This is a genomic window from Vibrio sp. RC586 (assembly GCF_000176715.1).
Lineage (GTDB): Bacteria > Pseudomonadota > Gammaproteobacteria > Enterobacterales > Vibrionaceae > Vibrio.
In genome coordinates this window covers 402,144-459,814 of record NZ_ADBD01000010.1, presented here as the reverse complement: position 1 = coordinate 459,814, position 57,671 = coordinate 402,144, and the positions used below count along the sequence as shown (strand labels likewise).

Genomic DNA, 57,671 nt, shown 5'->3' with positions numbered 1-57,671 from the left:
CCTCATCTATCCGAAAGAAGTCTTTGGTATGCTGTGGTCTGGCTATAAATTGGAGCTATTTATCGGTCTAGTCGTGAGTGTACTGACGGTTGTGCTCGGCTGGCGATGGAGTAAAACACTCGTTTCCAACTTGAGTTACCCTAAGTGGTATTGGCGCCCAGTGATTGCTGTACTTGTTGTGGCAATTGGTGTTTTAGGCGCTCGTTCTTCTTTAGGGCATCGTCCTATGAACCCTGCAATGGTCTCTTTTTCTAGCGATCCTTTGATGAACGATCTTGCGCTCAACTCCTCATATTCAGTTATTTTCGCAGCCAAGCAAATGGGCTCAGAGGCCAACGCGTTTGAATTTTATCCGAAAATGGATAAACAACTCGTGATCGATCAAGTTCGTGCTTCGATGACTGTCGCTCCGGAAGATTTTATTAGTGATGACAAACCGTCTTTGGCCAATCATGTCGCGACTTACCAAGGTGCACCTAAAAACATCGTCATTTTGTTGATGGAAAGCCACGGTGCGCGTTATGTGAAAAGCCTCGGAGGTATTGATGTTTCTCCAAACATGGACAAGTTGATTAACGAAGGCTGGGCATTTACTCGTATGTACGCCACGGGTACTCGCTCTGTGCGTGGTATTGAAGCGGTAACCACAGGATTCTCACCAACGCCTGCTCGCTCTGTAGTGAAGCTAGGTAAAAGCCAGAATAACTTCTTCTCAATTGCAGGTTTGCTGAAAACTCAGCAGTACCACACGCAATTCATTTATGGTGGCGAGAGCCATTTTGACAATATGAAGAGTTTCTTCCTCGGCAATGGCTTTGTGGATATGCAAGACCTGCCTACTTTTTCAAATCCGAAGTTTGTCGGTTCATGGGGAGCGTCTGATGAAGATCTGTTCAATAAAGCAGATGAGCAGTTCACGCAAATGGCAAAAGAAGGTAAACCTTTCTTTAGTTTGGTGTTTACCTCGTCTAACCATAGCCCATTTGAATACCCAGATGGTGTGATTACTCAATACAATGAACCGAAACAGACGGTAGAAAATGCAGTGAAATATGCTGACTACGCGTTGGGGCAATTTGTTGAAAAGGCCAAGAAATCCCCTTATTGGGACAATACTGTGTTTGTTGTCGTTGCAGACCATGATGCGCGAACACAAGGTACCAATCCAATCCCTGTGGAATATTTCCATATTCCAGCGGTTATTTTTGGTGGTGGCATTGAGGCACGTAAAGATGACCGCTTACTCAGCCAGTTGGATTTAGCTCCAACGCTACTCTCCTTAGCCGGTATTAGTAGTCAAAACCCGATGATTGGCTTTGATTTAACCCAAGACGTTCCGGTTGAAAAGCAACGCGCGATGATGCAACGTGACAAAAACTTTGGTTGGTTAACACCAGATAACCAAGTCATCGTATTGCAACCAGGACAAGATATCACGACCTATCAATATGATTCAGTGACACATAAAATGACACCGCTTCAGCTTGATGAATCGATCGTGACTCGCGCGCATGCTAATGCGATGTGGGGTAGTCTGGCATTCAAAGAGAATTACTACACCGCACAAAAAAGTTATGAAGTGGAAAAATAAGCCATTTCATTAATTGGAAAATAAAGAAGGCGACCATTGGTCGCCTTCTTTATTACTTTAGAGTCACTAACAGGAGCGTTGTTTTCACCATATAGTGATTAACGATCCCAGTACGCTTCTTCCAAACTATCTTCGCGTTCAGGTAGCGACCGTGACAGACGTGGAGAATGCTGAGTCAGCACTTCATAGCTCACGCGGTTTGCGTATTTGCACACTTGAGAGAGCGAGGAATAGGTCAAATATGGCTGATCATGCTTGGCAGAATTCGGCACATTACGTTGGTGATACGCGTTTGCCGCCATGTCGTGCAGTAATGCAGAAAGTGCGCCATCGCCAGCACCATTAGTGTTCTTAATCTCCAATGGGCCGCCTAAGTATGGGCCGATATGAGAGTAAACTTTCAGCGGGTTGCGGCAATCTTCTTTACGCATTGCGCGGCTGAATTCGTACTTATTAAACTCAGGAATATTACCCGGTAGCAATGGTAGCTCTGTTTCGCGCTTCGCTGATTCGTCAATATAACCTGCCATGTACAAACCCACTGGGCCAGCGGTGCATAGAACTAAGTCAACCCATTCCAGAGCTTTATCAGCGGCAAGCAGTGGATCTCGTTCACCCGTCAGCGCAGCGCCTTCTTCTTCATTCATCGCAACAACGGTAATATGCTCTTTCATGTAGTTTTGCCACCACTCGGCATTCCCTTCGATCACATATTTTGTGCCTAGAGTCAGCACCACGGGAATACCGTGTGCCTTTGCAATTTCAATGGCGCGTTGTACCGCTTGTGGCATAGGGTCTTCTGGCTTACCACGCATCAAATAAGATGAAACCACCAGAGCTGAAGCTTTTTCAAACACTTCTTCTGGGATGCTATCTGGGCGCAGCTTGTTCATGTGCCCTTCATTGATCGCGAAAGTACGCTCGCCATCTTCAGAAATCAGGGTATAACAACGACCAATTGGGCCATCCACGGTTTGCAGATGGTTGAGGTTCATGCGTGAAGAGGTTCGGCACAGGTAACGATAAGCGTATGAGCCGACTTCGATATTCTTTGACATTACACCTAGCAAAACCGATTTGCTGTCCGCCAAAACAGAATAGTTGTGCAATGTATTGCCAATGGTATCTCCCGGATATTGATGAGTGATCAAACCACGTTCAACCAATTCTTCGTAGAGTTCGTCCGCTTTACTCTCTTCCAGTACCAGCGAGTGGCCTTTGCTGAGATCATATCGAGCAAGGAAGTCGTCATCGACACGAGCTTCAATATCCACAATGGTCTGACCCACACCCACAATGGTTGGGCGGTGGAGCTTCGGAGTTTGCTGAATTTGGTTTACGAGTGGATCTCGGGCGTGAGTTGGAAAATAGTGCTTAGATTTGCGCTGGCCGGGAAACTTCATATTGAAAGTGTTGATTGAAAATTTTCGCGCATCATATCACAGTTATGAAAGATTACTTTCATTTTTATTACAGTCTGAGGTGATGTCAAATGCACCTCAGACTGTCGGTTTTTGCTTATTTCGCCTGTGTTTCTGGGAAAGCGTTATAAGCCTTCGTCCCCCATAAAGGAACGGTGGATAAGCTGTGTTTGAAGCTACCGGAGGTCTCTTTGGTAGAATAGGAGAGATACATCAGGGTTTGGTTTTTAGCATCAAAAATGCGGCGAATCTTCATTGATTTAAAGAAAATACTTTTAGATTTCTGAAACACGACTTCGCCCGATGCAGATTTATCAATTTGGGCGATCATCTCTGGCGTTATTTCACCAGTTTGGCGGCATGAAATCGAAGAATCGGAAGGATCGGCCAGACTTAAATCGGCTTCAATACTCGCGACATGACAAGTGACGCCAGTGACAATCGGATCATTCAAGTTGTTGATTTTTATATCTTTCAAAGTAAACATACCGAGGCTGACATCGCCGACTTCTGAGCGATCACAACCACTCAATACAAACGCGAAAGAAAGAAGCAAGGCAGTACGAATAGGATTGAGCATAATGACGTTCCGTTCAGTTTAAGTATCGCTATCATACTGATTTTCGAACGGCAGTGCAGCCTTCCGTCTCAATCGGAGCGAATTGGTTTACTGATTCCAACTTATAAAGGATTAAAGCTTGTCGCATGAGGGTTGGATGAGTATGCTGCCGTTACTGCAACGGATAGAAAATGAAGTTGCTTCACCAACCAAGAAGAAGTCCCGCTATGATTCACTCTCCCTCACCTGTGGTTGTTGCCAAAAATCACTGGTTATGTAGTCAGGTGGATGTCGAGTTCCCGACCGCCGAAAGTTTAGAAGGGCGCGATATTTATCAATCACTAAGCCAGCAAGCTGAAGTCACTTCTTTCCTACCACAGGCCTGTGATGAACAGTTGCTGCAAGAGATCTATTTGGTCGATTTCCATCGTTTAACAGTATGGTTTGCACTATTGCAAGCTACACGTAGCCAAGAAAAGCATCATCAAGAACGCTTAGTCGAATTCTTCACTCAGATTATTTACTCGCCGCCATGTCAGCTATTTCTTGGTTTCCATCTTGGTGAACCCGTTGCGGCCGGAATGGTGACGGAGTACGAGCAGAGCGTGCTGCTTTCGGACCTTGTCGTCAAAACCAACAGTTTGTTTGATAGTCGTGAAGCATTTGCCCATGCACTGTTTGCAAAATGGCAATCGATGACGAACAGTGGAGCACTCCCTTATATCGAGCTTTGACGATTATTTTCACTAGAAAAGAGTGATGCTAGTAGAAGTTATGCACACTCATGCATTGATTTCTACCATTCTGTTAACTCCATCCTTTTTAGTAGCACATTGAGATATACACTGCTATTAGGATGGAGGGATGAATAATGACTGAACCCAAAGTGAAATGCGTCATTTTTGACTGTGAAGGTACTTTAGTCGACAGCGAACGTTTGTGCTGCGAAGCCTTAGTGCAAGTGTTTGGTGAAATGGGGGCAGCTCTCACTTACCAACAAGTTTCGGAGCATTTCGCGGGAGGCAAAATTGCCGATATTTTAATGGCAACATGTCAACTTGCGCAGGTTACGGCGGATATCGATTTGCTTGAACAGCGTTACCGTGCAACGGTGACGGCGATGTTTAGTCGAAAATTGTCCCCAATGGGGGGGGCTCGCGCCTTGCTTCATTATCTGAAACGTAATCAAATTGAGTTTTGCGTTGTTTCAAATGCTCCTAGAGAAAAAATCACTACAACGTTGACTTTGGCGGGATTAGAGCATTATTTCAAAGGCAGGATTTTTTCGGCTTTTGATGCCAATAGCTGGAAGCCAGAACCCGATCTTATTCGCTATTGCGCCATGAATATGGGCTTTACACTGGATGAGTGTATTTATGTAGACGATACACCGAAAGGCGTTGAAGCCGGACTGAATGCCGGAGTGTTGACGTTTCAATTAAGCCCGTTAAATCCGCAAAATCGCAGCGACTCCACTCAAGTCATCGAGCTGACTAATCTGCTCCAATTAGCTGATTTCTTAGGTGCTCACCCTATGCGCCAATCAGCTTAGTCAATCGTGTTTCTTTCCTATTTAAGCGGTAGTGATGTTGGCTACGCTCGTATGTCCTAATCACATAGTGTCTTTATGCTGATTGGGAGTATGAGAGCCATACTAGGCTCTTACCAAAGGCTCTTACCAAAGGCTCTTACCAAAGGCGCTATCCAACGGCGGTATAAATTGGTTGCAGGCTAGGTGTTTCAGAGAATTTATAAATCACTTACTGTCTATCGGTGACTCAAAGTCGTTTGGGTATATCGCATTTACCATGGTAAATGCGATAAAGTGTGTGCTCACGAGGATCTCGATTGAATTACTGGCGTGTTTTGACTCCGAGGTGGACAAAACGGTTACTTAGGTTAGCTCGAGCAGCAAGCATTGGTTGAATGCTAGTGAGTGAGTTGGTATGGAAGCCACATTGACCACAGAAGAATTTTTCTTTATCAGCAGAAATGAAAAATTCGTCGTGTTGGCAAAGGGGGCAGCATTCGATGCTTTCTTCGATAATAGAGTTATTCATATTGAGTATTCTCAGCAGCAAAAAGAGTTTGTATTACGCTTTAACGTGTATGGATAACGCCAAGCTTCGATGTATTGTTATATTTGTATTTAGCATAAACATATTCCGTTAACTTGTTATTCAGCTTTATCATCTTTGTTCCAAAAATGAGATGCAATTCATATAAAGTACATGTAAAGCCTGCCATGGCTCATGTTCTTGGCGTGCCTTCTCGAAATTTTGGATTGAAATAACGAAAGTGAAAAGCTGGAGCATGACTGTATTGATTGCCAAGTGAAAAGGGCCTTTATGAATCACGATCATTGTGTAGTGTTGACAACCACAAACAATAAACAAAACGCAGAACAAATGATTCGGCATTTGCTTGAACACAAGCTTGCCGCTTGTGTTCAAATTTTACCGATTGAAAGCCACTATTTATGGGAGGGCAATTATTGCCAAGATAATGAGTTTCTTCTCGTGATAAAAACTCAAACGGCATGTTATTTCGCAGTGGAAAAGGCGATTGAGCAATTACATTGCTATGAAATCCCACAAATTATTCAACTGCCTATTACACAAGGTTTTGAACCCTATTTAGCTTGGTTAAAACAGACTACTACCGCTTAAGAATGAATACGTTGCCAAGCCAGCAAAGTGAGTGCGGTGAGCGCACCTAAGGTGTCACACAGCATATCTTTTTGCGCATCCCAGATGTCACCTTGTGAGCCCAAAAACGCAATACCTTCTTCCCCTCCAGCAAGGGCGGCATACCACCATTCAATAATTTCATAGCCCGCAGCAAGACTCATAATGCTAAATAGAGCAAAACCATAGGCAAGCCAAGGTTTGGTGTGATGTTTACGCAATAACCATTCTGCAATCGGGTAAGCGTATAGTCCAATCGAAAAATGTGCGACTCGGTCAAACTGGTTGCGTGTTGAACCGATCATTGAATTGAACCAATCAAAAGGCACTTCAGCGAAGGTGTATTTAGCGCCAATGGTATGCAAGCAGAGCCAGATAAACATAAGCATGTAGGCGGTCGTACTGAATGTGCTACGTAAAGAGAACCACCAAATGCTCCCTAACACTAAGATGGCTGGGATGATTTCTGCAAACCAAACTGCTCGGGAAGAGGGAGCGATAGCCGAAAAAACAAACACAAAACTGTAGAGCAAAGTTAATCCGATAAGGGGGCGTGATAAGGGCATGCTGTTTTACTCCGTCAATGGAATGTGGAGTATCCTGCCATCATTATGAACGTTGTTCAATTGTAATTTAGTGCATGAGTTAAAACGCCAGAATACTGGCTCTTTTAGTGTCAGAAAAATCGCTTGGAAGCCTTACGCTGATTGAGCTTCACACAAACCAAATTTACCATTTCACCGTAGTGACAAATGGGGTAGATTGGTCTTGAATTACTGTATTTCATCGGAATGGAAACTTTATGTCAGACAGCCATCAACTTGCGGCAACGTTTCAGACCTATATGGAAAATCCGCTGCTGTGGCCGATTTTTGAGGTGTTGAAACATCAGCCATCGGGCTGGAAAGTGCATACCTTGGCAGCTCATTTGAGTGAGCTAGGTATCATGCCTGTTTTGGATGCTCAACCAGAGAAGGATTTGTTTAAGCGCAATTTTTTGATCATGAATGCGCTTTACCAACTGCAAGAAACATTGCATCCAGAGAAGTGGTTACAAGTTGAGGCGATGAACATCATTTTAATGCCGATGATGCACAGTGAGTTTCATGACATCGACATCAATGATCCGCTACGAGATTACTACACCCAGTGGATGAATTATGAAGCCGATGAAGGTGAAGTGAAGCGTTTACTGAATGAGTTTTGGACACGTTATCGCCGCTCTGTTGGTAGCCATAACGGAAAAGATCTGAATCGAGCTCAGGCACTGAGATTATTTGAATTGACGGAAGAGGCTAGTGCGGTGGAGATCCGCAAAACATGGCGTAGGCTTGCTTTGCGTTGGCACCCCGATCGGGATAATGGTAATGCGGAGCGCTTTCGGATCTTATGTGAAGCTTGGAACGTGCTCAGGCAGGAGTTTTAGTTCAAGGTTTGAGGCAAGATTAGAAATAATAACGCGACCCATCGTTGGTCGCGTTATTGTTAGACGCTTTCGCTGTAAACCAACTACAGTTGGCGCTTAGGCTTTAAATTGCGCTTTACGCATACGGTTGAGTGCAGCCATCGTATCGATAATACGTGGTTTCGCCAGATCGCCATGGTTTGGCATAGATTCATGCCAGTTGTCCTCGATCATTTTACTCATTGCTTTAGCCGGATTATCCGTCCATCCCGGCAGTTGCGCGAGCTGGAACCATAGCCAACCCATAGCGTTAACTTCACTTGAGCTTTGGAGCTGCTCAAGTGCTGAAATATCGGTGAATTCTTTACCAAAACGCAGTGCATCCAAACCTTTGGCTGAAACACGGAACTTGCCGTCTAACAGTAGTTTTTGCAGTGTGACACAGTTAAGGGCGCGCGGTGTGAATGTGGCGAGTGGTGTTTCACACTCATTGCGGCGTTGTGTCGGATGCTGTGCAATGACTTCACGCGCTTTCTCAGTCACATCAAGCGGTTGATAATCATGCATTTGGATCACGGTATCCGCGACATCCAGATAATCGCCAGAGCCCCCCATGACCACCAGTGTGGAAACTCCCAAGTCATCACGCAATTGACCGATACGATCCACTAACGGTGTAATCGGTTCTTCCCCTTTGCTGACAAGGGCTTGCATACGCTCATCACGGATCATGAAGTTGGTCGCGGAGGTATCTTCATCGATCAGTAACGTGGTGACGCCCGCTTCAATCGATTCTTGCAACCAAGCCGATTGCGATGTTGAACCTGAAGCATCTTGAGTGCTGAAATCCGTTGTATCCTTACCCATAGGCAAGTGATTGATGTAGTTGGATAAGTTCAGGTTGTGTACGCAACGACCTTCTTCCGCACGGATTTTCATGGCTTTCAAATCCGTCACCATGCGCTCACGGCCATCACCAGGGATGTGGTTGTAAATTGAACGCTCTAGAGCTGTAAGCAGTGTTGATTTACCGTGGAAACCGCCACCGACAATCAAGGTGATCCCTTGTGGAATCCCCATACCTACCAACTCACCTTGGTTTGGTGTGGAGAGTCTTACTTCAAGGGATTGCGGCGCTTGGAATGGGACGGCATCTTTCATGGGCAGATCGCAGTTACCTGCTAAACGTGGCAGTACGCTACCGTTAGCTACAAAAGCGACCAAACCGAGGTCGTCAAGTTGTGCGCGCATTGCTTCTTGGTCTTCCACAATTTCGCAATGGTGCAGCAACGCGGCTTTATCCAGTTCGCGCTCCAGCGTGGCACGGCGGATGTATTTAGGCAGGTGGAAGGTCAGAATATTCAGTGCTTTTTTCGCAAGAATATCGCGCCCTTCTGCCGGCATACTCATGCGAAAACGCAGTTCGATGCCATCCTCGTTGAACAGTACAGAAGTGCTGTCGAGAACCGTTTGACCGCTGATCGCGATGGATAAGCTGTTGTCTTGTTTTGCGAACTCTGCAAATGCACGAGCGATAAAATCACGAGCCGCCATTTGGTAAGCAGGCGATTTCTCTCTTAGCCAATCTAAACCAGTCAACGACCAAGCGCGCGTAGCACGCAGGCGAGAGGCTGAAGCGTATGGATCAGACTGAATGTGGTCGATGAACAGAGTAAAGTCACCAAAGTCGTACTGACCTTTGATCTGCTGATAAGCACGATAGTTCTGCTTTTCGAGTTTTTTTAGTGTTGCAATTAGTCGATCCATCTCGATTATCGCTCATAGGGAAAGAAAAAGAGGAGCGCGATTATAGGTAGCGCCCACTGAAGAGTAAAGGAATGATAAGCGAATCACGGCGTTTACGACAACCGATTGAGAATTTATTCGGGCTTAGTGATCAAGTGTGCGTGGTGTATTAATTTTTGTTCAAACACTTCACTTGGCATAGGTTTACCATACAAAAAGCCTTGGCCGACATAACAGCCATGTTCCAAAATAAATTGTTCTTGCTGTACTGATTCTATCCCTTCTACTACCACGTTAAGTTTGAGCTTTTTGGCTACATGTAGCATGGAACGTACGATTTCTTGATCACTTTCGCAGTGTGCGATTTGCTCCAGAAAGCTTTTGTCGATTTTTATGCCATTAAAAGGAAATTTTTTCAGGTACTGAAACGAGGCATAACCAGTTCCAAAATCGTCAAGTGACAGTTTGACGCCAATCGAATGCAGTTGGTTGAGGATATTGCTTGCTGTCGGTTCATCGACAATCAGGCCACTCTCGGTGATTTCCAGTTCTAGCTGCTCGGCTGGGAATTGATAGAGTGTTAACAATTCACGAATTTGGTCGACAAAATGGCTATTTTTAAGCTGAACCGAAGAAACATTAATGGCGATGCGAAAGGATGGGCAAATAGATAACCATTCGCTGGCGGTCTTAATCGCATGGCGCAGTACAAAGTGGCCAACTTCAAAAATCAATCCATTTTGCTCTGCCATATGGATTAGCGTTTCATTAGAAAACTCGCCAAGTACAGGGTGTTTCCAACGCAGCAATGCCTCTGCACCAACCCAACGCTGTGTTTTAACACTGACTTTCGGCTGAAAGTAGAGTGAGAGATGGTTATTGCGCACGGCTTGTAACAGGTAATTTTCCATTTGGTTGCGGCGTGCATGGTTATCCGATAAGGCGGGGGAGTGGAAAAAAACTTTATAGCCAGAATCTTTACATGCCAGCATGCTACTCACGGCATGGCTCAGCAGTTGCTGTGGATCAAGCGTTTCACGGGAGAGAGCAACGCCTATGTAGGGGTTAAGGTGAACCTGAGTCTCTTCAACCTGAAACTGAGCTTGCCCAGCATGGATAAGCTTATGGCAAAGTTGATTGAGGTGCAGATCAAGCTGGCTGCTTTTCAATATGAGGGTGAGATTGGTGGATGTCGGGCGTGCAGTCATCAGTTCTGCTTCGGCAAAGGGGCCTACTCTTTCTCTTAACTGTTTTAAAACGTCATCCCAAAGGTGATAGCCGAGACGAGCTTGTAACTGACGTGCGTTGGCAAACCCGATATGTATGACTGCAAGTTCATCGTTTACATCTGGTTGAGCCAAGAATTGTTCTAACTGTAGCTCTAGGGCGCTACGATTTAGAAAGCCTGTTCCGACATCATGGCTACGCTGATATTCAATTTGTTGTTCTGCGGCGCGACGTTTATCGATTTCTTGATGGAGCGATTGGTTCAAGGAGGCAATACTGCGCATTTTGTTGTGAACCTTAAAATGGAGATCTTGGTTCATTTGCTGCAGTGCTTCACGTTGGTAAAGGGTTTGCAATTGTGCCTCTATTGACTCGCGTAAGGTGTGTAGAAGCCGCTGGTCAGTGGTGAGAAAATGGTGCTCCTCTCGATCGGTGGCACACAATGTTCCGAAAAGATCTCCATTTGGCCATTGTAATGGAACACCACAGTAAGCTCGCATGCCGTATTCCATGTCTGGGTTGTCTTTCCAAAGAGGATCGCGTTCAGCGTTGGTGACGATCAAGAGCTGGCGCGTATTAATGACCGTTTCACAGTATAAACCTTTGCCTAAGCGCTCAGTCATCCCGACTGGGTAAGGGTTATCGCTTCCTGTATTGCTGCACAAAACATCGATGTCTTGATGGCGAACACGCATGATCATTGTGGCTGGCACCTTGAGCATTTCTGCAAGTAAATTCAACATGTTTTGCCAACTTTCTAGCATCGTTGAAGGTATCGTCAGCGATTGTGGAAGGATTGGTGCCATTAATGAATCCTTGAGTTGAATCGGTAAAATACAGTGCATTTTGTCATTAGAAATAGGGCGTTGTTGCTTATCGATAACCTGAACGATAGGAATACCTCAGTGAGTCTATCTGTGCTTACTTCTATGCTTAATTATTACGTCAATCGGTGAAGTAAAGGGGAACTATTTTCACTCTAAAGTGTAGTTCGCGATTGATTCACCAATGCAATTAGAGTGACTGAACTGATACTCTAGTGCCTTTTCAATGGTCAGTCACTCTAACAAAAGCTATTCAGAATGGCAGAACGAAATCGATTAGCTTAAAAGAATTCTCAAAATTAAAACAAAATACGGTATCAGTTTTTGTGGATAAATTTATGCATATCAACAGGTTGGTTATAGTCAATTTGTTCAAAATTAAAGCCATTCAGTTGCATAAACTCTTGCTTAAATCCGGAATAATCCCCCAATTGTTGGAAGTTGTCGGCATTCATTTGGCGTAAGCATTCGTTCACTTTCGTCTGTGTATCGGGATTCATTTCCCAATCATCCATGCGGATCAGACGCTCGCTATCAACAGGAATACGGGAGTGACCATACAACTTGTCGCAGAACAAACGTTGCATTTGCTCAATGCAGCCTTCATGAGTGCCTTTGCTTTTCATTACTTGATATAGAGCAATAAGGTAGGGGGTTAAACCGGGGATGAACACGCTGGCTTTGGTGACGAGGGCTTTACATACTACGGCATACGCACCGCCATCAAAATTAGCGAGCTTGAGGTTGAGTGAATGGCTAGTTTGATGAAGATCGATTTTGGCGCGCCCCAAGGTGCCATCTAGATAAATTGGATGTGTCACTTCTGGCCCCATGTAGGAAAAAGCAATGGTTTTGCAGCCTTCAGCGAGTGATTCTGCATTGATGAGTGTATCAATCCAGTTTTCCCAATCATCGCCGCCCATTACGCGTAGAGTTCCTTCGATTTCCTCTTCTGTAGCGGGCTCTAAAGTGGTGTCAGTCCAAGTATCGTTGTCTAACATGATGGATGCGCCGGAGACCGCTTCACCAATGGGTTTAATGGCAGAACGCCAATATTCGCCATCAGGCTTGCGGCGCATGCCGCTCGCGATGCTGTAGATCACTAAATCCACTTCACCTTCAAAATAAGTTTCAATTGCCTCAACCACTTGTTCACGCATTTCTGCAGAAAACACATCGCCTTCTAAGTTGACCGCAATACGGCCTTCTTGCTCTGCATATTGCTTAAAAAAAAGGTTGTTGTAGAAGCCAGCACTGCCAGTTTTAGTTTCGCTGGGTGCGCGTTCAAAAGAGACACCAATCGTGTCCGCCTTGGCACCACCGAAGGTAAGCGCAATTCGTGCAGCCAATCCAAAACCGGAGGAGGCCCCCAAAATTAGCACGCGCTTTGGTTCTGCTTTGATCGGATTGGTCTGCTTAACGTAGTGGATCTGCTGTAAAACGGCTTGCTCACAGCCATAAGGGTGGGCGCTGCGAGCAACAACACCTTGAATGAGTGGTTTGATGTGCATATGGTCACCTATTTGTAGGGAATAAGCCAAAAGTAACGTAAAGCTGAGTAAATTTTATTGAGCTAAACCAGTAAATAGGTGGATGGTGTTACAAATCATTGGCGATTTGTTCAGCAACAAAGTCGGCAATCCAAGGCTGAGCTTCTGCTTTGGGATGTAGCCCGTCACTCATCATCCATTCTGGTTTGAGGATCACTTGTTCAAGAAAGAATGGAATGAGTGGGATAGCGAATTGCTGTGCTAGATTTGGATACACTTGATAAAAAGCATCGCTATAGCGTTTGCCATAGTTAGGTGGTATACGGATCTGCATTAAAATTACAGCCGTATTCTGAGCTTGGATTTGCTCAATCATGGTCGCTAAGTTTGTGCTTACCGTTTTTGGAGGAAAGCCGCGTAAACCATCGTTTGCGCCCAGCTCAATCAGTACCGCATCTGGGGTATGTTGAGTCAGTAGCGAAGGCAGGCGAGCTAATCCGTTACCTGTGGTGTCGCCGGATATGCTGCCGTTAACAACGGATACTGTTTTGCCTTTTTCAGCCAGTGCGTCTGCCAGTAAACTGGGCCACGCTTGTTCGATGGGCATTTCGTATCCCGCGCTCAAACTATCGCCAAGGATCAACAGGGTTTTACTGCTCACCGTAGCGGAAAAAAGAAGAATAAACACAAAGGAAAGTCGTCGAGTCATGCAAACATCCATTATTTCAGCGCAGTCATTATCCAAGCTAGTCTCCACCAATCAGGAACATTTAACAATCCTCAAACAGGTGAATCTCTCGATTCAGGCGGGAGAAAGTGTAGCGATTGTTGGAGCATCTGGCGCCGGTAAATCCACCTTAATGACGCTACTGGCGGGGCTTGATACACCCAGTGAAGGCGAAGTTAATTTACTGGGTAAGCCATTATCAAAGCTTGATGATGAAGCGCGTGCAGCGCTGCGGAGTGAATCGGTCGGGTTTGTATTTCAAAGCTTTCTGCTGATCCCAAGCCTTTCGGCGTTGGAAAATGTGACCTTGCCCTGTTTGCTTAAAGGTGAGGCGGAAGATCTTGAACGTGCGCAAATGTTACTGAAATCGGTCGGGTTGGAACACCGTATACACCATTCTCCTGCGCAATTATCCGGTGGTGAGCAACAGCGTGTCGCGATTGCTCGCGCGTTTATGATTCGTCCGCAAGTGCTGTTCGCCGATGAGCCGACTGGAAACTTGGACCAAGAAACCGCCGCGAAAGTGATTGACCTGTTGTTTGAACTCAACCGTGAACATGGCACGACATTAGTCTTGGTGACCCATGATCCGAAACTGGCGCAGCGCTGCCAGCGCCGATTTTTCATGCAAGCGGGTGAGTTGGAGGAGCGAGTATGACGGCATTGCCCTCTGCGGCGCTGAATCGCCGTTTATTGCGCTGGAGTTTGAGTGAAATTCGTCACGGGCAGTTGTGGCCGGTTACAGTGGCGCTGACTTTGATTATCGCCTCCATTTTTGCATTAACGGCACTGGCACAACGTATGGAGCAAGTGATTGTTAAGCAAGGGCGCGATGCTTTAACTGCGGACACCGTGTTTGTCTCTGCCAACCCACTGCCGGAATCGCTATTAACTTTAACGGCTAAGCAAGCCACACCAACTTCGCAAATGACCCGTTTCGCCACGATGGCGTTCAGTGATCAAGGTATGCAGTTAGTGACGGTCAAAGCCGTAGATAGTGCTTACCCTCTGCGTGGCGAAATGCGTTTGAGTGATGGCCTACAGGTGTTGAATCACGTCAGTGCTAACCAACTGTGGCTAGAGTCGAGAGTGAAAGACCAGTTGGGTGTGAATATCGGTGACAATGTCACGATAGGGGATGCGGATTTTGTGGTGAGTGGTGAAGTGCTCGAAGAGCCTGGGCTAAGTTTTAACCCATTCCAACAAATGCCCTCGGTTTATATTCATGCTTCGGATATCGCCAAAACCGGGGCGATTCAACCCGGTAGTCGTGTGCAATTTAGCTTGTTTATTACCGGTGATGATTCGGTGATTAAGGCGATTAAACAAGAGATTAATTTAACACCGAGTGATCGCTGGCGTGATCAAGAGAGTGCGAGCCGCACCAATGAAGTGTTTGAGCGCACTCAACAATATCTCTCGTTGACGGTGGCGATTGTGATCTTGATGGCGGCGACTACTTTGGTGTTGACCTGTCAGCATTATGTTTCCACTCGAATGCACACCATCGCAATGCTCAAAAGTCTTGGCGCAAGTCGCCAGTGGTTACGCCGTTGGTTAGCGTTGCAAGTTTTTTTGCTGCTGGCGTTTGCGGTGGTGTTGGGCGGTATCATTGGTGTTGGGTTGGAGTCGCTGCTACGTTTGCCACTAAAAGATTTATTGCCAGATCCGCTCCCCAGTTACGGTTTACGTCCTCTGTGGATTGCACTTGCCAGTAGTTTATTGATTGCCGTTCCTGCTTTGGGCATTCCGCTTGGCCGCTTATTGTCGGTGAGTGCCGTGGCGGTGATGCAGCCAGTGCAACCTGAGCGGCGTTGGCAACGTAATCTGCTGCTGATGATGGTGCCTGTCGTACCCCTGCTACTGGTGTATTGGCAAAACCAACTGATTTGGATTGTGCTGATGGGGATTGTTGCCCTGTTTGTGGTGTTGGCTTTGGTGAGTGTGGTGGTCACTCGTTTATTCGCTAAGCTTCCGTTAAATCCACCGATGGCATTAGCATTAAGCCGAATTAATCGCTCTGGCACGGCTAGCGGTTTACAATTTGGCGCATTAGCGCTCTCTTTGATGCTGTTGGCGATCATCTGGTTAGTGCGTACCGATTTACTCTCAGATTGGCAACGTACGCTGCCCGAAAATGCGCCGAATGCATTCGCACTCAATATCAGCGAGTCGGAAAAAACCACATATCTGGCCGCATTAGACAATGCCCATATTGAACGCTCGGCAGCGTACCCGATTATGCGTGGCCGCTTAACCCATATTAATGGGCAAGAAGCCAAACACTATGCCCAGAATGGAGAAGAGAGTTCCGATGCGCTGCGCCGAGAGTTGAACTTAACGTGGGCTGAACAGCTACCCGATTACAACCCGATTTTGCAAGGTGAATGGCAAAGCCACAATGGCGTGTCAGTGGAGCAAGAAGTGGCGAGCGATCTTGGCCTCAAGCTGGGTGATACGCTCAGTTTCACGATAAATAGCCAAGTGGTGACCGCAAAAGTGAACACCATTCGTCAGGTGGAATGGCGGGAAATGAAGCCCAATTTTTACTTCATTTTTAGCCCCGATGTGGTGCAAAATCTGCCCGTGAGTTACTTGATTAGCTTTCGCGTTTTGCCCGAGCATGATGCATTGCTAAGTCAACTCTCGCGTCAACATCCCACGGTGAGCCTGATGGATATCCGCACTATGGGGGCAAAAATTCAAGCTTTGCTGACGCAGATAGTGTGGTCTGTGACTGTTCTGGCTGCGCTTGGAGTATTGGCGGGAGTTCTGTTGATTTTCACTTTACTGCGTTTAAGCCTCAGTCAACGTCAGCAGGAAATTCGTTTATACCGCACTTTAGGCGCGAGTCGCCGTCGAGTGGTACACACCATTTGGGCCGAATATGGGGTGATGGCATTGGTCGGCGGATTCGTGGCGAGTTTGAGTGCCGATCTGGTTGTTGCAGCTGTGATGAAATGGGGATTTAGCTTAAATCCCAGTTTGCATATGGTGTTGTGGTTGGCTTTACCCGCCCTGACTTTTTGCACACTTGCGGTGGTTGTGAGCAGTATGCTCAAACGGCTGTTAGCCCCCGTGAATAAAGCGTTCAGTGATTGAGATATTAGGTAAATGGGTTAGTTATCCACAAAATCAGTGGATAACTTCTGGGATAAGTAAAGAGGCTATTTCGGGGTGACTAAGTGCTAGCCCCGTAGTGGCCGAGGTTTGCGAGATTGGGTTATTCACAAAGTGATGAAAACTCAATAATGGCAAATTTGAGTCAAGCATTTTTTTATATTTTTTCGGCTTAAAACCGTCTTTGTTTAGCCCGAGTGCGTTTGATCAAAAATCCTTATGTTACAGGTTGTTTTTGTTTCTTCAGGACCTTTTCGGCAAGCGATTTGCAGTCACTCAATCGTCAATTTTTTATGGCATGGTAAAACTTGAAACGTCTTAGGGCATCAAGTGAAGGGATCAAGCATGAGGATTGCAAATGACCCTGAATGGCAAACCATCGACCATGTGCAGGACAAAATTTATACCCGCGATCTGTTTGGGCAGGACTGAGTGATCCGCAAAGGATAAGTCCGCGTAAAAAATGTGATTTTATTAACGTTTCATACCCTTTAGAATAGCAGCCACTTTTGTTCGCCTTGATGTAACTGTAGGTAAAATATGACATTGAGATCTCAAGATCCCCGAATTGCTATCATAGGTGGCGGTATTGCTGGTGCAACCGCGGCCGTTCACTTGGGGGAGCTTGGATTGAATGTACTGTTAATCGAAAAAAGTGCGGGGTTAGTCAGCGGACCACCGATTTGTCATTTGCATGCGGGGGGAAATCTCTATCGAGAAATCTCTGAGCAGCAGTGTATTGATTTGCTTGAACAATCAATTGAAACCGTTCGTCTTTATCCACACACCTTGAATGTGCGTCCAACCCTTATCACCATTCCAAAATCGGATCCTGGTGAACCTCAAGATATTTTGCCGCGACTGGCAACCATTCAAAATGCTTACCAGCAGAGGGTAGAGCAGGATCCGGCTAATAAAGTGTTGGGTGAAGTCGAAAACTATTACCGCCTTTATCAGCGTGAAGAGTTGGATCATCTCGCGCAAGCGGAGCAGCCTAACCCGCCACGCAGTGATGACGATTGGGTTATACCTTTTGCGCAAAACGCGGATTTGGATCAGCTCAAATACCCAGTGGTGCAAGAGTATGGTTGGAGCGTGTTTCGTCTCGCGGCGAGTGTGGATCTCACGCTTGCTGCACTGCCTAATTGTGAAGTGATGCTACGTACTGAGCTTGTTGATGCGCAGTATCAAGAGAACCAATGGCAGTTAACCTATCAGGATGCACAAGGTGAGCGCTATACACAGAACGTCGATTATCTGGTCAATGCGTGTGGCTTTGAAACCGGACAGGTGGACGATATGGCAAGCCACCCTAGACAGCGTTTGGTGGAGTTTAAAGCTGCGTATGTGACCCATTGGCCTGCGTGTCATCAATGGTGGCCGGAAGTGATCTTCCATGGGCCGCGTGGCAGTGAGAATGGCATGGCGCAGTTAACGCCTTATGCGGATGGCACGTTCCAGCTGCACGGTATGACAGAAGCGATCACTCTATTTTCTGATGGCCTAGTGGCCTCCAGTGCTGATTCTGCGCAGCCTCAATTACCGAGCTACCTACAGCATAAAATTGCACGCGGTTGGCCGATGGTCGCTCAACAAGAGCGAACTCTACGTGCTATTGAACACATGAGCCGGTTTGTACCTGCGTTTGGCCATGCAGAATACGCAGGAACGCCATTGTTTGGGGCGCAGCAAATTCCCGGTGATGATGTGACGTTGCGCGCGGCGGATGTCAGTTTTGAAGCGAATCACTACGCGAGATTAGAAGTCGTGAAGGGATCTTCTGCATTGCGTGCGGCTCGGCAGTTGGTGAAAGTGTGGCAACTGAGACCAACTCAAACAGCGTTTTCCATCGAAAACGAACATCCGCTGAGCATGACGTTAACGGCAGAACAGGTTGAACAGCATGCTATCACTCTAACCCAAGAGCGTGGTTACCCCACAGCACTAGCCAAAGTGTACGGGCTATAAAACGGTAATCAGAAAGGTTCAGTAACCTCAGACTCAGTAACCGAAAAAACGCGCCCATCGGCACCATACCGCTTGTAGTCCTGTGAGATCGCCAGCGACAAACTGTACGGAATGCCCCGGTTTAGCTTGTGCTAAACGGGGTAAATCAATTCTCGCCACACAACCGAATTTGGGATAGCCACCTATTGTTTGTCGATCATTAAGCAAAATGATCGGTTGTCCGTTGGGTGGAATTTGAATGGCGCCTAAGGCAATCCCTTCCGATAAAATAGGCTTTTCTGGCGGTGTCACGCTTTCACCTTGCAAACGGTAACCCATGCGATCGCTGTTTGGCGTCACCACAAACTTGCTGTGATAAAAGCACTCTATTGCCGATTGGGAAAACTGACTATGTTGGTAACTCTCAATGACTCTGAGCCGCAAAGGCAAGTTGTAATCAGGACGGAAGCGGAAGGTCATATGTGCGGGTTTTAAGGCGATTTGTAAGGAGTCAAAGGCCAACTCATCACCTTGCTGTAACGCTTGCCCTTGTTGGTGAAAACCGCCTAAACCTTGTCGAATATGAGTCGAGACTGAGCCAAGCTGCGGCGTTACCATAAAGCCACCTTGAACCGCGAGATAAGCGCGGAGTCCGTTACGTGGCAGACCAAAGCGCAGAATTTGCCCCTTCTGTGCATAAAAGCGGCTCCAATTCGGAATGGGAACACCATCAAGAGTCGCGTTGAGATCGCCACCTGTGATTGCGAGCTGCGCATCGCGCTGTAAACGAAATTCTGCAGGGCCTAAAGTGATCTCCAATGTTGCTTGATTGACTGGATTGCCAAGCAAATGGTTCGCCCAGCTGTAAGCGTATTCATCCAAGGGGCCGGATGGACTAATCCCCAAATGACTGAAGCCATAACGTCCCAAATCGTGAAGTAAGGTCATTGGCCCAGCCTTGAGCACCTTTAGCATCCCTTGCATCTTTCTTCCTTACTGAAAACGTTGTGGCTGAATGACGCCGCCTAACTGAACAAACTCTTCTCGTTCAATAGAACGAAATCGCACTTGAGAACCAATTTGCCACGGTGACATTGGTGTTTGGTTAGGGTTAAACAAATTCACCGGACAGTTACCGATAATATTCCAACCACCTGGTGAGGCGTTGGGGTAAATCGCGGTCTGATTCTCGGCAATGCCCACACTGCCTTTCGGTAGCATCAAACGCGGCGAGGTGCGTCTAGGTCGGTGTAGCGCTTCAGCCACTTCTGTCATAAAGGCAAAACCCGGTGCAAAACCAATCGCGCATACGGTGTAGGTCACAGAAGTATGTAACTGGATAACCTCTGAGAATGAAAGCCCTTGCTCGTGATAGCGGGTGAGATCGGGCCCCACATCGGGATGGTAGTAAACGGGCAACTCAATGATATTTGCATTGGTTTGATTCACCTGCCGAGGTTGGTTTAGCAGGGAAGTCAACTGAGCCATCAGATCGTTTTGTGCTAAACGATAGGGAAGGTAGTCAATCAGCAAAGTGGTGTAGGAAGGCGTGACATTCATCAGTCCATGCGCAAAACTCTGCATGATGTCACGAGCACATGCGCCGATATGAATCGCTAAAGTTGCATTGGCTGGATGTTGAAAGCGCACCAGTAAACTGCCTTCGGCAATCGGTTCAATCTGAAATGGAATGGACATGGTTTATTCATCTAACGCGGCACGAATTCGCGCGATCAAAGCAATCGAGTTTGGATTATCTCCGTGTACACATAAGGTATCGGCTTCAATCGGAATCACAAAACCATCTGAACTGGTGACTTTACCGTAGCGAGCAATTTGCCGCACTTGGCTCAAAATATCTTCATCAGTCGTAAGAACTGCATTGGGCTGCGAGCGTGGTGTCAGTTTCCCATTGGCGAGATAAGTACGATCAGCAAAGGCTTCAAACAGCAGCGGTACATCAAAGCGATCGGCAATATCGAGATAATCTTGGTTGTTGGCAGAGGCGAGTACCATCAAGGGCAAATTAAAACAGGAAACCGCATCGACCACCGCACGAAAGATACTGGGATCGCTCATCATGTCGTTATACAATGCACCATGAGGCTTCACGTAACTCAACTGACCATTTTTACTTTCACACAGCGCTTTCAGTGCCCCAACCTGATAAAGAATGATTTCACTGATTTCTTGTTCGCTCATTGCCAGCGAACGACGACCAAAACCTTGCAGATCTGGGTAACTAGGATGGGCTCCGATCATCACCTCATGCTCCAGCGCCAAATCTATTGTGCGGCTCATAACATGAGGATCCGAGGCGTGAAAACCGCAAGCAATGTTGGCCATGTCAATCCAAGGCATCACGTCTTCATCGGCTCCCATGGTCCAAATACCGAAGCTTTCACCCATATCGCAATTGAGTTGAATTGTCCGTTTGCTCACTGTTGTACATCCTTCTGTCAATTCTGTGCGTTAAGGTAGCGAAAAAGCGAGATGTCGTCAGCCGAATTTCACCGCTTAACGCTCATTTTTCTGTTGGGAATAAATGGTTTTTGTTAAATGCTCCGCAACGTTGCACGCAACTCTAGGGAAGATCTCAAATCTGAAGCGGTTTCTTCAGGTATAGTGCAGCCTGTTTATATATCTAGAGACATCAGTGCTTTGGCGAAGCGTAAAATGCCGTTACAATCGCCGAAAAATAAGGAGGCTAGGCATGAAAGTATTAGTGACAGGTGGCATGGGATATATCGGTAGTCACACCTGTATTCAGATGATCCAAGCGGGCATGACTCCAGTGATCCTCGATAATCTCTACAACAGCAAATCGACAGTGCTAGGACGTATTGAAAAAGTGGCCGGTGTTCGTCCGCTGTTTGTGCAAGGCGATATTCGTGATCAAGCCTTGTTGGTTGAGCTGATGAAGCAGCACCACATTGAAGCTGTGGTGCATTTTGCTGGCTTAAAAGCCGTGGGTGAATCAGTGCAAAAACCGCTTGAGTATTATGACAACAACGTCAACGGTACTTTAGTGCTGGTGGCCGCTATGCGTGAAGCGGGTGTCAAATCGCTGGTGTTCAGTTCATCAGCCACTGTGTATGGCGATCCGGCTTCGGTGCCAATTACGGAATCCTTCCCGACCAGTGCGACCAACCCATACGGCCGCAGCAAGTTGATGGTCGAAGAGTGTTTAACCGACTTCCAAAAAGCCAATCCTGATTGGAGCATTACGTTACTGCGTTACTTCAACCCAGTAGGCTCTCATCCATCAGGTGAGCTTGGCGAAGACCCGCAAGGTATCCCAAATAACCTGATGCCGTTTGTCTCGCAAGTGGCGGTAGGGCGTCGTGAGTTTCTGTCTGTGTTTGGAAATGATTATCCAACTAAAGATGGCACGGGTGTGCGTGACTATATTCATGTGATGGATCTGGCGGATGGTCATATTGCTGCACTAGAGAAAGTAGGTTCCCGAGCGGGTTTGCACATATACAACCTCGGTACGGGGAATGGCTACAGCGTGTTAGAAATGGTGAAAGCGTTTGAAGCGGCTTCTCGCTGCGAAGTGCCTTACCGTATTGTGGATCGCCGTCCGGGGGATATTGCTGAGTGTTGGGCAGATCCGAGCAAAGCTGCACAAGATCTTGGCTGGAAAGCCACCCGCACTCTCGATGAAATGACCCAAGATACTTGGCGTTGGCAGTCCAATAACCCACAAGGTTATCCGGAAGCGTAAGCACCCAGAATGTGCATTAGCATCATGGTTTGATACAACAACGCCCATCGAATTGATGGGCGTTGTTGTATTGGGTTACAGGTTGCGAGTGACGGGTTTTGCTTAGCCCAGTGCAGGTAGCACACCAAGCGTAATAAAGATTTGAGCACCAATGATCAAAAATCCAATCAATCCTGTCACCATGAGTGCGATATTGCCACCCATCACTTGGTAATGTTGGTTGGTGGCTTGAGTACGTACTTTCACTACCATCACCAAAGGTAAAAAGATGGCCAGAATCGCGAGGGCAATCGCCGCGTAACCCAGAGCCATAATGAAACCTTGTGGATAGAACAGCGCAAAGATCAGTGGTGGTAAAAAGGTGACGACAGAAGCCAGAGGGCGGTTCATTTTGCCTTGTTTGTTACGCAGCGAATCACCCATAAATTCAAACAAGCCTAAGCTTACGCCTAAAAAGGAAGTCAGCAGAGCCAGATCCGCGAATACGCCAATGATATTGCTTAGGTTGGATTGATGAACCGTGGTCGATAGCACACCGATCAGCGCGGTTAAACCCATGTTGTCGAGTAGGGCTGATTGGCTTACTACACCAAGAGTCACCAGTTGCCAGAAAATGTAGATCACGAGTGGAATCGCAGAACCAATGAGAATTGCTTTGCGCAGGGCAGGGGTATCGCCATCCAAGTAATTCACAATCGCAGGAATGCTACCGTGAAAACCAAACGACGTAAAAATAACCGGAATTGCCGCAACCACTAAACCTTGCTCAATCGGCATACTCAGCAGGTAAGAGTGAGAAACATTAGGAGCGAGGAAAAATAGCACTGCCACCATCGCAATCATTTTTCCTGCAAACAAAACGCGGTTTACGCGATCCACGGTGCCAGTACCAATGGTAACGACTAAGGCGACAATTAGGGTAAACAACAAAGTACCACTTGAACCTTCTACCGCAACGCCTGTGAAATCAGAAATGCGTTGGGTAAATTGCGCACCACCACCCGCAATGTAAGCCGCACAGAGTGAGTAAAACAGAAACAGCATGGCAAAAGTGGCTACCCATTTGCCTTTGTCACCTAAGATTTGCTTAGCAAGAGTATGCAAGGTGGCTTCTTTTTCTGCGTACTGGTGGATTTCCACCATCAACAGTGCGGTAAATGCCATCAGCATCCACAAGCCCAGCATAATGATTAATGATGTAGAGAAACCGATACCTGCGGAAGCCAGAGGCAGAGCTAGCATTCCTGCACCAATCGTGGTGCCCGCGATAATCAAAGTACTGCCTAAAAGCTTTGATTGTGCCATTTTGTAAACTCTTTTTTACGTTATGTGATGTTGTGTTTAGTGATTTGTGCGAAGTTTAATCAGTATTTAATCTTGTTTCGCTAGTTTTTGGCTATTCTGTAGAAGCTTTCCATTTGCGTCAATCAGTTTGTAAAAATTTAAATCCGATAGTGTAATTTAATATTTACACTTGTGGTGTGTGAGAGTTATGGCCGAAAGAAACCTTGGTAGTTCGCGATGAGTGTGGTAAACCTTAAAAGCGTTTTTGAAAGGAGTTGTCATAAAACCTTAATCAGAAACGGTTAAAAGGATAAAAAGCGTTAACTAAGGAGGTCAACCATGAGTGACCACAGCCATAATGATGAATGTCTAGAGCTACTTGATGCAATGGAGATTGGTATTACGCTAAGCGGTTACCAAGCAGAACAACAAGAGTCGTCAGACGTTTCACCTGCATAATCTTCCCACTTCGGTTTAAAGCCGAATGTGACACTTCATATGAATTTTCTTGCCCATCTGCACATTGCCCATCACTGTGAAAGTAGTTTGCTAGGCAATTTACTGGGTGATTTTGTCAAAGGTGATCCGACAATTCAGTATCCACAATATGTGGTGCAAGGTATCCGTTTACATCGCTGGGTTGATGCCTACACCGATAGTCACCCAGTGATGAAAGCCGCTAAACACTTATTTCCCTCACCATTGCAACGCTTTGCTCCGATTGCTTTGGATCTGTTTTGGGATCACTGCTTAGTCAATACTTGGTCGAGTTGGCATGAGGAGGCTTTAGCGCAATTTCTAACTCACGCACAACAGGGTATTACCGCAGAAAGTACACAGGCGTTACCGGAGCGTTTTGTGCGCGTGAATCAAGCCATGTGGCAAGGCCAATGGCTTGAATCGTATGCAGAATTTGCCAATATTCGTTATGCGCTTAGCCGAATGGCTCTGCGCAGTGAGCGGATGCAGCCTTTAGTCCACAGCGCGGCGGCACTTGAGGAAAATTACACCGAGTTACAAGCGCTGTTTGATGCGCTTTATCCTGATGTTTTAGAGAAAGCCAAACGCCGTACACTTTGATACAATCCGCGCCCCAAAAGTTCATTAGGTACGCGACATGTCAGAAACCCCCATCACTTTTTCGCAACTCGGCTTAGATCCTCATTTGCTGAATACGTTGAGCGATCTGGGGATCGTCAATCCCACCCCGATCCAGCAGCAAGCGATTCCTTATGTATTGCAAGGAAAAGATGTGCTGGCAGGTGCGCAAACCGGAACGGGAAAAACGGCAGCGTTTGGTCTGCCTTTGATCCAACGATTTATTGAACAGCCTTGGGTACGGGAAGAAAACAGCAAAGAGATCCGCGCGTTAGTGCTAGTGCCAACTCGTGAGTTAGCCCAGCAAGTGCTGGATAGCATGCAAGCCTACGCAAAGGGGACTGAACTTAAGATCGTGGCCGTTTATGGTGGCACGAGTATGAAGGTTCAGCTCAATCATTTGCGCGGCGGTGTGGATATTTTGATTGCGACACCGGGTCGTTTGCTCGATCACGCCCATGTGAAATCGCTGTTTTTGGGCAAAGTTGAAGTTTTGGTGCTTGATGAAGCGGATCGCATGCTCGACATGGGCTTTATGCCGGATCTCCAGCGCGTGCTGCGCCGTTTATCGCCACTGCGTCAAACGCTGTTTTTCTCTGCAACGTTTGATAGCAAAATCAAAGCGGTGGCTTATCGCATTATGCGTGATCCGGCCGAAGTGCAAGTGACGCCATCGAATTCCACGGCAGAAACGGTTCAACAGATGGTTTATCCGGTGGATAAAAAGCGTAAGCGCGAACTGTTGTCTTATTTGATTGGTTCTAAAAACTGGCAACAAGTTTTGGTGTTTACCAAAACACGTCAAGGCAGCGATGCTCTTGCTGAAGAGCTGAAGTTGGATGGCATCAAAGCGGTGTCGATTAACGGCGATAAAAGCCAAGGCGCACGCCAAAAAGCGCTGGATGATTTCAAAGCCGGTAAAGTCCGAGCTTTGATTGCCACCGATGTGGCGGCGCGTGGGTTAGACATTGCCCAGCTTGAGCAAGTGGTGAACTATGACATGCCGTTTAAAGCGGAAGATTATGTGCACCGTATCGGGCGTACTGGCCGCGCAGGGTTAGTCGGTTTGGCGGTTTCTCTGCTGTCACACGATGAAACACCACAATTGGAAGCGATTGAACGTCTACTGAACACGCGTCTTCCACAAGAATGGCTGAAAGGTTTTGAGCCAAGCCCAGAGGTTCGTGAGGAAAATTCACCGCGCCGCTCTAGTGGACGTTCGGCAGAAAAGCGCAAAATGAAAGCCCAGCTTAAGATTCACGCCCAGCGTGGTAAACGAAAATAGCAAAGTCATGATGACATCCAAACTTGTTGTTTGTTGGTAGGCCTTCCTGCCTGTAATTGCAAAGGGGTTGAGATCACCGCTAAGCGGTTTGAATTTCACTGAATAAATAAGGCGCTTAAAGCGCCTTATTTTGTAAAGGGATAAGGTCGGTATCGGTTTGGAAATCACGCCAATCATGGCAGATCTGGTATACCAACTCCCGCACGGATTGAGGTCGCATGATGAAGGGGTCTTCAATGTTAAATTTCACTACCATCAATTGGTTAAACAGCTGCCAATGTCGAAGCAAGCATTCATTGATCTCTTGGGTTTCATCGCACCAAGTTTCCCGTAAAAAAGGCGTCAAACTCGCAGCACTGTGCGTATACATGATCATTTGCCATTTGATTTCCCAAACCTTAATCGGACTTTGGGGAAATTGTTGATTGTAGTCAGTAGCAAGCGACTCAATCAAAACTTGGATTTCACCTGCGGTATCGAGAAAGTAATCAAACAATTTATCCTCTTGACGAACCGCATCGGCGATCAGTTGGATTGGCTGTTTAACAACCAAACCATGCGCTAATAAACGCATGATGAACTGGTAGAGTTTAATATTCACGGGAGTATTGGCAGGAATTTCGGCCAATATTTTCTGCATGTAGTGCACGGTATAGGCGTGTAGCCCATCACTGATGCTATGCCAAATTTTTTCTTTACTGCCGAAGTGATGGCGAATCAAACTGTGGGACACTCCCGCTTTCTCACTGATGTTACGTAGTGAAACACGCGAATACCCGAGCTCACAAAATAGCTCAGCGGCGATCGTTAAAATAAGGTAGCGGGTTTTTTGGGCATCTTGCGCACTGCGACGCCCTTGTCTTTTTTCTGTCATTGCTTAATGTTGGCTTGCTTGGAACTCGCCCATCTTTTACCAGATTTTCGAATCTTTTTCATCGCGTAGAGCATAAAAAGATGCATAACCGCGGTTTGCTTTAAGGCTGTGAAGCATAAAATGCGGCAACATCGCGCAAATCTTGATCATTGAGGCGTTGTAGTTGGGCTTTCATCATTTCCGCCATAGGGCCTGTTTTTTCCCCATTTTGGTAGGCTTTCATGGCGTTATAGAGGTATAGCTCATTTTGATTGTTTAGATTGGGGTAACTAGGTTGGGTTGCCTTGCCATTGCTGCCGTGACAAAAAACGCAACTTGGCGCTTTTTGTTGGCCAAGCACAGGATCGCCACTGGCAAGCAGCGGAGTTGAAATGATGGATAAGCAAAGCAAAGGGAAAATAAGGCGCATCGTTAAGCTCCAAACGAGAGGGCGGATTAATTAGTGCGGAGTGTAAAGCTTCCCCTAAGGGGAAGCTCAAGATGATGTTTGATGAGATTAGATCACTTTGCGATCGAATCGTGCTCGTTGGCCAGTGGTGCTTTAAACCAAGATAGCTTTCAGCTTCGCGAGTAGCGTTTCGATGTCATGACGAGAGATGTCTTTATGCGTCACCAAACGTAAGGGATTTCCCGGAGTGATGATAATGTCGTCTTGGCGCAGTGTCGCCGCAATGGCCGCGATATCAACGGAGGCTTCCAGTTTGGCAAACACAATATTGGTTTGTACCCACTCAGTGTTGACGGAGAACCCCGGCAGAGCATTGAGAGCTTCGGCAAGATAGTGAGCATTATCGTGATCAGTTTTGAGCTGAGCGACTTGCTCGGTCAGCGCCAATTTCCCTGCGGCGGCCAAAATACCTGCTTGGCGCATGCCACCACCCACCATTTTGCGCCAGCGTCTGGCTTTGGCGATAAAATCGTGGGAGCCGAGTAACAATGAACCGACAGGCGCGGCCAAACCTTTGGATAGGCATACCGTCATTGAATCAAAGTATTGTGCGATCTCTTTGACATCCACATCCAGTGCAACAGCTGCGTTGTATACGCGAGCGCCATCAAGGTGCAGTTGCAGCCCATGTTGATTAACGAATTCACGCGCCTTCGCTAAATAGCTGAGCGGAAGCACTTTGCCATTAATGGTGTTTTCTAAACTGAGCAATTTGGTGCGGGCAAAATGTGCGTCATTCGGTTTTATAGCGGCTTGCAGCTTCGCCAAATCGAGGGTGCCATCTGGCTCGTTGTCGATCGGTTGAGGTTGGATCGAACCTAATACTGCGGCACCACCGGCTTCGTAGCGATAGTTATGCGCTTGTTGGCCACACAGGTATTCATCTCCTCGCTCACAGTGAGCAAGCAAGCCTAACAAGTTGGCTTGAGTACCAGAGGTGGTAAACAGCGCAGCTTCAAACCCGTGGCGTATGGCTGCCCACTGTTCTAGCTCATTTACCGTTGGGTCATCACCATACACATCGTCGCCTACAAGGGCTTGCGACATGGCGAAACGCATAGCTTCAGTAGGTTGGGTTACTGTATCCGAACGAAAGTCCATCTTTTCTCCTACAAATATCCGCAAAGTTTGGCTTTACTTAAACAAGCAATGGTTTTTGAGTCAGTAATCTCGTCCGCAATAATTTTTCGCTCCAATTCTTGTGGGGTAAGAAGTAGGACTTCAATCACTTCGTCCTCATCGCAAGAATAGCGGGCAGTTTTACTTAGCGTTTTGGCAACAAAGAGATACTGAATCTCATCGCAGAATCCCGCGAGGGGTGTTACTTGACCGAGGTCGATAAACTGTTGAGCACTAAATCCAGTTTCTTCTTCCAGTTCTCGTTGCGCACAGGTTAATGGAAGTTCGGTGTGTTCAATGGTTCCTGCCGGTAGCTCAATCAACCATTTTTTGAGAGAAGGGCGAAACTGGCGAATCACCACAATTTCTCCCTGTTCCGTGATCGGTAGAATCACGGCGGCGCCGGGATGGGCTATGGTGGTGTGAGTCACCGAATGACCATTAGGAAGCAAAACCTCTTCCTCGACTAAAGCGATGCTTTTCCATTGGTGGATGATTTTGCTCATGGGATGTGTCTTGTAAAACGAATAGGGTAGCTATGAATAAGTACCTTAACTCACGTTAGGTGGCATTCCCAAGTAGAAAATCTGCTTTTTGAGTTGTATTTGGCGGATTGGTGAGAAGTTGAGCCACGAAATGTGCAATCAATGATTACCTGTTGTTTCAAAGAATTGAGATCTGCTATAAGGGTGCGCAAAACAATAAATACACTTTGTAACAATTGAACAACAAATGTATAAAGTGATGGCTTGTTCAATCAATTTAACCCATCTTTTCATCGGGTTTCTTGTCTAAGGAAAATAGAGATGCTGCAACCGACCACTGGCTCTCACGCGAAAAAAGCGCTGCTTTCAGAGCGAATCAATAAGCTGGCCAAAGCGCTCTCTGATGGCGTGTATGAGCGAGAAAATACCATCAAACTCTGTTTGCTGACCGCGTTAGCCGGAGAAAGTGTGTTTTTGCTCGGGCCTCCGGGAATTGCCAAAAGCCTTATCGCCAAGCGTTTGATTCAAGCTTTCGACAATAGCAGTTATTTTGAGTATCTGATGACGCGCTTTTCGACCCCCGAAGAGGTGTTTGGGCCGCTCAGCATTCAAGAATTGAAAGACAATGGTCGCTATGTGCGCCTAACCCAAGGTTATTTGCCTACCGCACAAGTCGTTTTTTTGGATGAAATCTGGAAAGCGGGCCCTGCGATACTCAACACCTTATTGACCGTTGTTAACGAGAAAACCTTCAAAAATGGGAGCGATATTGAACGTGTTCCTATGCGTTTGCTTGTTTCCGCTTCTAATGAATTGCCGGATGAAGACAGTGGACTTGAAGCACTTTATGACCGGATGTTGGTGCGTATCTTCGTTAACCGAATTCAGAACAAGCAAAACTTTAAATCCATGTTGACGGTCGGTACCGCGCAAGAGGCACAGATCCCTGCTGGGTTGGCAATTACCGATGAAGAGTATCACCAGTGGCAGAAACAGCTCGACAAGCTTGAACTCACTGATGATGTCTTTGAAAAGCTGTACCAGTTGAAAAACATGGTTGAAGAACGGTCGAAAGACAGTTCTAGCTCGGATCTGGAAATGTATGTTTCTGATCGACGTTGGAAAAAAGCCGCAAAACTTTTGAAAGCCAGTGCATTTTTTAACGGGCGTGATGAAATTAATCCGTTGGATCTTCTGTTATTACAAAACTGTTTATGGAATACGCCTGAGTCACACGAAGTGGTGCATGAGGTGATCCGCGAGTTCGCTTTACGTTATGCATTTGATCAGGCCGAAGTTGAACAGCAGCTTGACGTGTGCCGCCTTGAGCTTGCCCAAATTCAGGAGGAGTTGGAATCTGAATTTGCTATGGTGTTGTCACTGGAAACCTCTAATGGCCTGATCAAAAAACAGGTTCACCACCAATACGATTTGTCGGATGCCAAAATCTACAAGGTGGGCATGACCCCCGATCTGATCAAACTGGTGTTGCTGCAAAGCAATATGTCGGTATCTGAAGGCGAGAAAGGCGATAGCCGTTGGATTTACGTACAGAAAAGTGAATTAGAGCGCGTGATTAAAGATGGTCATGGTGAAGCCTATGGCTATGTGAACCAAAACACTAACCTCTGCCGCCTACGATTTGACCTTGATGCCAGCAACAATCTGGTGATCAAAGACATCGCTAACCGTTCGGTATTGGTGGCCATGGTTACCAAACAAGGTTTAGAGGAAACGCTTTATCAAAATTGGTTGGCGAAAGCGAATCAAGCCATCGCGCAATTGACTCACGCTGAACATCATTTGCGTAAAGTGCGCCTCAAATTTCATGATGCGCTCCCACATAGTTTTATCGATCCAGAACTACCCACGGCGATGGAAGCCACATTACATTCGTTACAACAGCAGTTGGAAGCGACTCAAGTAGAATGTGAGCGCAATGTAATGCGTATTCGCAATCTCAATCAATTTTTTGCCTAAGGGTTACTATGCTAGGTGCGGATGCGTTCAATCTGGTGTTAAGCATTGCGGAGTCAGGGTTAATTGACACTGCGGTCAATGATTTAGTCGCGCGCTCGCAAGTAATGATGATGGCGGAAAACCGAGGTGTGGGCACCTCGGTAAAAAACCATCTACTCAAATGGCGCAGTAATGTTCGGCGTCGCATGACCAAAGTGTGCGAAACCGAGCGTTTCAAACGTGAATTGGCGCTTTATCAAGAAGTGATCCACTGGGATGAAGTGACCTTCTTTGAGCAAGTTCCTGAATTAGTGAAGAAGCTGGAATGGGATTCCGCATTCTACTTAGAAGCGCGTCGGTTGCTCGAAAAGGAGAAGCTGCATCATAATCCCATGTTCCCTCATTTCTTTTGTGACCAATGGTATAAGTCGTTATCGGATGCGATTCGCCAAGCTCAATTACTGGAACTTACCGCGAACAAAGAACGTATGTTGGCGGATCTTTACCAGCGTATGGAAACCATGCGTAACATGGATAAGGTGACCGAAGCGGGAGATGAAGCGATTGTTGGTCGGCTATGGGATATGGCCGCAGCCAAACTCAGCCGCAATGATCTCACGGTGATGAAGCGTTATGCGGAGTTCCTTAAAAAGCATAAAGGAATGCAGGAGATCGCTGAACAGCTTGGTCGCATGGCAGGGCAGGTGGATGATCCTGACCTCAATCGCGCACCCGCCGAAGAGTTACAAATGGTTGAAGAGCGTTCAGATGAAGCCACCGATGACATTGTTGGCATCCACGAAAGTGACGATTTGAATAAACTATTGCCCAACGAAACGATGTTTTTAGCTTACCCTGAGCTTGAAGTGGTGTTCTATAAGCACTTGGTCGATAAGCGCTTAATGAATTACCGGATGCAAGGTAAATCACGCACACTACGTAAAGTGCGGTCACATCGCCCTGATAATAAGCAGATCGATATTGAAAAAGGCCCATTTGTGCTTTGTGTGGATGCTTCCGGCTCAATGAGTGGTTTCCCAGAGCAATGTGCTAAAGCGATGGCTTATGCGTTGATGCAGATTGCGCTAGCAGAAGATCGAGACTGCTATGTGATGCTGTTCTCTTCCGAATTCATTACTTATGAATTAACACGTCAAGATGGTTTACGTGAAGCGAGCGATTTTCTCAGCTACACTTTCCACGGTGGCACTGATTTTGAACCAGTGATCCTGAAATCCATTGAATTAATGAATGGTGATAAATATCGCAACGGTGATTTGGTGGTAATGTCGGACTTTATCGCGCCAAAGCAAAGTGATGAACTGCTGGCAAAAGTCGCTGCCCTTAAAGCGCGCAAAAACCGTTTTCACGCAATTAGTCTTTCGAAATATGGTAACCCACAGCTGATGAGTATGTTTGATCACTGCTGGAGCTACCATCCCAGCCTCGTTGGACGTTTAATGAAGAAATGGTAATCGGTCGTGGTCCCTGGCCCTCCAGCCAGTAAATGTCAGCCATGGTTTTATTGCGTTACGCCTGTTAGTTAAACAAATCGTTGTAATTCTCAGCAAACAAACCATGATTTCGTTTTTTTGTTTGACTCAGCTCGCACAATCCGTAAAGTACGCAGCGAAAGCAGCAAGGGAGACCACCTTGCATGACTTCAGAGGCGCGTTGGCAGAGTGGCCATGCAGCGGATTGCAAATCCGTGAACCTCGGTTCGACTCCGGGACGCGCCTCCATACTTTTCTGAAGTCAGAGACTAAGCCAGCCAAGCGCTGGTTTTTTTACATCTGCTGTTTGCCATTGCGTCTGCTCCTTCAATAATCCCGTTTTATCCTTTCCAAGTTTTGCCAGTTTCTTCATCACGTTTTATACACTTACTTGTGGTTTAACCAGTCGTTCTTGCTATTCTGAGGTTGTTTTTTTATACATTTTTATTGCATAAAAACACGTTCGTAGTAGTATCAATGCCAGATGATAATTAATGCAGTATGTCAGCATGAGTATTCGAGTTAACGGAATTAATAAGTCTTATGGCCCTACAAAGGTGCTGCACGACATCCATTTTGAATGCGCTAAAGGTGAAACTTTAGTGCTGCTTGGCCCTAGCGGTGCAGGCAAAAGTTCTTTGTTGCGTGTGCTTAATCTATTAGAGAGTGCCGATAACGGCCAGCTGCATATCGCCCATCAAGATTTTAATTTTTCTCAAGCACCTTCTGAGCAGCAAGGCTTAGCGCTACGCCGTAAAGTAGGTATGGTGTTCCAGCAATACCATCTGTGGCCACACATGACGGTGCTAGAAAATTTGATGGAAGCGCCGGTGAAAGTGTCCGGTGTTGTTAAGGCACAAGCCAAACAGCAGGCGATGGAGATCCTCACCACCTTACAACTGGCGGATAAAGCGGATGCTTGGCCGTTGCAACTTTCTGGTGGGCAGCAGCAGCGCGTGGCGATTGCGCGCGCACTGATGATGAAGCCGGAAGTTTTGCTGTTTGATGAGCCGACTGCCGCGCTTGACCCAGAAATTACCAATCAAGTCGTGAAAATTATCAAAAAGTTAAGTGGCACTGGGATCACGCAAGTGGTGGTGACTCATGAAGTCGACTTCGCCAAGAAAATCGCTAGCCATGTACTTTACCTCGAAAAAGGGCGCATTGTTGAACACGGCACCCACGAATCTTTTATTCATCCGCAGACTCAACAGTTTGCCGATTATTTGAAACATTAAGTTACTGATATTAGTCCACAGATTCTGGTCATTGATGCGGCCAGATTTCGCAGAACACATGGAGTATTGCAATGAAAAAGATCCTATTAGCGTCTTTAATCGGTTTGGTATCGGCTAGCGCAGCTGCGCAGCAAGAGATCAAGTTTGTGATGGAAGCCACTTATGCCCCGTTTGAATACATGGATGAAAATAACCAAATCCAAGGCTTCGATGTGGATTTAGCCAATGCGTTGTGTAAACAGCTCGAAGCAACATGTAGTTTTCACAACCAAGCGTTTGATAGCTTGATCCCTGCACTGAAATTCAAACGTTATGACGCGGCAATTTCGGCAATGGACATCACCGAAGCGCGTTTAGAGCAGGTGAATTTCTCCAACCCGTACTACGACAACTCAGCTGCATTCGTTTCTCTGGCGGGCAAAGTGGCGGATCAAGCAGCGCTAAAAGGCAAACGTGTTGGTGTGCAAAATGGCTCGACTCACCAAAGTTTCCTACTTGAGCAACTGCCGGACGTGGTCGCGGTGCCATACTCAAGCTACCAAGATGCGTTCATTGATATGAAAAATGGCCGTATAGATTCTGTGTTTGGTGATACTGCCGTGGTGGCCGAGTGGTTTAAAGGTGAAGGTAATCTGGCTTACGTGGGGGAGCGCGTAACGAATGCTCAGTATTTCGGCAATGGCTTTGGTATTGCGGTAAATAAAGATAACCAAGCGCTGCTAGATCAATTGAACGCTGCTTTGGAAGCGGTCAAAGAGAATGGTGAATACGCCGCTATCTTCAATAAGTATTTCGGAAACTAAGATGGTGTTAACGGGCTACTCTTTATCACTGGTACAAGCAAGTTGGATGACGCTGCAAATTGCGTTGGCCAGCTTGTTGGTTGGTTTACTATTGGCACTTGTGTTTGCCGGTGGGGAAATGGCAAAACTCAAGCTGATCAAATGGCCAACGACTTTGTTGGTCACGGTGATCCGCGGTTTGCCTGAGCTTTTGGTGGTGCTGTTTATCTACTTTGGCTCGACCCAAGTGCTATTTTTAATCACTGGTGAATTCATTGAGATTAGCCCGTTTATTTCTGGCGTGATTGCGCTCTCGCTGATTTTTGCTTCGTACGCTTCGCAGACGTTGCGTGGTGCACTCAAAGCCGTGGGCAGAGGGCAGCGTGAAGCGGCCAGCGCGTTAGGAATTCCGCCTAGCCACGCATTTATTCGTATTGTGCTGCCGCAAGCGGTACGCCATGCACTTCCCGGCTTAATGAACCAATGGTTGGTGCTACTTAAAGATACGGCGCTAGTTTCTTTGATTGGGGTGACGGATCTGCTCAAGCAAGCGCAGCTTACTTCGGCCGCAACCCATGAAGCCTTTACTTGGTATGCAACGGCAGCCGCGGTGTATCTGGTGATCACATTGATCACACAGCGCGCCGTCAAAGTGATTGATAACAAGTTCTCGATAGCAGGCATGAGCCACAGCCAAGGAGCCAGCGCATGAAAGAGCAACACCTATGGCAACTGCTTGAAGGCTTAGGCACCAGTTTGCAACTGACGGCAGCTTCGCTGCTGGTGGGCTGCATATTGTCGCTCTTGATGACCGTAAGCTTGGTGATGCGTACCCCCATCGTGCATTGGTTTAGCCGTGCGGTGATCACCTTGTTTACCGGCACTCCGCTGCTGGTGCAAATTTTCTTGGTGTATTACGGCCCAGGGCAGTTTGAATGGATCCGCGAAAGCGTACTTTGGGTATGGCTGAGCCAACCTTGGTTTTGCGCTATGTTGGCTTTGGCGCTCAACACGGCGGCGTACAGTACGCAATTGTTTAAAGGGGCATTTAACGCGATTCCTAGCGGACAGTGGCAAGCGTGCCGCGCGTTAGGCATGAATAAAATTGCTACGCTACGGGTGTTGCTGCCTTATGCCTTGCGCCGTGCAGTGCCCACCTATTCGAACGAAGTGATTTTGGTGTTTAAAGGCACTTCGCTGGCCAGCACCATTACCATTATGGATTTGATGGGCTACGCGCAGCGTATCAACGCCCAAACCTACGATACGCTGACGGTCTTTGGAGTAGCGGGGGCATTTTACCTTACGGTGAATGGCATTCTGACCCTGATCTTCCGCCAAATCGAGAAAAAATCGTTAGCGTTTGAGGCGTATTGATTTTTAGTGTTGAATGGTTTTTGTGCGTTGTGCACGCCATTTGTACGCTATGGTGTGCTTTTTAATCACTTGATTAAATTGCTGAAATTTTTTATTGACCAGAAATCTTAATCCGTTAAAGTACGCCTCGTTCTCACGGCAAAGCTCGTTAGAACAGATGGTGTCTTCCATCGCAGTATGCGTTGCCCTGGTGGTGAAATCGGTAGACACAAGGGATTTAAAATCCCTCGACTTTCGAGTCGTGCCGGTTCAAGTCCGGCCCGGGGCACCATCATCCTCAAGACACATCACTTAGGCGCGTTGGCAGAGTGGCCATGCAGCGGATTGCAAATCCGTGAACCTCGGTTCGACTCCGGGACGCGCCTCCATTTTTATGACTTTTCTTCTGTTTGATTTATCTTTTCTGTCAATCTCTTCCATTTAGCTTCATTTGCATAACTTCATTTTTTGTACCGCTTAAAATTTTTTAACCGCTCTCAAAGATTTAATTCAAATGAGCCTGCTCAAACTTGCTAGCTGCTACTTAGCACATATAGTTATTTAGTAACTTGTTCAATGTTGAGGCTTCCCATGTCATCCCCCCAAGAAAAAGAAGTGACCTTTTCGCGTGATGAATTGATCATTAGCAAGACGGATCTACAAGGAAAAATCACTTACGCCAATCGAACCTTTATGAAGGTTTCAAACTATTCTGAGCTTCATCTCCTTAATCAAAATCACAATATTATCCGACATCCTTCTATGCCGAGGGGGGTATTTTATGGTTTATGGAGCACGTTGAAAGCGGGCGAGGAGTTTTTCGGCTTTGTTAAAAATTACACTGCGGATAAAGACTATTACTGGGTGTTTGCCAATATCACGCCAGATATCACCAACGGTAAAGTGGTTGGGTATTACTCTGTGCGACGAACACCGTCCAAAGAGGCGATCTCTTTAGTAATAAAACTCTATGAAAAGATGCTTGAAAATGAACGTCATTTCGATAGAAAAAGTGCACCTGAAGCTTCTTGGAAATGGTTAATAGAAAGTATAGAAAAAGAGCACAACCAGTCTTATGAAGAGTTCGCATTAGGATTGTATAAACAATTTCAAAGCTAGGAGGCGATATGCGCACGAGTAAGGTGAGTAGGAAGTATTTATTCTTAAAACAGAAATTTATTCTCACGTGCACAATCTTTGTCATTATTACCATTGCATTGTCTCTGATAAATATGCTCATTTATGGAGTTCATGTAATGGATATTGTGATTCCAGTTGTCACTGTATTTTTTGCACTTTATGTTCTCTATGACTATCAGCGTCCTTTAAACGTTTTGGATCAAATAAGAGAGACGTTAGCCGAAGCCACAAAAGGCAATATACATGTGCGTATTACCAACACTCGTGGTTTAGGGGAAGTTGGGCATGTCGCATGGGCTCTCAACGAGTTGCTTGACATCGTAGAAACCAATTTTAAAGAGCTTTCGAATACTTTTGAGAAAGCTGCAATTCATAAATTTCATCGTAACGGGTTAACTGAAGGATTACCGGGAGAATTTGCCAATACGATGAAAAACATTAATAAAGCGGTTCAATCGATGCATGATGCCTATGTTTTTTCTCGTCAGGATAAGTTGCGTAGTGAATTACATAAAGCGAACACATCAAACTTGTTGATGAAATTAAAAAACAATCAACAAGAGATGGTAAGCCTATCAGATAAGATGGATAACGTGATCACTATTGCTACGGAGAGTCGTGATGGCGCAGCGCAGAGTCGAACTCTGGTTAAAGGATTAAGCTCTGAGCTTGAGAGCATGAATGTGCATATGAAGCAAATGGGTGAACGTGCTCAGCAGCTAGGTAAAGACAGTGTGCGAATCTCTGAAACGGTCAGCATGATTACAGGGATTGCTGAGCAGACTAATTTACTTGCTTTGAATGCGGCGATAGAAGCAGCTCGCGCAGGGGATCTTGGCCGTGGATTCGCCGTTGTTGCGGATGAGGTTCGTTTGTTAGCCGACAGAACTCGGACATCAACTGCTGAGATCAGTGGCGTAATTTCTTCGTTAACCACTCAAATATCTGAAATGGTTCGCCAAACGTTAGAGGCTGAAAAATATACTCAATCGACCAGCGAAGCGGTAAATAATTTCTATGTCAATTTTGAACAAGTTGTGAATTCTTCACAGCAATCGATTTCACTCGTCAGTGAAGCGAAAGATATTTCTTTTGCTTCGTTGATTAAATTGGATCATGTGATTTATATGCAAAATGGATATATAGGTTTAGAAAATAACGGCCATGGTCCAGAAGCTGAGGCTGTTAGTATAAATCATCAAAATTGCCGATTTGGTAAGTGGTACTACGAAGGGCAGGGGCTTAATTCATACAGTCATCTGTCTGCGTATCGTCAAACTGAGCCTCATCACCACGATGTGCATCACTACATGCAAGAAGCGCTTTCTTGGGTACATCAAGACTGGTTGCACAATGATCAGGTGCTGAAGTCTCTGCTCACCGCGGTAGAAAAAGCGGAGCATGCTAGCCATAAAGTCGTGACTGGTATTTCGGATATGGTGATGGAAAAACACGTGGTGAAGCATTAATTGGTATTGGCTCTCAACGAAGGCCAGCCGGCGGTTGTGTATATTTGTTCAAGACAAATTTGTCATTCACTTGCCGCCAATCTGCAAATCCAAACCTTTGGAGATAGCTCTGTATGAGCTATCTCTCATCAAAAAAATCTTTATTGCGGATGTATTTACTCATCAAGTGATAAGAAAACGGTCGAATTAACCAACTGATGATCGAACGCCCTAAACGCTCCCATGTCGGTGTGTTTTCGTAAATTCTGCCGTTATACAGCCAGAGTAATTTTCCTGCATGCCAGTACAGAAATGGCACCGGCGGCATGAAGGTTACGATGTCCAGATCGCAGCAGATGCGATAGGTTTTATGAGCCAGCCCATAGTATTTCGGAAAGCGCCAATCCCCGATCGCAGGTTGACCAAAAGTCACGACTCGTTTGATAGTACGCGGATATTTTCGCTCAAAATAGTCCGCAAACACGCAGCCAATCGCGCCTCCGGAAGAGTGCCCGGTGATCGCAATACGTTTGCCTTGTTCAATCAGCGGCAGTAGGGTCTGTTCCAGTTTTTCAATCACCGTCATGCCAAGCGTATCTTGGTTGCGGCTCGGTTGGCTCTCTTGATGCAGTAAATGATAAAAGCCAGCATGAATGCGGTATTGCAGCCCTAAATGGCGGCAGCTGCGTGTCCAAAGCGCAAAGTTGAGTAGCCAATCAGTGAGGCTGTGTGAGCCTTTAATGACAACGACCACTTCATCACTGGTGCGGCTCCACAACACTCGGATCATGATTTTGCCAAACTGATTGGTGATTACACGCTGTCCGTTAGGATCAAACCCGTAACGAGTCTGCTTAAAAATACGCGGATAAGCGAGGTTGCACAAAACGGCGTAGCGTTCGTATTGGTAGCGTTTGAGTGGTTTCACAGTGACATCAATTATTCGGTTTATGATGACTGTATGGGGCAAATATGAAGTTTAGATTAAGCTTGAGTTGGAAAGGGCAAGTTTCTACCCATCACGCTGAGTGATAGAAACTCGCCCTTAAAAACGTTACTCACCCGCCACCCATTGGCGTTTGGTTTTGACGCTTTTGATCAGCATATACAAACAAGTCGCGAGTAGGATGGCAAACAAGTAAGCCATCAAGCCGTGGCGATCTTGCATAAACCAATCGGCCAATACCGGACCTACCACCGAGCCTACGCTGTAGCTGAGTAGCATCACTTGGGTTGCGGAAACAATGTAGCTCGTATCTAATTTATCGCAGCCTAAATTAATCGCGATTGGGTAGAGGGCGAAGGTCGCCATGCCTAAAATAAATAGGCTAACGCCCAGTACGAGCAGCGAATCATCGAACACGGTCAGCGCGATAGCTGCCGTGCCAAGTAAGCAGAACAGCGCCATCTGCAGAGTGCGACCTAAAAATTTAGACAGCCAAGGCACCAGAGGTTGAACCGCCATTCCGCCCAAAATCACCAGCGCCATTAAGTTACCCAGATCGGTATGGTTAATTCCACGGTTGGCAAGTTCCACCGGCATCAAACCGTAAATCGCCCCTAAAGTCAGATCTGAAACTAGGCAGCCGATCATCGCCGCTTTACTGAGCTTGAAAATCTGACGCAACGAAAGTGAGCTGGCTTGCTGCGTGGAAGGCTGATCCGAATCAACGTACATCAGCACCATGGAAGCAATCAGAAGTAGTGTGGTGATCGCAATAAAAGGCACAGCTCCTGCCACACCCAGCTGGCCAATCGCCATTTGTCCGAGTGCGGTACCGCCATAGAGTGACACCATGTAAATGCCAAGACGCTTAGCGCGACCTTGTGCATCGCCATGCAGTAACCAAGATTCCACTACCACAAAAATGCCAGCCACGGCGATACCTGCGACCAAGCGCGCCAAAAGCCAAACACTGGCGTAGGGCAATAGCGGCATAACCACAATCGACAGTTGCAGTAAGCTCAAGCACCATACAAAGGCTCTACGGTGGCCTAAACGATTGACGAAAGGCTCTGCAACCAGCGCGCCCGCTAATAATCCGGCATAAAACACGCTTGCCAGCCAACTGGCCAAATCAGATTCGAGTTGGTAATGCGGTAGCATTAAGGGCACTAGGCTCATTAAGTAGCCAGCGGCAATCGCATACAGAGTTAGCGCAATAACAGGCACCGCAATGCGGTTTGGTGCAGAAGAATGGATTTCCACAGCAGGCCTCGGGAACAGCAGAAGGAACAGTTGGCGCGAATATGGGACGAATAGTGCGCAGAGTAAAACGAAAAAAAACGTTCTTGACGATAAACTTTGCTTGTTGAGGATAAAGGCGGGGAAAGTGCTAGTTAAGTTGGCATAATTTTATCGAAAATACCAACTTAATTGTGGATTGCAAGATGCGATCATTTAGTCAGCGCTTGGTTTAACCATTGGTCAAATTGAAATTTTGGCAGCGCGCCATTGATCATGTCGATACGTTGGCCGTTTTTGAACACCATAATGGTTGGAATACTGCGAATTTGAAAATGTGCAGCAAGATTTTGCTGCGCTTCGGTATCAATTTTCACGCAGCGGATCTGGCCTTTACGCTCGGCAGCAACATCACTAAAAATTGGTGCGAAGCCGACACAAGGGTTACACCACGGTGCCCAAAAATCGACGACGACAGGTTTGTCACTTTGCAGCAGCGCGGAAAAATTGGCTTCGGTACCTTCAATTGGTGCGCCATCAAGTAATGCACTTTGGCATTTTCCACAATTTGGGCTTTCGGTAATGCGCTCTCCTGGCACACGGTTAAGGCTGTGGCAGGATGGGCAGCGGGTATTGAATGTTGACATGACTTCCTCTCTTTATTTTGCGCTTTCGTTACCAGTTTAAGCTCAATGGTTAACCATGGTTCGAAAATCGGCGTATACTTCTGCCCATTGCCGACAATGGCCACAGGCGTTGCTCAATATCTTGGGGCGCTCCGCCAAATTACAATAAGCAGCATAGACGGAATTTTTATGACTCAATGTTATGCCGAAATTACCGGGTGGGGTAAATGTCTGCCACCTGCGACGCTCTCCAATCACGATTTGAGCACCTTTATTGATACTTCCGATGAGTGGATTCAATCACGTACTGGGATTGAACAGCGTCGGATCAGCCATGTGAATACTTCCGATCTCGCCACCGTCGCCGCTCAGCATGCTATTGCGTGTGCGGGCGTAAGCGTTGAAGAGATAGACCTGATTATTGTGGCAACCTGTTCACCAGATTCGTTAATTCCCAATATTGCTTCAAAAGTGCAGCAGAATTTAGGCATTCCTTCTGCCGCCGCCTTTGATCTCAACGCGGCCTGTACCGGTTTTCTCTATGGCTTAGAAACCGCGACACGCTTGATGCAAGCGAGCCATTATCGCCATGCTTTGGTGATTGGTGCTGAGCGACTCACTTTCTATCTGGACTGGACGCAGCGTGACACCGCCGTGCTGTTTGGAGATGGCGCAGGTGCCGTGGTATTGAGCAAGACCGAACAGAAAGTGGGCTTGCAAGATGCGCAAATTGGTTGTGATGCCCAAGGGCGAGATATTTTAGCGGTACCTAAGTTTGGAACCGCGATGGATCGTTTTGATGCAGACAATGGTTACTGGGCGTTTGATTTCGTGGGTAAAGAGATCTTTAAACGTGCGGTGCGTGGCATGGGTGCTGCGGCGCAGCAAGTGTTGGCGCGTAGCGGCTTATCGACCGAAGAAATTGATGTGGTGATCCCGCATCAAGCCAATATCCGCATTATTCAAACCCTGTGTGATTTGGCGGGCATCGCGCAAGACAAAGCCTTTGTCAATATTCATCGCTACGGTAATACCTCCGCGGCCACGGTGCCGATTGCCCTGTGCGAAGCGTTAGAGCAAGGCAAAATCAAACCTCATGATGATCTGTTGGTCGCCGCTTTTGGCGCGGGTTTAACTTGGGGAGCGGGTCATATTCGCTGGGGTGAGCGGGTAACGCCTCTGGGTAAAAGCGATGCGCAATTGCCTTCTTGTGAGCAAAGCGCGTTACAGCTACTGAGTACAGCGATTGAACACTGTCAGAGACACCAACAAACAGAGTGACATGCTTGTTGTCAATGTTAATTAAGGGAGGCATTTGCCTCCCTTTTGCTTTTTTACAATGCGTCAACTCACGGTGGTTGTTTTTTGTTCTTTTGGTGTTTTTGTCTATTTTTTGAGACTTGTTTCAAAAATGCACGATTAAATTCTGAACTATGATTGCAAGGTCAGCTTGTGACATCACCTATTAGTTTTACCTAATTGATGAAGAGAGACGAGGAATAACCTTGCAATTACAAAATAAAATCGTGTGTCTTGGAAAAGAAGCCTTATTGCTCGGCAAAGAGTTGTCCTACCAAGTAGTAGAGCATATGGAGTTGCTGCCAAAGACCTATGGAGGGTTGTTGATCGTGGCGCGTTCTTCGGAGCAAGATAAATGGCTCCAAGCATTGCATCACACTCGCCGATATTGGTCATGGATGATCAAAGTTGAAGAAGAGAGTGAACTCAGCGGTTTGCTGAGTGATGGGGTGTGGGAAGGGGAAAAATCACTGACAGAATGGAATGAATTACAGCGCCGTTTAGCGCTTTTCCATGAACCTGAGGAGTGTGACCCTTTACTCGGTTGGTTAGGATTAGCGCCCAATCGACGACTTATGCCTCTGCGTGATAGCCGAGATCCCAACCTCTATCGTTACCCTCTGTTAGAAGCCATTCTGCCTGAATTGGATTCTCCGACCCGTTTTTTGATCGCCGAAGCGAATCGCGGTTTATTGCGTGCAGAACAGCTCGTGGATCGTATTCGTTTGTGTCCGAGTTGCCATAGTGGCCATCTGAATTATGTTGAGGTCTGCCCATCCTGTCGGCATATCGATATCCGTGAGAAAGTCTCCCTACACTGCTTTACTTGTGGCCATGTGGGCGAACAGCGTCATTTTACCCGTGGTGGGCGCTTGCAGTGCCCTAAATGTTTAACCCAATTGCGGCACATTGGGGTGGACTACGATCGCCCGTTGGAAACACATGAATGTAACCAGTGTCACCACGCATTTGTAGAGGCGGAGACAGGGGTCAATTGCCTTTCTTGTGGAACGGCTAGCCAAGTTGAACAGCTCGTTATTCGCAAAGTGCTAACTTATTCACTTGGTGAGCAAGGTGAAGAAGTGCTGCGATTTGGTCGCCAGTTAGTGGCTCCTGAATTATCGCTCAATGGAAAAGTAGATAAATCGTACTTTATGAGCCTTTTAGTATGGCTGAATAAATTGGCTCAACGCCACGATGAGCAGCATCTCATTCTGGCACTCCATATTCCAACGTTTGAGGAATACCTCAAAGCATTTGGTGAAGCGAAAACCTTCTCTCTGACAGAACAATTAACCGAACGCCTTAATGGTTTATTCCGGGAAACCGATGTGTGTTGTCAGTACCACCATGACCTGATTTTAGTGTTGATGCCTAAAGCGAGCTTGGAACATCTGGATGTACTCAAAAACAAAATTGAAGAGATGAGCCGCTTAGTGGAAAGCGATCAATTTACATTGGATGTGTTTGCATGGATGTTGCCGGATCCGAGTTTAATAGAAGAAGGCAGCGTGTGGATTCAGCAGCAGGTTAGCGATATCTATGTGGCCGGATAGTTTCTACGTACTGAACCAATTGGTGTTGTCGCTGGTTCGCAATCAGGAGTTGTTGTTACTGCTTTTCCCCATGATGATTGCCATCGAGCTGCCACTCTACCTTTTGGTTTTAACGGGGATTTTTCGCTGGGCCTATTATCCACAGCCACAAGGATTATCGCATTACCCCTCCATTAGCTTTATGATCACTTGCTATGGAGAGGGGGATGCTATCGAGATCACGATAGACACATTGGCGGAGCAGCTTTATCCGGGGCAGATTGAAATTCTGGCTGTAGTGGATGGGGCGAAGCAGAACGCGGATACCTATCAGGCTGCGATGAAAGGGATGCGTAAGCATCAAGGGAAATCGAATCGAGAGGTTCGTGTGATCCCAAAATGGCAGCGAGGGGGACGAGTCTCTACGTTGAACGCTGGACTTTCTGAAGCGAAAGGGGAGTTTGTGATCAACGTGGATGGTGATACTTCCTTCGATAACGATATGGCCATGCGCATGATGCAGCAGTTTACGGATCCCAATGTCATTGCCAGTGGGGGCGCGTTACGGGTACGAAACTGGAACACCAACTTGCTTACCCGAATGCAAGCATTGGAATATATGCTTTCGATGCAAGCCGGTAAAACCGGCATGGCAAAATGGGGAGTATTGAACAATATCTCCGGTGCTTTTGGGGCATTTAGGAAGCCAATTTTGCAGCAAGTTGGGGGGTGGGATACGCATACCGCGGAAGACTTAGATCTGACGATGCGGTTGAAACAGTACAAACGGCGCTATAAAAACACACGACTTGCGTTTGCTCCTCACGCTGTAGGGCATACTGATGTGCCGGATACCTTAAAAGGTTTAATCATGCAGCGTTTACGCTGGGATGGGGATTTGCTGTTTCTATTCCTACGTAAGCACAGGCAAGGGTTAACGCCAAAACTACTTGGATGGGGCAATTTTATTTTCACTCTTACCTATGGGATTTTGCAGAATGTATTGCTGCCGTTGATGGTGATCATCTTCACCCTATTTCTGCTGTTTAGTTATCCCTGGGTGTTTGTGAGTTCAATGATGCTACTGCTCTATGGCATCTATTTATTTATCGTCACCTTATTTTTTGTCGTTTATATCGGTTTGGTGTCCGAGCGATCTAAGGCCGATTTTCGCATGGTGGTTTGGCTACCACTCTATCCGATCTATCAATTTTTTATGCGCTTAATCACTGCATTTTCGATGGTGAATGAGGTTGTGCGCCGCAGCCATGAGGAGTCCAGCATGGCTCCTTGGTGGGTGCTAAAAAGAGGAAAACGTTTTTAATTATGAAAGTGAAATTTCATCTGGATAAACAGCATCAGCCGCAGTCAGAGCGCGGTATGAAAGTGATGTATGGTCAAGCCAAACGAGGCGGATACCGATTACGTTGGTACTTGATTTTAGCCTTGGTGATTAGTCCATTGCTTGCTATGGGGTATTACCTTTATCGAGATAAAGTGTTGGTGATTGCACCTGCGATTGTCACTTCAAAGCCTGTCGCGATCAAAGCAACTGAGGATGGCGTGATTGGGCCTTTGAATTTGGTTGTTGGACAATCGGTCACTGAGCAACAAGCCTTATTCGAAGTAACGAATAGCACACTTGCGAATGAATTGGATTTCATGCGTCAGGAAATTGCGCAATTGAATGTGAATCAAGAAGAGAACATCCACTACCACACCCTTGCGATTGAGAATGCGCAGAGAAATTCAGATCAAATCCAACAAATTCGTAAGCGTTATGAAATGTATAAAGCGAAAGGACAGGTCTCGGATGTGGATTATGCAGCAATAATTAATCTGGCCTATGGTGCACAAAATGAACTTAACAGTCGCAATATTGCGTTGAATGATGCACAAACGAGTTATCAAGAACGGCTATTAGCTGGGCCAATCAGCCAAGCCAAACGTGGTTTGATGAAAGAGTTGGTGGTGAAACAGAGCCAATTAGAACGTTTGAACATTCATAGCCCTTTTGATGGTCGAGTGGTGGCTTTGCCTGTGGTAGAAGGGCAACAGGTTGAAAAAGGCGATCCGTTGGTCGTGATAGCAAAGAATATCACACCACAAGTCACGGCTTACTTGAACCCTAAATATTTAGATGTCTCCCAGTTTGGTACGCATGCGAAGGTGATATTTCCCGATGGAAAAACCTTTTCTGCAACAGTCTCTGAAGCTGTGGAAATTGTGAGTAAATTACCCATTCAGCTTGCGAAACCATTTGAAGGAAAGCCTGCTTACATGGAAGTGACCTTGACCTTTGATGAGGAATTGGAAGAAAACCGTTGGATAGAAGGGATGACCGTTGAAGTAGAATTCTAAGACGGAGTTATGCTGAATACTTAAAAATCCCCTCAAGTGATTGAGGGGATTTTTTTATCGTGCGCAGCCTTCCAAAAAAACAGTCGAGTGCAAATTAAATAGCGAAAACCACAGAAAGCGCTTGTTGTGAGTGTTGCAATATAAATCTTAATGATATAGGTTCTCATTGGTATCATTCCCGCGAATGATATGCATAAAATTCATTTATTAAATAACGATAAATAGGACAGGTATGAAACGCTTAATGTTATCCACTCTTTTAATGACCACACCATTTTTTACTTTTGCTGCCGATGATGTATTTACGTCAGAACGATGGAAAGAAGTAAAAATATCAGCCCCGTTAACGACTCAGTTGAATGAAATATGCAGTCTGAAATATCCAGGTTCCCGTCCAGGAACGTTCAAAGACCTCTATGACCTTATGGATGCATTCGATAATGAGGCAGAGCAACCAAGACTGTATACTTTCGTTAGAGAGACGTTTGGTTTTGCTGATATGAATGACCCTAGACTGAAATCCAAGTTCCCGTTAGCTTTTCATGAAAGCTATCGAGTTGTGTCTTTGCCTCTTACCGTTGATTATGCAGATTACCATTTGGGACATAATCAAACTTATGTGCTTGAGATTACGCAAGATACGTATGGTGGGATTGCTCATATGCGTCCTACGCTTATTCATTTCGGACCTAATGAAAAAAGCTTAGTGGAGTCAATCCCTTCTTTGGGCGAACCTAAAACATTCTGTATTGTTGAAGCGGAAAACAGCTAATTTGTGGGGGTTCTGCCATAGTCAGAATCGTGGCAGAACCCACTATTGATAAATCAGAGATATCTCTGTTCGAGATAACAATTACTCCGCTAGCGCCATCGCCAGTAAACTCACCGGATGAATGGTTTCCAAGTGCGCGTTTTCTTCGATTTGCCACTTACAGGTTTCGCAGTCGGTCACCGCATAATCGGCATCAGAGGTTTGAATCGCATCAAACAGATGTGAACCAATTTTCTTCGATACCTCGTAGTTCTCTTCTTTAAAACCATAGGTACCGGCTAGGCCACAGCACTCACTGTCGAGCACCACCAGCTCTAAGCCGGGGATCATTTTCAGCAGCTCAATCGTAAACATCACATTACCGCTGCGCTCTAAATGGCAAGGTGTGTGATACACCACTTTTTTGTGTACAGGTTTCATCTTCGGTGCGTTACCGCTCATAAACTCTTTGAGCAGAAAACGCGTGACGTAATGGATTTGATCCACCACTTGGCTGTTATCTACCCCTAGCACATGCGGGTATTCTTGCTGCAAGGTAAACGAGCAGGTGGAAGAGGTGGAAAGCACCGGCGCATGGTAATCATTGACCATGGACGTAAGGTGTTTGACGTTGTGCAGCGCGTTTTTACGCGCTTTGTTGTGAAAACCGTTGGCGATCAGGGGGACACCGCAACATTTTTCGCTATCAAGCAAACGCACGCCTATGTTCATCGCGTTCATCACTCGCACAAAGTCTTTGCCCAGTTGCGGGTGGTTGTAGTTCACGTAGCAACCATGGAAATAAGCCACTTGTCTTTGGTAGAGCGGCTGGCTGGTGCAGTTTTGTTTAAACCAGCGGCGGAACGTACCGTGCGAATATTTGGGTAAGGTTTTATGGTCATGCACGCCAATGGTTTTGTGCATCAGCTTTTTCACCAATGGCAACGAGGTTGCGGCGTTGACGAGTGGCGCAAACGGCGTGGCGATCGAGCCAAATAAGTCGGTGTGGCTGAGTACAAAATCGCGCACCAGTTTAGGGTTAAGCGGCTTTTTGCCGTATTTGCCACGCGCCACGGCGATCATATCGCCAATTTTGACGCCTGAAGGGCAGGCGGTTTCACAGCGTTTGCAGTTAGTACACAGCTTGAGCGCGTCATCATAGTATTCGGCACTTTTAATCCGTAAACGCTCACCATCTGGGCCACACTGTTTGGGGCCAGGATAGTTCGGGTTGGCTTTGGCAACAGGGCAATACACGGTACACACCGTGCATTTGATGCATTGATCAAAGGTGGTATTTTGCGGTGCAGAGTGAATAAAGGCATGGTTCATAACAGCACCTCCGGGTGTTTGGTTTGCGCATAAGTCGCAAGGATCTGTTCTACGGCATGATAAGCGGTTGCAATCGCTACGCCTCCGCCACAGCCTTCAAACACGGGGTCGTACCCACTGAGCATCGCGCCGCAACACCAAAGATTGTCAATGGTTTTGCCTTGGCGTGACGGATGCAAATTGGCATCGGTAGTGACGCCGAAAGTCATGAATGGGTGTGATTGCGCCGCGATAAATTGGGCATGTCGCCACTGGGCGCGGTCAGGGTTTTGCTGGACGTCCAGCGCAAAGATTGGCTCTTGAATTGCATGTTGTGAGGCTTGTAATCCTTGGCTGAAGTAACTGCCAGTCGCCATCACATAGTGCTCGGCACTGATTGGGAAATCGCGCAGATTTTGAGTATGAATGGCGGTGAGGCGAGAGCCTGCAAAATCGCCACCAATCACTTTGTCACCCTTGAGTTGCACGCCGCCACCTTGGATGAAACTACGATGCAGCGCTTCTTCAATGCGGATCCCGAGCAGTGACGGGGGCATGGTCGGCACTTCATGAAAACGCAATTGTGTTACCTGCTGGAGTTTGCTCATCAAATGCAAACCATCACCGTTGCCCATGATGGCAGGCATGATCACCAGATCATCGGGACGCGCAACGCGCATCAGTTGGTCGCACAATGCATTCCACGCCGATTCTTGGCGCAGCAAGCGGGCAATATCAATCGAGCGCAGCTCATTCGGGTTGCGTCTGAATCCCTCGAAACCGGGGATCGATACACTAACCGAAAGCATAGGGATATGTGCTAATTCTGGGCGCTGAGCGAGGTTATCGCGCAACATCGCAGGTTGAAAATCGCGATAGGCGTCAATCGCAACAATCACGATGCGTGAAAAATTGGCATTGCCGCGGCCGCGATAAGGGTAAACAAAAGGCTGTGACAGCCAAGTATTTTTTAGGGTACCAAGTGGGGTAATACGCCAGTGGTTGGCGCCATCAGGTTCATGATGCAAAGGCACATGCGCACTGTCTAAAGTGCGTTTGAACCACATTAATCCTTTCTCGCTGTTTTTGCGTCCGACTTTGCTGTAAGGGTGCTCTGGTGCTTGCTGTTGTAAAGCTGAAAGTGCGTCAAACGGCTGATTGACTAAGCTGCCATCCGGCAAACGGCCAAGCACATCAATCGAGCCGGAAGAAAAATGCAGCGCACTTTGCCCTTGGTTGATTAACACCACTTTTTTTCCGGCTTGCAGTGCGCGCAGGGCGGCGCTGTATCCGGCAATTCCGCCACCGATGACGGCCACATCATAATGCATCATTGTTGTTTCTCCGTGGCTGAGTCGAAGGAAGGTAAATCACTTGCACCGAGCAAGCCTTCGTAAATCCAGTAGCTAAATTCTGCTTCGCGTAGCGCATCGCCCCAGAAAATCGGTTTGATGCCTTTCCAACGCTCTTCCAGAAAATCGACCAATAAATGGCTCGATTGGCAACCAGAAACTTGTCCGTATTCACTAAACAGACTGGCTGCGCGATAGCTGCACAGCTCGCCCTGACAAGGCCCCATACCCAAACGAGTACGGCGTCGTAGGTCGACCAAATTATTCACATCCAACTGCTTGATGGCGTATTCGATTTCACCGGCGGTGACCATTTCGCACTCGCAGATCACCGCTTGGCTTTTCGCATCGTCGGCTAAAAAGCTCGCGGCACGCTCACCGTGGCGATAAATGGCGGATTCATAAACTGGTTTGGCGATACTGGCGGTTTTTTTGAGGGCTTTTGGCGCTTGCTGAGAGCCCGGCAAAGGGCGCAGATGCGTTTGGCAGCTTTGAGTATTGCCAAGTTTCTTGGCGACCAGATCGGTGGCCCACTCGGCCATTAAACGATAAGTCATCAGTTTGCCACCGGTAATGGTGGTGAAGCCTTTCAAGCCGTCACGCTGCTCGTGATCCAGCAAAACAATGCCACGACTGATATTACGGCCACTGCCATCATCGTCCACCGCGACCAGTGGACGAACGCCTGCATAAGCGCGTAATACGCGAGTGTTGGCCATTATTGGGGCGAGTTTGGCGCCCTCGGCGAGCAAAATATCCACTTCACGTTCACTGACATGCAGATTATCGATCTGGTCATAATCAATGTGCTCGGAAGTGGTGCCAATCAGCGAAATGGTATCGCCGGGAACCAAAATGTCCGCATCGGATGGCTTACGGCAGCGGTTGATCACCAGATTATTAATGCGGTAATCCAAGATCAGCAGCGAGCCTTTGGCGGGGAACATCTTGATGTTGAGATCCGCGTATTCGCAGATGTTTTGCCCCCAAATGCCTGCTGCGTTAATCACTTGTTGGGCGAAAATATCAAACTTAGCGCCACTGCCTAAATGCTGGCAACGCACGCCGAGCACGGTATCTCCCTCACGGATCAACTGGGTCACTATAGTGCGGTTAAACATTCGCGCGCCATGCTCTTTGGCATCCAGCACATTGGCCGCACACAGGCGGAATGGGTCGAGCGTACCATCAGGCACTTTCACCGCGCCAATCAAAGCAGGGTTGACATTCGGCTCAAGTAACAAGGCTTCTTTAGGTGTTAAGCGCTGCGTTTCAATTCCCGCATCACTACAGGCGTGAATAAACGACTCCTGAAAACCTAAATCATCTTCTGGCAGGGTGATAAACAAACCATCGGTTGCTTCAACGCAGTGGCGTGCAATGGATTTCAGGATCTTGTTTTCTTGGATACATTCGCGTGCCGATTCAGAGTCAGTGACCGCGTAACGAGCGCCTGAGTGCAGCAAACCATGATTGCGACCTGTGGTGCCTGCGGCAATGTCATCTTTTTCAACCAGAATGCAGCGTAATCCGCGCAATGCACAATCGCGCAAGATTCCGGTTCCTGTTGCGCCACCGCCAATGATGACCACGTCGGTTTCCATTCTTTGATAAGCCGTCATGAGCTCAACCTTATGCAATCAAAACACATACGAAGATTGTGCCATTATTTTCATTTCATGTTCGTTGTCTCGCTCACAAAAGCGCGAACGAGCATTTTATGGTTGTTGTAGCCAGGCTGATATGTTCACTGCCATAATTTTATGCCGCATTTCTATTGACATTTAACACTCTGCGTAACATTTGTGATACATCTTTTGTTCGTTTGAATGATAGAGTCTGATTCCTGATAATGCTGATTTTGCCAAATTATCAGCGTGGCTGCTTGTTAAATCTTGCCTTTGCATATGATTTAGTGATGACTAAACCAAAGAATGAACCATTTTTTTTAATGTAAGGAGAGAGTGGAAAAAGATGCGTTGTTTAACAAAAAACGAATTTGTTAATAACAAAATTGTGCTCGAATTAATTGCGGTCGTTTGTTTTCGTGGTGTTTTTTTTGTGCCAGATTCACCGCGAACAGTAACGTTGTTCATCCAATAACGATCATAAAATTCTTGTGATCAGAGCCGATAGTGTAGGCGGTAGATAAAACATATCATACTTACCAATATTTTAGCGTTTAATACTGATATTTAGAGTTTGTGTGGTTTTGTTTTCTTAGAAAGTCGGCTTTGGTAGCAATATAACAAATAGGACTCTGATTATGAATCAAACAAAGCAACATACTCTGCTTGGGCAGTGTATCGCCGAGTTTATCGGCACAGGTTTACTGATTTTCTTTGGCGTGGGCTGCGTTGCTGCCCTTGTATTAGCGGGTGCACAATTTGGGCAGTGGGAAATTAGTATTGTCTGGGGCTTCGGTGTCTCCATTGCTATCTACTGCACGGCTGGGGTTTCTGGCGCACACATTAACCCTGCGGTTACTATCGCTTTGGCCGCTTTCCACGGTTTTGATAAAGCGAAAGTGCTGCCTTACATCATCTCGCAACTGGCAGGTGCGTTTTGCTCTGCTGCTTTGGTCTACAGCTTGTACAGCAACCTTTTTACTGATTATGAAATCGCTCACAACTTTGTACGTAGCAGCCAAGAGGCGTTAGCCACAGCGGGGATTTTCTCAACCTATCCTCATGCTTCTATCTCTTTTATGGGGGCAATGGCGGTTGAATTCACTATTACTGCGGTACTGATGTTCGCGATTTTGGCGTTAGGTGATGAAAACAATGGCGCGCATCGCAACGCAATGAACCCTCTGTTGATCGGTATTTTGATTGCGGTGATTGGCGGCTCATTAGGTCCATTGACAGGTTTTGCTATGAACCCAGCGCGTGATTTCGGTCCTAAACTGTTTGCTTACCTAGCGGGATGGGACTATGCCCTGACGGGCGCAAAAGAGATCCCTTATTTCATCGTACCGATTGTGGCACCAATTCTAGGTGCGTGCTTTGGTGCGTGGGCATACCCAAAATTTATCGCCGCTTACCTACCCAAAACAGGCACAGGTTGCACTATTCCGAACCAATGTGATGTTACGGAAGAGAATGAAGAAGCCCGCGCATAGCCGGTATAAAATTAAACAACAAAACACATTAAAAATATTACGTAAGAACGTGAAACCATAAGGAACAGAACATGACTGAGCAAAAATACATCGTCGCTCTCGATCAAGGTACTACCAGCTCTCGTGCCGTGGTGTTAGACCATGATGCGAACATCGTGAGCGTTTCTCAGCGTGAATTTACCCAAATCTACCCAGAAGCAGGGTGGGTGGAGCACGATCCGTTAGAGATTTATGCAACCCAAAGTTCAACATTAGTTGAGGCTTTAGGTAAAGCTGGCATTCGCAGCGATCAAGTGGCGGCAATTGGTATTACTAACCAACGTGAAACCACCGTAGTTTGGAACAAAGAGACCGGTAAGCCTGTCTACAACGCGATTGTTTGGCAATGTCGCCGTACTGCAGCCATTTGTGAAGAGCTAAAAGCACGCGGATTAGAAAGTTACATTCGCGAAAATACCGGTTTGGTGCTCGATCCTTACTTCTCTGGAACCAAAATCAAATGGATTCTGGACAATGTTGAAGGCGCACGTGAGCAAGCCGAGGCAGGTGAACTGCTGTTTGGTACCGTAGATACTTGGTTAGTGTGGAAAATGACCCAAGGACGCGTACATGTGACCGATTACACCAACGCATCGCGTACTATGCTGTTCAACATCAACACGTTACAGTGGGATGAAAAGATCCTCGCCGAATTTAATATTCCGCTTTCCATGATGCCGGAAGTGAAAAAATCGTCGGAAGTGTATGGCCAAACCAACATTGGTGGTAAAGGCGGTACACGTATTCCTATCGCTGGTATTGCCGGTGACCAACAAGCTGCGCTGTACGGCCAAATGTGCGTGCAAGCGGGACAAGCGAAGAACACCTATGGTACGGGCTGCTTCTTATTGATGAACACAGGACAAGAAAAAGTGACTTCTCACAACGGACTGTTGACGACACTCGCCTGTGGCCCACGTGGTGAACCTGCTTATGCACTGGAAGGCGCGGTATTTATGGGCGGTGCATCTATTCAATGGCTGCGTGATGAACTGAAACTGATTTCCGATGCTCGCGACTCAGAATACTTCGCCACCAAAGTGGATACCTCAAATGGTGTGTACGTTGTACCAGCTTTCACTGGCTTAGGCGCTCCATATTGGGATGCGTATGCGCGTGGCACGATTGTCGGCTTAACTCGTGGTGTGAACTCCAACCACATTATCCGCGCCACATTGGAAAGTATTGCCTACCAAACACGTGATGTGTTGGATGCGATGCAAGCGGATTCCGGCATCAAGCTCTCTGCGCTGCGTGTCGATGGTGGTGCGGTAGCCAACAACTTCCTCATGCAATTCCAAGCGGATGTATTGGATACTGAAGTGCATCGTCCGAAAGTCACGGAAGTCACCGCGTTAGGTGCGGCTTATCTGGCCGGTCTCGCTGTTGGTTTCTGGGATGGTTTGGAAGAGCTGCAGGGCAAAGCAGAAATTGATCGCAGTTTTGCGCCGCATCATGATGAAGAGAAACGTCAACGTCGATACAAAGGTTGGAAACGTGCGGTGAAATGTGCTCAAGCATGGGCTGAGCTGCACAACGAAGAAGAGTAGACATCGCCTTCTTGACAAAAATAATGCCCGGGTAAACCGGGCATTATTTTTTCGTCTGGGGGGAATTAAGCCGCGCTCGAAGACGCGTCAGGCTTTTTTTCCTGCTGCATTTTCACCAAGAAGTAGACGTTTACACAGGCAATAAAGCCATTAGTAACGACCACTGGCCATGCATCAATCATCAATCCGTAGGCGGTGAATAGCGCACACCCAATAAAATTCAGTACACGCAGTCTTACGATGTCTTTCATCATTAGCGAAACCGCCACCATGATAGATGCTGCGTATCCTAAAATTTCAACCATACTCATTTCCATTATTTGACCCTCTATAAAGTGTGGACAGTGTCAGTGTCGTGCCAATCCTCTCATCGTGAGAGTAGTGAGGAAGCTCCGTGCCTCGAATGGTTATCTTGGTAAGTTTGAATGCTGAATATACAGGCTCAAACCCTCAAGAAAAGATGCCGCTGTATCGCTATTTTAGTCAATGTTGCGCTTGCTGGGGCATCCAGTTGATTCACTACCACCACTATAGCAATGGAAAATATGTGATGAAAGGCTCGTAATTTTGTTCGGAGAAGGTTAGCGATTACGCAAACGTTTAATGTCGATCACGTTCAGTTTTCGCATTCATCGATTGATAGATATGTTAGTTTTGGGATAGATCGAATCAAAAAAGAAAACCCACCTTGCGGTGGGTCTTAAATCATTAGGCTTTCTTGCCTTGAGTCATCTGCTTATCGTGCTCAGTCAAATCTTTGATACGGCGGCTGATGTCACGGCGCTCTTTAGAAATTTCCGCGCTCTTGATGATGTGGTCATCGACACGATCTTCATAGTCAGACTTCATGTTTTTGATGATGCCAAGAATCTCTTCGTGGCTCATGTTTGGCTTGATGTAGTCCAACAGGTTAACCAACAGTTCAACACGCTTACGGTTATCACGAACTTTTTTCTCGTTATCATCGAGTTCGCGTTGAAGTTTATTTTTGCGACGAGCCAAGCTCACAATTTCAAATACGCTGTTCATAGGTTCCTTTTCCTACTTTTAATGCAACTGCGAAGATTAAAACACAACAATTCTTTTCATAACAGACTTAAGATCAATATGCGGCTTAACTTGGCCAATTTATCACCACTCAGTGTGTTGGCCGATTGTACATAGGAAAAAATGCACTATATCATTAGCGCCATTCATGAAGACATCTTGAGTAACCATGCGTAATTCTGAAATTTTGGTTCCCTTACCGCCGATACACACTGAGCCTGATGCCGCTGCCATTAAGCTGCGTGAGGCTTACGTTGTCGCACGTGAGCAACTCGAGTTGACCGAAATTGAGTTAAACCGCGCCAAAATCGTCATGATTGATGAAAATGGCAAGATAATTCGGTTGCCTCTATTAACCGAGCATTAAAATACCGACTTCGGGTTCGCCCGTTAGCAGAAGGAAAGCACGATGACGATTCAACTCTCCCCACTCGAAGCCCGCGTAATTGGCTGTTTGATTGAAAAAGAAGTTACCACGCCCGATCACTACCCATTGACGCTCAATAGCCTGACAACGGCTTGTAACCAAAAGAGCAATCGTGAGCCGGTGCTCTCTCTGAGTGAAGCGGAAGTGCAAGATACGGTGGAAGCACTGATTGCTCGTCGCCTTGTGAGTGATGAAAGCAGCTTTAACAGCCGTACTAGCAAATATCAGCACCGTTTCTGCAATACGGAATTTGGCGATTTGAAGCTGAATGAACAAGAGCTTGGGCTAATTTGTTGCTTGCTTCTGCGTGGAGCGCAAACGCCGGGTGAACTGCGTACGCGCACCAATCGCTTATGTAATTTTAGCGATGTCAAAGAAACCGAAGCGGTGCTCGAACAATTAGCTAACCGATCTTCAGGTGCTTTAGTCGTCAAACTGCCACGTGAACCCGGTAAGCGAGAATCTCGCTATCATCATCTGTTTTGCGGTGACATTGACATGAGTACCTTTGCGGCCAGTGCGGATATGGAAGGGGCTCCATCATCGTTACAACTGGCTGAACTGGAGCAGGAAGTTGCTGCTCTGCGTGAAGAAGTGGCAGAGTTACGTGCACTTATTGAGCTGCATTTAGGTTGATGGAAGCGTCTGATCTCATCTCTTCAGCTTGGTTTGTCTATCTGGTGCGTTGTGCCAATAACGCACTTTACTGTGGCATTACTACTAACATCGCGCGCCGCTTTGCTCAGCATCAGAAAGGATGCGGAGCAAAAGCTTTGCGAGGGAAAGGTCCACTCGAATTGGTGTGGACTTACCCTGTTGATGACAAAAGTACGGCACTCAAGTTGGAGTGCCGAATTAAAGCACTTTCGAAAGCACAAAAAGAAAAGCTGGTTGAAGGCTGCGCTCATATCGAACACTGCAACGTTATTTTCTGTTGATCCTGCCTGATTAGTGAACGCGATCACCTTGTTCGCTGGGAAAAAGTCATTCTTGTATTAACCTTGTTTATGGGGCTCCCGAAAATAGGTTGGTAAAGGAATGAATAATCAAATAAAAAATACTTTAACTATGGTCATGGCTATGGCCATTCCATCAATCGCCATAGCAGACAACTTGGTGGTAGATGCTCGTGGTACGGGTATGGGAAACACAGGCGTTTCCTCTGCTGATTATCTTCTCGCGCCTTATTATAACCCTGCACTAACCGCGGTTTATCGGAAGAAAGATTCCTTTGGTGTGCTACTGCCTAGCATAGGGCTAAGAGCTGAGGACACTGATGAATCTCTAACAACGTTAGATGATCTGCAAGATTCGATTGAACAATTTGAACGATTAGGAGCGGGTGCGGCAACCCAAGACAATATTGACCAGATGAACCGTTATCTCGATCAGTTATCGGATGACAAACCATTGGCAGTGACAGCGGGAATTGGCTTGGCTGTTGCAATGCCACTTAAAGCGGTGTCATTGAACTTTTTTACTCGCGGCTATGCTGAGGTGATCGCTAAACCCAATGTGGCAGCTAAAACAGGTGATAGCGCCACAGATGTGCAAAATCGCTATCAAAACTCGGATGTGGATATT

Annotated in this window: 54 protein-coding genes and 3 tRNA genes (2 of these 57 cut by a window edge); 33 read left to right on the top strand and 24 right to left on the bottom strand. The window is 46.7% G+C overall.

Annotated elements, in window-relative coordinates; genetic code table 11:
• A protein-coding gene (locus VOA_RS05950; protein ID WP_001037564.1) for an LTA synthase family protein crosses the window boundary here: on the top strand, positions 1-1,591 show its 3' portion. It extends 374 nt beyond the left edge of the window; only the last 1,591 of its 1,965 coding nucleotides appear in the window; its start codon lies beyond the left edge, outside the window; it ends in the stop codon at positions 1,589-1,591.
• A 98-nt stretch (positions 1,592-1,689) separates the two neighbouring features.
• On the opposite strand, the gene VOA_RS05955 is transcribed toward VOA_RS05950, so the two are convergent.
• Together VOA_RS05955 and VOA_RS05960 are read right to left on the bottom strand one after the other, a co-directional pair.
• Positions 1,690-2,994: an inosine/guanosine kinase gene (locus tag VOA_RS05955; protein WP_000671600.1), complete on the bottom strand. Its 1,305-nt coding sequence runs from the start codon at positions 2,992-2,994 to the stop codon at positions 1,690-1,692.
• Between the two features lie 115 nt (positions 2,995-3,109).
• Positions 3,110-3,592 (bottom strand): CreA family protein, encoded by a 483-nt coding sequence (locus VOA_RS05960; RefSeq protein ID WP_000933926.1) that lies wholly within the window; start codon positions 3,590-3,592, stop codon positions 3,110-3,112.
• Between the two features lie 206 nt (positions 3,593-3,798).
• On the opposite strand from VOA_RS05960, the gene VOA_RS05965 reads away from it, so the two are divergent.
• Positions 3,799-4,305: a hypothetical protein gene (locus VOA_RS05965; RefSeq protein WP_000581917.1), complete on the top strand. Its 507-nt coding sequence runs from the start codon at positions 3,799-3,801 to the stop codon at positions 4,303-4,305.
• Between the two features lie 137 nt (positions 4,306-4,442).
• Positions 4,443-5,123 (top strand): HAD family hydrolase, encoded by a 681-nt coding sequence (locus VOA_RS05970; RefSeq protein WP_000138675.1) that lies wholly within the window; start codon positions 4,443-4,445, stop codon positions 5,121-5,123.
• A 301-nt stretch (positions 5,124-5,424) separates the two neighbouring features.
• Here VOA_RS05970 and VOA_RS0118445 read toward each other — a convergent pair whose 3' ends face one another.
• Positions 5,425-5,631 carry a transcription initiation factor TFIIIB gene (locus tag VOA_RS0118445; RefSeq protein WP_032468323.1) on the bottom strand — a complete coding sequence of 69 codons (207 nt, stop codon included), beginning with the start codon at positions 5,629-5,631 and terminating at the stop codon, positions 5,425-5,427.
• Positions 5,632-5,919: 288 nt separating this feature from the next.
• Between VOA_RS0118445 and cutA the strand changes: the two genes are divergently transcribed.
• Positions 5,920-6,240 carry a divalent-cation tolerance protein CutA gene (gene cutA, locus VOA_RS05975; RefSeq protein ID WP_001015093.1) on the top strand — a complete coding sequence of 107 codons (321 nt, stop codon included), beginning with the start codon at positions 5,920-5,922 and terminating at the stop codon, positions 6,238-6,240.
• Here cutA and VOA_RS05980 read toward each other — a convergent pair.
• Complete coding sequence (locus VOA_RS05980; protein ID WP_001131382.1) at positions 6,237-6,824, bottom strand: DUF2238 domain-containing protein; 588 nt, start codon at positions 6,822-6,824, stop codon at positions 6,237-6,239. The genes cutA and VOA_RS05980 overlap by 4 nt on opposite strands.
• A 236-nt stretch (positions 6,825-7,060) precedes the next feature.
• On the opposite strand from VOA_RS05980, the gene VOA_RS05985 reads away from it, so the two are divergent.
• Entirely contained in the window at positions 7,061-7,684 is a 624-nt protein-coding gene (locus tag VOA_RS05985) for a DNA-J related domain-containing protein (protein ID WP_001284004.1), read from the top strand.
• Positions 7,685-7,780: 96 nt separating this feature from the next.
• On the opposite strand, the gene VOA_RS05990 is transcribed toward VOA_RS05985, so the two are convergent.
• From VOA_RS05990 to tesA, 4 genes are all read right to left on the bottom strand, one after another.
• Complete coding sequence (locus tag VOA_RS05990; protein WP_000375445.1) at positions 7,781-9,430, bottom strand: ABC-ATPase domain-containing protein; 1,650 nt, start codon at positions 9,428-9,430, stop codon at positions 7,781-7,783.
• Positions 9,431-9,543: 113 nt separating this feature from the next.
• A complete protein-coding gene (locus VOA_RS05995) occupies positions 9,544-11,442 on the bottom strand; it encodes a sensor domain-containing phosphodiesterase (protein WP_000035275.1) in 1,899 nt (632 codons plus the stop codon).
• A 335-nt stretch (positions 11,443-11,777) separates the two neighbouring features.
• Entirely contained in the window at positions 11,778-12,971 is a 1,194-nt protein-coding gene (gene fabV, locus VOA_RS06000) for an enoyl-ACP reductase FabV (RefSeq protein ID WP_000547718.1), read from the bottom strand.
• A gap of 88 nt (positions 12,972-13,059) precedes the next feature.
• On the bottom strand, positions 13,060-13,659 hold the full coding sequence (gene tesA / locus VOA_RS06005) for a multifunctional acyl-CoA thioesterase I/protease I/lysophospholipase L1 (protein ID WP_000198419.1): 600 nt from the start codon (positions 13,657-13,659) through the stop codon (positions 13,060-13,062).
• Between tesA and VOA_RS06010 the strand changes: the two genes are divergently transcribed.
• The 3 genes from VOA_RS06010 (at position 13,658) to VOA_RS06020 (ending at position 18,765) form a co-directional block, all read left to right on the top strand.
• Positions 13,658-14,335: an ABC transporter ATP-binding protein gene (locus VOA_RS06010; protein WP_001194961.1), complete on the top strand. Its 678-nt coding sequence runs from the start codon at positions 13,658-13,660 to the stop codon at positions 14,333-14,335. The two genes, tesA and VOA_RS06010, sit on opposite strands and share 2 nt — an antisense overlap.
• Entirely contained in the window at positions 14,332-16,779 is a 2,448-nt protein-coding gene (locus VOA_RS06015; RefSeq protein ID WP_000126128.1) for an ABC transporter permease, read from the top strand. The genes VOA_RS06010 and VOA_RS06015 overlap by 4 nt, the downstream gene beginning before the upstream one ends.
• Before the next feature lie 558 nt (positions 16,780-17,337).
• Positions 17,338-18,765: an FAD-dependent oxidoreductase gene (locus VOA_RS06020; RefSeq protein ID WP_000175422.1), complete on the top strand. Its 1,428-nt coding sequence runs from the start codon at positions 17,338-17,340 to the stop codon at positions 18,763-18,765.
• A 33-nt stretch (positions 18,766-18,798) separates the two neighbouring features.
• Here the strand turns inward: VOA_RS06020 and VOA_RS06025 are convergent, their stop codons facing one another.
• From VOA_RS06025 to VOA_RS06035, 3 genes are read right to left on the bottom strand one after another with little or no spacing between them, the layout of a single operon-like run.
• A complete protein-coding gene (locus tag VOA_RS06025; protein WP_001161813.1) occupies positions 18,799-19,728 on the bottom strand; it encodes a biotin-dependent carboxyltransferase family protein in 930 nt (309 codons plus the stop codon).
• Positions 19,729-19,737: 9 nt separating this feature from the next.
• Positions 19,738-20,442, bottom strand: coding sequence for a 5-oxoprolinase subunit PxpB (gene pxpB / locus VOA_RS06030; protein ID WP_000026753.1), 705 nt, complete (start codon positions 20,440-20,442; stop codon positions 19,738-19,740).
• Positions 20,443-20,445: 3 nt separating this feature from the next.
• Positions 20,446-21,186: a 5-oxoprolinase subunit PxpA gene (locus tag VOA_RS06035; RefSeq protein WP_032468322.1), complete on the bottom strand. Its 741-nt coding sequence runs from the start codon at positions 21,184-21,186 to the stop codon at positions 20,446-20,448.
• A 271-nt stretch (positions 21,187-21,457) separates the two neighbouring features.
• On the opposite strand from VOA_RS06035, the gene galE reads away from it, so the two are divergent.
• Complete coding sequence (gene galE, locus VOA_RS06040; protein WP_000866941.1) at positions 21,458-22,474, top strand: UDP-glucose 4-epimerase GalE; 1,017 nt, start codon at positions 21,458-21,460, stop codon at positions 22,472-22,474.
• A gap of 102 nt (positions 22,475-22,576) precedes the next feature.
• On the opposite strand, the gene VOA_RS06045 is transcribed toward galE, so the two are convergent.
• Entirely contained in the window at positions 22,577-23,779 is a 1,203-nt protein-coding gene (locus VOA_RS06045) for an aromatic amino acid transport family protein (protein ID WP_000079229.1), read from the bottom strand.
• 477 nt (positions 23,780-24,256) lie between these two features.
• On the opposite strand from VOA_RS06045, the gene VOA_RS06055 reads away from it, so the two are divergent.
• Both VOA_RS06055 and VOA_RS06060 read left to right on the top strand, forming a co-directional pair.
• The gene (locus tag VOA_RS06055) at positions 24,257-24,838 is read left to right on the top strand and encodes an acyl carrier protein phosphodiesterase (protein ID WP_001009836.1); all 582 of its coding nucleotides are present in this window, start codon (positions 24,257-24,259) and stop codon (positions 24,836-24,838) included.
• Between the two features lie 37 nt (positions 24,839-24,875).
• Entirely contained in the window at positions 24,876-26,141 is a 1,266-nt protein-coding gene (locus tag VOA_RS06060; RefSeq protein WP_000005285.1) for a DEAD/DEAH box helicase, read from the top strand.
• A 115-nt stretch (positions 26,142-26,256) separates the two neighbouring features.
• On the opposite strand, the gene VOA_RS06065 is transcribed toward VOA_RS06060, so the two are convergent.
• From VOA_RS06065 to VOA_RS06080, 4 genes are all read right to left on the bottom strand, one after another.
• A complete protein-coding gene (locus tag VOA_RS06065; protein ID WP_000136995.1) occupies positions 26,257-27,015 on the bottom strand; it encodes a TetR/AcrR family transcriptional regulator in 759 nt (252 codons plus the stop codon).
• A 100-nt stretch (positions 27,016-27,115) separates the two neighbouring features.
• Positions 27,116-27,424, bottom strand: coding sequence for a c-type cytochrome (locus tag VOA_RS06070; protein ID WP_001236729.1), 309 nt, complete (start codon positions 27,422-27,424; stop codon positions 27,116-27,118).
• A 132-nt stretch (positions 27,425-27,556) separates the two neighbouring features.
• Positions 27,557-28,564 (bottom strand): low-specificity L-threonine aldolase, encoded by a 1,008-nt coding sequence (gene ltaE, locus VOA_RS06075; protein WP_000347572.1) that lies wholly within the window; start codon positions 28,562-28,564, stop codon positions 27,557-27,559.
• Between the two features lie 8 nt (positions 28,565-28,572).
• Entirely contained in the window at positions 28,573-29,088 is a 516-nt protein-coding gene (locus VOA_RS06080) for an NUDIX hydrolase (RefSeq protein WP_000034745.1), read from the bottom strand.
• Between the two features lie 300 nt (positions 29,089-29,388).
• Between VOA_RS06080 and VOA_RS06085 the strand changes: the two genes are divergently transcribed.
• From VOA_RS06085 to VOA_RS20435, 11 genes are all read left to right on the top strand, one after another.
• Positions 29,389-31,047 (top strand): ATPase RavA domain-containing protein, encoded by a 1,659-nt coding sequence (locus VOA_RS06085; RefSeq protein WP_000941299.1) that lies wholly within the window; start codon positions 29,389-29,391, stop codon positions 31,045-31,047.
• An 8-nt stretch (positions 31,048-31,055) separates the two neighbouring features.
• Positions 31,056-32,501 (top strand): ATPase RavA stimulator ViaA, encoded by a 1,446-nt coding sequence (gene viaA / locus VOA_RS06090; protein ID WP_000899940.1) that lies wholly within the window; start codon positions 31,056-31,058, stop codon positions 32,499-32,501.
• 193 nt (positions 32,502-32,694) lie between these two features.
• A tRNA-Cys gene (locus tag VOA_RS06095) sits at positions 32,695-32,768 on the top strand.
• Between the two features lie 260 nt (positions 32,769-33,028).
• Complete coding sequence (artP, locus tag VOA_RS06100) at positions 33,029-33,757, top strand: arginine ABC transporter ATP-binding protein ArtP (protein WP_083806592.1); 729 nt, start codon at positions 33,029-33,031, stop codon at positions 33,755-33,757.
• A gap of 71 nt (positions 33,758-33,828) precedes the next feature.
• Positions 33,829-34,560 carry an arginine ABC transporter substrate-binding protein gene (locus VOA_RS06105; protein ID WP_000722153.1) on the top strand — a complete coding sequence of 244 codons (732 nt, stop codon included), beginning with the start codon at positions 33,829-33,831 and terminating at the stop codon, positions 34,558-34,560.
• 1 nt (position 34,561) lies between these two features.
• Positions 34,562-35,251 carry an arginine ABC transporter permease ArtQ gene (gene artQ, locus VOA_RS06110; RefSeq protein WP_000244574.1) on the top strand — a complete coding sequence of 230 codons (690 nt, stop codon included), beginning with the start codon at positions 34,562-34,564 and terminating at the stop codon, positions 35,249-35,251.
• Positions 35,248-35,916, top strand: a complete 669-nt coding sequence (gene artM / locus VOA_RS06115; RefSeq protein WP_000662922.1) for an arginine ABC transporter permease ArtM — start codon at positions 35,248-35,250, stop codon at positions 35,914-35,916. Before artQ ends, artM begins: the two co-directional genes overlap by 4 nt.
• Positions 35,917-36,100: 184 nt before the next feature.
• Positions 36,101-36,187: transfer RNA gene (locus tag VOA_RS06120), tRNA-Leu, on the top strand.
• Between the two features lie 23 nt (positions 36,188-36,210).
• Positions 36,211-36,284, top strand: a tRNA-Cys gene (locus VOA_RS06125).
• A gap of 202 nt (positions 36,285-36,486) precedes the next feature.
• A complete protein-coding gene (locus VOA_RS0118435) occupies positions 36,487-37,014 on the top strand; it encodes a PAS domain-containing protein (RefSeq protein ID WP_000098068.1) in 528 nt (175 codons plus the stop codon).
• A gap of 8 nt (positions 37,015-37,022) precedes the next feature.
• Complete coding sequence (locus tag VOA_RS20435; protein WP_050413494.1) at positions 37,023-38,504, top strand: methyl-accepting chemotaxis protein; 1,482 nt, start codon at positions 37,023-37,025, stop codon at positions 38,502-38,504.
• Between the two features lie 118 nt (positions 38,505-38,622).
• Here the strand turns inward: VOA_RS20435 and VOA_RS06135 are convergent, their stop codons facing one another.
• The 3 genes from VOA_RS06135 to trxC all read right to left on the bottom strand — a co-directional run bounded on the left by VOA_RS06135 (position 38,623) and on the right by trxC (position 41,315).
• The gene (locus tag VOA_RS06135; RefSeq protein WP_000803305.1) at positions 38,623-39,411 is read right to left on the bottom strand and encodes a lipase family protein; all 789 of its coding nucleotides are present in this window, start codon (positions 39,409-39,411) and stop codon (positions 38,623-38,625) included.
• A gap of 126 nt (positions 39,412-39,537) precedes the next feature.
• Positions 39,538-40,692 (bottom strand): MFS transporter, encoded by a 1,155-nt coding sequence (locus VOA_RS06140; RefSeq protein WP_000402451.1) that lies wholly within the window; start codon positions 40,690-40,692, stop codon positions 39,538-39,540.
• 188 nt (positions 40,693-40,880) lie between these two features.
• Complete coding sequence (trxC, locus tag VOA_RS06145; RefSeq protein WP_000102973.1) at positions 40,881-41,315, bottom strand: thioredoxin TrxC; 435 nt, start codon at positions 41,313-41,315, stop codon at positions 40,881-40,883.
• Positions 41,316-41,483: 168 nt separating this feature from the next.
• Here trxC and VOA_RS06150 point away from each other — a divergent pair, with 168 nt between their 5' ends.
• From VOA_RS06150 to VOA_RS0118430, 5 genes are all read left to right on the top strand, one after another.
• The gene (locus VOA_RS06150) at positions 41,484-42,575 is read left to right on the top strand and encodes a ketoacyl-ACP synthase III (RefSeq protein WP_000189723.1); all 1,092 of its coding nucleotides are present in this window, start codon (positions 41,484-41,486) and stop codon (positions 42,573-42,575) included.
• 224 nt (positions 42,576-42,799) lie between these two features.
• Positions 42,800-44,149 carry a diguanylate cyclase domain-containing protein gene (locus tag VOA_RS06155; RefSeq protein WP_001176905.1) on the top strand — a complete coding sequence of 450 codons (1,350 nt, stop codon included), beginning with the start codon at positions 42,800-42,802 and terminating at the stop codon, positions 44,147-44,149.
• Entirely contained in the window at positions 44,136-45,452 is a 1,317-nt protein-coding gene (locus tag VOA_RS06160; protein WP_000267566.1) for a glycosyltransferase family 2 protein, read from the top strand. The genes VOA_RS06155 and VOA_RS06160 overlap by 14 nt, the downstream gene beginning before the upstream one ends.
• A 2-nt stretch (positions 45,453-45,454) precedes the next feature.
• Positions 45,455-46,489, top strand: coding sequence for an HlyD family secretion protein (locus VOA_RS06165; RefSeq protein WP_000865025.1), 1,035 nt, complete (start codon positions 45,455-45,457; stop codon positions 46,487-46,489).
• 232 nt (positions 46,490-46,721) lie between these two features.
• The gene (locus VOA_RS0118430; protein ID WP_032468320.1) at positions 46,722-47,261 is read left to right on the top strand and encodes a hypothetical protein; all 540 of its coding nucleotides are present in this window, start codon (positions 46,722-46,724) and stop codon (positions 47,259-47,261) included.
• Positions 47,262-47,342: 81 nt separating this feature from the next.
• On the opposite strand, the gene glpC is transcribed toward VOA_RS0118430, so the two are convergent.
• The 3 genes from glpC to glpA are packed head-to-tail and all read right to left on the bottom strand — an operon-like array spanning position 47,343 to position 51,525.
• Positions 47,343-48,572 carry an anaerobic glycerol-3-phosphate dehydrogenase subunit GlpC gene (gene glpC / locus VOA_RS06170; RefSeq protein WP_001014997.1) on the bottom strand — a complete coding sequence of 410 codons (1,230 nt, stop codon included), beginning with the start codon at positions 48,570-48,572 and terminating at the stop codon, positions 47,343-47,345.
• A complete protein-coding gene (gene glpB / locus VOA_RS06175) occupies positions 48,569-49,885 on the bottom strand; it encodes a glycerol-3-phosphate dehydrogenase subunit GlpB (RefSeq protein ID WP_000972305.1) in 1,317 nt (438 codons plus the stop codon). Before glpB ends, glpC begins: the two co-directional genes overlap by 4 nt.
• Positions 49,882-51,525, bottom strand: a complete 1,644-nt coding sequence (glpA, locus tag VOA_RS06180) for an anaerobic glycerol-3-phosphate dehydrogenase subunit A (RefSeq protein ID WP_000128102.1) — start codon at positions 51,523-51,525, stop codon at positions 49,882-49,884. The genes glpB and glpA overlap by 4 nt, the downstream gene beginning before the upstream one ends.
• Before the next feature lie 644 nt (positions 51,526-52,169).
• Here glpA and VOA_RS06185 point away from each other — a divergent pair.
• Entirely contained in the window at positions 52,170-53,024 is an 855-nt protein-coding gene (locus VOA_RS06185) for an MIP/aquaporin family protein (protein WP_001076940.1), read from the top strand.
• Between the two features lie 71 nt (positions 53,025-53,095).
• Positions 53,096-54,613, top strand: coding sequence for a glycerol kinase GlpK (glpK, locus tag VOA_RS06190; RefSeq protein ID WP_000139387.1), 1,518 nt, complete (start codon positions 53,096-53,098; stop codon positions 54,611-54,613).
• A 65-nt stretch (positions 54,614-54,678) separates the two neighbouring features.
• Here glpK and VOA_RS06195 read toward each other — a convergent pair whose 3' ends face one another.
• Together VOA_RS06195 and VOA_RS06200 are read right to left on the bottom strand one after the other, a co-directional pair.
• A complete protein-coding gene (locus VOA_RS06195; RefSeq protein ID WP_017686428.1) occupies positions 54,679-54,930 on the bottom strand; it encodes a YgjV family protein in 252 nt (83 codons plus the stop codon).
• Positions 54,931-55,321: 391 nt separating this feature from the next.
• Positions 55,322-55,642 carry a DUF496 family protein gene (locus VOA_RS06200; RefSeq protein WP_001089529.1) on the bottom strand — a complete coding sequence of 107 codons (321 nt, stop codon included), beginning with the start codon at positions 55,640-55,642 and terminating at the stop codon, positions 55,322-55,324.
• Between the two features lie 187 nt (positions 55,643-55,829).
• Between VOA_RS06200 and VOA_RS06205 the strand changes: the two genes are divergently transcribed.
• The 4 genes from VOA_RS06205 to VOA_RS06220 form a co-directional block, all read left to right on the top strand.
• A complete protein-coding gene (locus VOA_RS06205) occupies positions 55,830-56,027 on the top strand; it encodes a hypothetical protein (RefSeq protein WP_001246064.1) in 198 nt (65 codons plus the stop codon).
• Between the two features lie 42 nt (positions 56,028-56,069).
• Positions 56,070-56,723 carry a YceH family protein gene (locus VOA_RS06210; protein WP_000155191.1) on the top strand — a complete coding sequence of 218 codons (654 nt, stop codon included), beginning with the start codon at positions 56,070-56,072 and terminating at the stop codon, positions 56,721-56,723.
• Positions 56,723-57,025, top strand: coding sequence for a GIY-YIG nuclease family protein (locus VOA_RS06215; protein ID WP_000388303.1), 303 nt, complete (start codon positions 56,723-56,725; stop codon positions 57,023-57,025). Before VOA_RS06210 ends, VOA_RS06215 begins: the two co-directional genes overlap by 1 nt.
• Positions 57,026-57,125: 100 nt before the next feature.
• Positions 57,126-57,671 carry the 5' portion of a conjugal transfer protein TraF gene (locus VOA_RS06220; RefSeq protein WP_009356059.1) on the top strand. Its footprint extends 615 nt past the window's final position, so only the first 546 of its 1,161 coding nucleotides appear in the window; it begins with the start codon at positions 57,126-57,128; its stop codon lies off the right edge, out of view.

Excerpts from the sequence above, each read along its gene's own strand:
- pxpB (WP_000026753.1), bottom strand. The coding sequence starts at position 20,442 with ATGTCCATTCCATTTCAGATTGAACCGATTGCCGAAGGCAGTTTACTG.
- VOA_RS06085 (WP_000941299.1), top strand. The coding sequence starts at position 29,389 with ATGCTGCAACCGACCACTGGCTCTCACGCGAAAAAAGCGCTGCTTTCA.
- cutA (WP_001015093.1), top strand. The coding sequence starts at position 5,920 with ATGAATCACGATCATTGTGTAGTGTTGACAACCACAAACAATAAACAA.
- VOA_RS06015 (WP_000126128.1), top strand. The coding sequence starts at position 14,332 with ATGACGGCATTGCCCTCTGCGGCGCTGAATCGCCGTTTATTGCGCTGG.
- VOA_RS05965 (WP_000581917.1), top strand. The coding sequence starts at position 3,799 with ATGATTCACTCTCCCTCACCTGTGGTTGTTGCCAAAAATCACTGGTTA.
- VOA_RS06080 (WP_000034745.1), bottom strand. The coding sequence starts at position 29,088 with ATGAGCAAAATCATCCACCAATGGAAAAGCATCGCTTTAGTCGAGGAA.
- fabV (WP_000547718.1), bottom strand. The coding sequence starts at position 12,971 with ATGCACATCAAACCACTCATTCAAGGTGTTGTTGCTCGCAGCGCCCAC.
- glpC (WP_001014997.1), bottom strand. The coding sequence starts at position 48,572 with ATGAACCATGCCTTTATTCACTCTGCACCGCAAAATACCACCTTTGAT.
- VOA_RS05980 (WP_001131382.1), bottom strand. The coding sequence starts at position 6,824 with ATGCCCTTATCACGCCCCCTTATCGGATTAACTTTGCTCTACAGTTTT.
- glpK (WP_000139387.1), top strand. The coding sequence starts at position 53,096 with ATGACTGAGCAAAAATACATCGTCGCTCTCGATCAAGGTACTACCAGC.
- VOA_RS06060 (WP_000005285.1), top strand. The coding sequence starts at position 24,876 with ATGTCAGAAACCCCCATCACTTTTTCGCAACTCGGCTTAGATCCTCAT.
- VOA_RS06010 (WP_001194961.1), top strand. The coding sequence starts at position 13,658 with ATGCAAACATCCATTATTTCAGCGCAGTCATTATCCAAGCTAGTCTCC.
- VOA_RS05970 (WP_000138675.1), top strand. The coding sequence starts at position 4,443 with ATGACTGAACCCAAAGTGAAATGCGTCATTTTTGACTGTGAAGGTACT.
- VOA_RS06055 (WP_001009836.1), top strand. The coding sequence starts at position 24,257 with ATGAATTTTCTTGCCCATCTGCACATTGCCCATCACTGTGAAAGTAGT.
- VOA_RS06215 (WP_000388303.1), top strand. The coding sequence starts at position 56,723 with ATGGAAGCGTCTGATCTCATCTCTTCAGCTTGGTTTGTCTATCTGGTG.
- VOA_RS06045 (WP_000079229.1), bottom strand. The coding sequence starts at position 23,779 with ATGGCACAATCAAAGCTTTTAGGCAGTACTTTGATTATCGCGGGCACC.
- VOA_RS05960 (WP_000933926.1), bottom strand. The coding sequence starts at position 3,592 with ATGCTCAATCCTATTCGTACTGCCTTGCTTCTTTCTTTCGCGTTTGTA.
- VOA_RS05985 (WP_001284004.1), top strand. The coding sequence starts at position 7,061 with ATGTCAGACAGCCATCAACTTGCGGCAACGTTTCAGACCTATATGGAA.
- tesA (WP_000198419.1), bottom strand. The coding sequence starts at position 13,659 with ATGACTCGACGACTTTCCTTTGTGTTTATTCTTCTTTTTTCCGCTACG.
- VOA_RS06185 (WP_001076940.1), top strand. The coding sequence starts at position 52,170 with ATGAATCAAACAAAGCAACATACTCTGCTTGGGCAGTGTATCGCCGAG.
- VOA_RS06150 (WP_000189723.1), top strand. The coding sequence starts at position 41,484 with ATGACTCAATGTTATGCCGAAATTACCGGGTGGGGTAAATGTCTGCCA.
- VOA_RS05955 (WP_000671600.1), bottom strand. The coding sequence starts at position 2,994 with ATGAAGTTTCCCGGCCAGCGCAAATCTAAGCACTATTTTCCAACTCAC.
- viaA (WP_000899940.1), top strand. The coding sequence starts at position 31,056 with ATGCTAGGTGCGGATGCGTTCAATCTGGTGTTAAGCATTGCGGAGTCA.
- ltaE (WP_000347572.1), bottom strand. The coding sequence starts at position 28,564 with ATGGACTTTCGTTCGGATACAGTAACCCAACCTACTGAAGCTATGCGT.
- VOA_RS06020 (WP_000175422.1), top strand. The coding sequence starts at position 17,338 with ATGACATTGAGATCTCAAGATCCCCGAATTGCTATCATAGGTGGCGGT.
- VOA_RS06210 (WP_000155191.1), top strand. The coding sequence starts at position 56,070 with ATGACGATTCAACTCTCCCCACTCGAAGCCCGCGTAATTGGCTGTTTG.
- trxC (WP_000102973.1), bottom strand. The coding sequence starts at position 41,315 with ATGTCAACATTCAATACCCGCTGCCCATCCTGCCACAGCCTTAACCGT.
- VOA_RS06200 (WP_001089529.1), bottom strand. The coding sequence starts at position 55,642 with ATGAACAGCGTATTTGAAATTGTGAGCTTGGCTCGTCGCAAAAATAAA.
- VOA_RS06105 (WP_000722153.1), top strand. The coding sequence starts at position 33,829 with ATGAAAAAGATCCTATTAGCGTCTTTAATCGGTTTGGTATCGGCTAGC.
- VOA_RS06065 (WP_000136995.1), bottom strand. The coding sequence starts at position 27,015 with ATGACAGAAAAAAGACAAGGGCGTCGCAGTGCGCAAGATGCCCAAAAA.
- VOA_RS06205 (WP_001246064.1), top strand. The coding sequence starts at position 55,830 with ATGCGTAATTCTGAAATTTTGGTTCCCTTACCGCCGATACACACTGAG.
- VOA_RS0118430 (WP_032468320.1), top strand. The coding sequence starts at position 46,722 with ATGAAACGCTTAATGTTATCCACTCTTTTAATGACCACACCATTTTTT.
- glpA (WP_000128102.1), bottom strand. The coding sequence starts at position 51,525 with ATGACGGCTTATCAAAGAATGGAAACCGACGTGGTCATCATTGGCGGT.
- VOA_RS0118435 (WP_000098068.1), top strand. The coding sequence starts at position 36,487 with ATGTCATCCCCCCAAGAAAAAGAAGTGACCTTTTCGCGTGATGAATTG.
- VOA_RS20435 (WP_050413494.1), top strand. The coding sequence starts at position 37,023 with ATGCGCACGAGTAAGGTGAGTAGGAAGTATTTATTCTTAAAACAGAAA.
- VOA_RS06165 (WP_000865025.1), top strand. The coding sequence starts at position 45,455 with ATGAAAGTGAAATTTCATCTGGATAAACAGCATCAGCCGCAGTCAGAG.
- VOA_RS0118445 (WP_032468323.1), bottom strand. The coding sequence starts at position 5,631 with ATGAATAACTCTATTATCGAAGAAAGCATCGAATGCTGCCCCCTTTGC.
- artM (WP_000662922.1), top strand. The coding sequence starts at position 35,248 with ATGAAAGAGCAACACCTATGGCAACTGCTTGAAGGCTTAGGCACCAGT.
- artP (WP_083806592.1), top strand. The coding sequence starts at position 33,029 with ATGAGTATTCGAGTTAACGGAATTAATAAGTCTTATGGCCCTACAAAG.
- VOA_RS06070 (WP_001236729.1), bottom strand. The coding sequence starts at position 27,424 with ATGCGCCTTATTTTCCCTTTGCTTTGCTTATCCATCATTTCAACTCCG.
- galE (WP_000866941.1), top strand. The coding sequence starts at position 21,458 with ATGAAAGTATTAGTGACAGGTGGCATGGGATATATCGGTAGTCACACC.
- glpB (WP_000972305.1), bottom strand. The coding sequence starts at position 49,885 with ATGATGCATTATGATGTGGCCGTCATCGGTGGCGGAATTGCCGGATAC.
- artQ (WP_000244574.1), top strand. The coding sequence starts at position 34,562 with ATGGTGTTAACGGGCTACTCTTTATCACTGGTACAAGCAAGTTGGATG.
- VOA_RS06195 (WP_017686428.1), bottom strand. The coding sequence starts at position 54,930 with ATGGAAATGAGTATGGTTGAAATTTTAGGATACGCAGCATCTATCATG.
- VOA_RS05995 (WP_000035275.1), bottom strand. The coding sequence starts at position 11,442 with ATGGCACCAATCCTTCCACAATCGCTGACGATACCTTCAACGATGCTA.
- VOA_RS06025 (WP_001161813.1), bottom strand. The coding sequence starts at position 19,728 with ATGCAAGGGATGCTAAAGGTGCTCAAGGCTGGGCCAATGACCTTACTT.
- VOA_RS06160 (WP_000267566.1), top strand. The coding sequence starts at position 44,136 with ATGTGGCCGGATAGTTTCTACGTACTGAACCAATTGGTGTTGTCGCTG.
- VOA_RS05990 (WP_000375445.1), bottom strand. The coding sequence starts at position 9,430 with ATGGATCGACTAATTGCAACACTAAAAAAACTCGAAAAGCAGAACTAT.